We start from the raw sequence: 46,333 nt of genomic DNA on the forward strand, positions 1-46,333 counted from the left end.
ACGAGGGATGGCAAAGGCCAGAGCCTTACTCAAAAGCGCCTGAAGCCTCTAAGCACTAGACACAACACTCAGCATAAGCTGGAGAGTTAAAACTCGCCTGAAATTTTAGTTTTCACACCCAATAACAAAGTAAACTCTTCAATATCGAAAAACCAACCTTTAAAACATCAAAACACCCACCAAAAACCCGAAAACAATCAGGAAAAAGACTTAATGAAAAACGCTGTCTTTTACTTTTTTAATAATGACTGTCTTTGTTATCTTTTGTTATCTTGGTTATACAGTTCCTAAACAACATTTTTTGTATTTTTTACCTGATCCACAGATACAAGGTGAATTTCTCCCTACATCCGGAGACATATTGATGTAAGGACGAGTACTCTCTGCACTAAGGTACTTGCTATTGAATCTTTTTGTGTAATTAAGAACATTGTTTTCTTTCATAATTCGTTTAGCTTCCTTTCTTTCTTCGGTAGACAATGATTTATCATAATGAACAGAGTAAATGTCTTCCGACCTAGTTTCAGACTTTTGAGTTTCTGTAGCTAGTACTATTACATGAATCGCTTCTGGGTTTTGATACTTAGCAACTAAAGAATATGCTTTAATAGCATCTTGCCTAGATAGTCTATAATCACTATTTGTCTGCTTATCATTTCGAGGAAAGAATAGAAACACATACAAGCGATCTTTGTACTGAGGTGAAAAGGTGAGCCTTGCACTTCTAGTATTTTGAGGAACAGTTTGAAGTTTGTCTTCAAATGCTTCACACAAGCATCCTCTCGATTTTCTATTTTCAGCAGCTAAATAATTAACTGCTTTTTCATGAATATTAAACGGTACTTCACTACCCCAACCAACTTGTGCGCTCAAAATATGTTTAGAAAAAAGGGTAATTAGCTCATCCCAATAGAAGCTCTTATCTCTAAAAGATTTTAAGCCTTTAGCCAAGTCTGATGATGTATATTCTTCCCATGCACCTTCGGCAATCATTATAGAATGATCTCGCTGATTACCTATAAGCCTTGGTATTGTTCCTAGTTTTGTTTTTTCAGGATTTAGTAAATAATGAGCTAGTAAATCCTCCTCTCCAGCAGTTTGCTGAAGAAAACCATCCCGTATTGCTAGCTCTTTTTCTTTCAGGTAAGTCGTAAAGTCACTTATCGTATCTAGCTCGTTGAGAAGCAAGTCTAATGAAACTTCATCCAGTACGTGAACAAAACTTTTCGAAGGATTAAGATCACCAATAATAAATGGGTTATCCAAACTTTCGTTTTTTGAAAATGGATATACTTGCATTAGTGTACCAGTGCTACCCTTGCCAAGTGTCGAGAAATAGCCCTCAGCAGGCGCATTGCTATTTTTTGTAACAGCGATTAAGTACACTTCAAGTTCTTTCATTAGGATAGTAATAGGAAATGCCACTTGATTTTTTTTATCTAAAAACAGTCTATCTGAATACCTTTGTATCCACGACTCTGCCCCATATAGCTGTGCCGCAGATTTAATTACTGACTTTTTAAACCATCGTTTCCAAGCGACATTTACATCTATTTCGACATTAAAATTAATATCTTTATCCGAGAAAATAATAACCTTATTATCAAAGACTACTAGAAGATCACAAAGCTCTTTACCCTCATTGTTTTTGCTGTAACCTTCATCTGTATAAACATTTGGGTAACTCCATAAGCTCAGAAATGTGTGCTCAGCTAACTTAGCAAGATATCTTTCACTCGCTGTAATTCCACCTTCTTTTATTATTGGCTTTAACATTTCAATAATCCCCCGAGTTTATAGACATTTGAACTGTATAACGCCGGATACTTATCGAGACACCCATTGTAACAAAACAATAAAATATACTTTAAATCAATATGTTACAGAAAATAGCATCGTGAAAAATAGTGATAAGAGCTTACGTAGACCCCCAAAAAAAGAGCTTACTTAAATACTTTCCCAGCTACAACCTTGAAGCTGGTCTGTGGTTTAGCTAATTTTAAAAATGGGTGTCTCTGTAAGAACTTCTACAGAAAATAGCATCGTGAAAAATAGTGATAAGAGCTTACGTAGACCCCCAAAAAAAGAGCTTACTTAAATACTTTCCCAGCTACAACCTTGAAGCTGGTCTGTGGTTTAGCTAATTTTAAAAATGGGTGTCTCTGTAAGAACTTCTACAGAAAATAGCATCGTGAAAAATAGTGATAAGAGCTTACGTAGACCCCCAAAAAAAGAGCTTACTTAAATACTTTCCCAGCTACAACCTTGAAGCTGGTCTGTGGTTTAGCTAATTTTAAAAATGGGTGTCTCTGTAAGAACTTCTACAGAAAATAGCATCGTGAAAAATAGTGATAAGAGCTTACGTAGACCCCCAAAAAAAGAGCTTACTTAAATACTTTCCCAGCTACAACCTTGAAGCTGGTCTGTGGTTTAGCTAATTTTAAAAATGGGTGTCTCTGTAAGAACTTCTACAGAAAATAGCATCGTGAAAAATAGTGATAAGAGCTTACGTAGACCCCCAAAAAAAGAGCTTACTTAAATACTTTCCCAGCTACAACCTTGAAGCTGGTCTGTGGTTTAGCTAATTTTAAAAATGGGTGTCTCTGTAAGAACTTCTACAGAAAATAGCATCGTGAAAAATAGTGATAAGAGCTTACGTAGACCCCCAAAAAAAGAGCTTACTTAAATACTTTCCCAGCTACAACCTTGAAGCTGGTCTGTGGTTTAGCTAATTTTAAAAATGGGTGTCTCTGTAAGAACTTCTGTAAGAACTTATGTGGGATATACATCATTGCTTAACTCGCCTTCGATTTCTTGCACTGCCTCTAATTTACCGCCGCTACCATGATATGTTTCAGCGTGTAGATTGAATATTTGGTTGCAGGTCGAACATGAGAAATAGTTATTTACGAAATCACTCCAACTTTTGCCTGAAGCAATACGCTTAAAAGGATCACCGTAAGAACCCGCTCCAAGATATTTCAGAGTTCCATCTTCGATTTTAAGCCTAGCCAGTAAGATCGCTTCAGTAAGATCTCGAGGAACTTTGATAATCTTTTTTATACTCTGGCACTTATCGCAACTCATATTCTTCCATGACCACATAACGAGGGTGTAGAAAAAACCTCACCTTAAAATTTGTTATAAAAATTGACCTAATTTGACCACAAAAACGCGTCGCTACGTGAAATCTGTATAGGTTTAACCATTAAACATCAGAAATATTTGACGTAGCGCATTGCCATTTTCTATCTCTGACCTTTTTCTACAGCCTCAACGCTTTGCTAAGCGGCAAAAAATTGTTGGCTAAAATTAGCGAGGAACGAGCAAAAGCCAACAGTTTTTTGTCCGTTTGAGCAACTTGTTATAACTAAACTACACCTAACCTATCAGGTTTTATAGTAAATGAACCCTGAGATTCGAATAGCTTATTTGCTAATTCCTCTGAGCTATTCTCTTTTGCGTAATCCAATTCTTGAGCTGTAATACCTGTAATTTGCAGTATATCGACTTTTCCAGATATTAAGTCGAATGATTCAGGGAATTGATTTGGCTTTACAACCATTAAGCTTGAAATATTCGGCTCAATTTTCATTGGAATGCGGTCTCCATAGTCAACTAGAGGTTTATCACCATAATGACCAACGGACACAAGAAGATTGAAAGCTACTAAACTACGTAACGCATTCATAGCCCAATCACTTTCCTCATTTGTTTCGAGGATAAACTCTGTTCCGAAACCTGAATATTCTTGCGGGTCATCTGACTCCCATGTATTAGACATGCCAGAGGTGACATAAACCCAAGTTTTTCTGTCACTCGTTGGAGCACATTTGAAAACACCAAAATGTAACCATCTAGGATCAATGCTGTCGATGCCAAATTGATTTTTGAATAGAGAGGCATCTAACGGGTAAATACCTTCACCAGTACCGCCAAATAATTCTGGATATACTTGTTCTTCTCTTTGTTCCCACGAATCTTCCAGCAGACTCATAATTTTCCTTTAGTTATAACGCTTATTATCGAGCATGTTGTATATGTAACTTCTCGATTTGATTTTTATTTTCGTCAATTTAAACACTTACCTTTTGATTTTATTAATTATTTTTAACCTTCATGCTATCAAAACCACAAAGAGTTGCAAAAGCAAAAGGAGACTCGACTTTAACGTGACTTTTCCGCTTCCTATTAAAAACCATGAGCAAAATATTTTCCATAGTTAAATTAATAACTTAGTGATTTTTTGAAAAACAAAGTGAGACTTAGAAAATTTACATAATAGGAAGCAATAAGGACAATATTTTACTATTTCCATTATACCTGTATATATTGACAGCCCTTCAATTAGCTAAAATACATCGATGGTAAAATTATTTAATAAACAGCTGGATGTCTGCTTACTTAAAATCATCAGTCATTTCAGCCACTTTGTTAATGGTCGGCTTTTCGCTCAAAACAGTCTGTCATACCCTTAAGGTGTGAAGCTTTACGTTTGGGGTTATCTAATCTTTCGATGAGCTTTAATGTGAACTGCTTTCATCCAATTTAGAAGACACTTAGCTTACATTTGAATACAGCTTTCTATATTCATCTTGGTATAAATGACTAAAAGATTAGCCACATAAATTAATGTCATTGAAAACTATAGGCTCAGCATTTTACAACTGTATAAACTACTGTATATAATGTTTTTGTTATTGGTTAGTTGAGCCCCCAATGTTTAGAAAAAATAAGGCGTTACCTGAGAAATATTACCTCGATCATTTCAATGAAATTATTCACTTTCTCACCCAAGAGTGTTTACATCTGTTAGATGAAGGTAATCAAAATTTTTTAAAGTCTTATCAAGCGTTACCCCATGGGGCTCAGTGTATGTTTGTCAGAGTCATCAACCGGCAAAGTCGCTTTATAAAACTAGATAAAATGATTTATCAAGAAATTGAAGATTGTCCACTTCAATTGCAAACGTTAGCTGACAAAGGTTTTTTAGGTAAGTTAAACCCAGGTGACATTAAAGATTGGTTACAGGAATTAACCAAAGAACAACTGATTGAGCTGCTATGTTGTCATCATTCTGAAGTCGTGAAAAAAAGTGTCAGTAAACAAAATGTACTAGAGCAAGTAAACGAGCTTTGCTCGATTAACCAGTGCCTCAAATCAAAACTTGCTAGTCAATTTTTAGTAAAAAATTTCGATGACTGTTTGGCCTATCTACTTTTTTTATTCTTTGGCGATAGCACTAGTGGTTTAAATAAGTTTTCTATGCGTGACTTGGGCGTTTTAAGAACGCGAACTAAAGATACAAAAGCTTGTGCGAGATTTCATAGCATAGAGCAGGCCAAGAGTGTTTTTTACTACAGCGCCAAATTAGAAAAATTAAAACGAAATGAATTAGATATAGAAGAATATGCGCTACACAGCCAAGGAGTGGCCGCACACCCAGTTGTAGCAGATAATTGCCCGCAGTCTGCAAAGCTTAGGGATGACTATTTCTATATATTAGGCAAACAGTTGTTGAACATAGACCACTCTTTAGCATTGGAATATCTGAGCGCTTCCTGTTACCACAAGGCCCAAGAGAAATGGTTAAGAGAGCTTTATAAAACTGGCGAGAAAGAAAAGGTAAAGGAACACCTAGAACGTCTTATTGATCACTCCTTAGATGATGCATTATTGCTGTTTGCAGAAGATTTTTATTTACGCAAATATCATCAATCAAAGATAAGCAAGCTCACCCAAAAGTTACGAGAAGACAGTATTAATCTGGTTATCGATGAGTTGTACAAAGACAAAGTAGAAATGGGCGTGAAGCAATATTATCAGCGCCAAGGAGCCATTGTTTTTAGAACCGAAAATCGTTTATTCAATGCATTATTTGGCCTGACATTTTGGCAGGAATTATTTAACTTTCAAGCCGGTTCAATTGCAACAGAGTTTGATCGGAGACCAAAAGTGGTAAAAGAAAACTCAATTTATCAGGAGTTAAGCGAAGCCATTGAACAGCGTCTATTGATATTTTCGACACCGCAAAATGCCATAGTTTATCTGACGAAAATGGCGACTAAATATTATGGTCAACCCAATGGAATGTTCCGTTGGAACTCAAAAATAATGGAGATCATTTCTATATTTTTGAATGCTGCTCCTTTAGAAGGGGTTGTAGAGCATTTACGGGCCATGGCAAAAAATTATCAGGGGTTAAAGGATGGTTATCCAGACTTGATGATTATAGAACAGGGAAAATTACGGTTTGAAGAGGTCAAAGCCCCCGGAGACGCGATACGGCCTAACCAGTTTGTGAGTCTGAATGCCCTGCAAGCCGCAGGATTTGACGTTGGGATCTGCCGTGTCACTTGGAGTGTCGACCCGATGCAACCCTATGTTGTGGTGGATATAGAAACAACAGGCGGCAAACATCCCCAGCACCGCATTACTGAAATTGGTGCCGTAAAAGTAGTGAACGGCGAAGTGGTCGATACATGGACAAGCTTGGTTAATCCTGAACGCCATATTTCAAAATTTATTACCAAGTTAACAGGGATCAATAACACTATGGTTAAGGGCGCTCCTCTTTTTTGCGAGGTCGCTGATACGTTTATTGATTTTGTTCAAGGATGCATTTTTGTGGCCCATAACGTCAATTTTGATTATGGGTTTATCAAACAAGAATATCAGCGAATAGATCGAAAGTTCAGCATGCCAAAATTATGTACAGTGAGGGAGTCTAGAAAATACCTTCCTGGACTAAAATCTTATTCTCTTGCAAACCTTTGTCAGCATTTTGAAATACCTCTTGTCAATCATCATAGAGCCTTGTGCGATGCACAAGCTACAGCACAAATATTGAATTTGGTGAATGAGTGTAAATATGGTCATCTAAAATCGTGAATTAAAACTTATTTGAACTTCTCAACCACCATAAATATTAAACCTGTCGGGAAAATTAAGTTTTATTTATCCTATTGACGTTTTTATAACGTTAATAAAACCTATTTGTGGTTTTTATTAAGCCGAGTCTTAGGTAATTAAATAGTAATGGGGTCGATATCAGTAGGAGAGGTTGAGCGTTTGATGGACCTGTTGTTTGAGTGAGCGGCAACCAAAGTCACCAAGACAGATCAATAATCTATCTTGGTGGGTGTATCGCTTATTTGCGTTTTACTCGATACTATTTGCTGCTATGTATTTATCGACTTGTTTAGTCAATATGGGCAAGGGCAGGGCACCGGTGCCTATTACTACGTCATGAAAATCTTTGATATCGAACTTGTCGCCTAAAGCCGCTTTGGCTTTTTCTCTTAGAGCTAATATTGTAATCATGCCTAATTTGTAGCCTAGTGCTTGCCCTGGGAGCACAAAATAACGCTCAACCTCTGTGACAATATCTCCTTCACTGATTGGTGTATTCTCCATAAAGTATTGAATGGCCTGTTCTCGGGTCCATTTTTTTGAATGAATACCTGTATCAGTCACTAAACGTACAGAACGCCAAATCTCATCTTGTAAGCGACCAAAGTTATACATTGGGTCTTTGTAAAATCCCATCTCTCTGGCTAGCTGCTCTGCATATAAAGCCCAGCCTTCGGTATAGGCTCCGTAACCGCTAAACTTACGGAACTTAGGTAAATCTTCAAGCTCTTGCGCTAAGGCTATTTGAAAGTGATGTCCAGGCACACCTTCGTGATAGGTAATGGCAGAAAATACGTATTTTTGCAGGTTTTTCATATCTTTGAGGTTGGCGTAGTATCTGCCAGGGCGAGATCCATCTAAAGACGGCCGGTTATAAAAGGCGATACTGGTACTGTTTTCTCGCCAAGGCTCTACTCTTCTCACTTCTAAATCAGCTTTCGGTAATTTATTGAAGTATTGATCGGCTATGGCAAAAATATCTGCGGTACTTTGGCGAGCTTCAGCTAAAAAGGCTTCTCGGCCCGCATCACTGTCTTCATAAAAGTTATTAGGGTCGTTACGTACAAAGGCAAAAAACTCTTGCAGACTCCCTTCAAAATGAACTTCTTTCATGATTTCACGCATTTCTTTATGAATACGCGCCACATCATCTAAACCAATTTGGTGGATTTCGTCAGCAGTCAAATCTAGGGTGGTGTGGTACTTGATGCGGTTACCATAAAACTCTTCTCCGTTAGGTAACGCCCACACGCCATTATTACCTTTTGCCATAGCTTGGATTTGTACTATTTGATCCAATAATGTCTCAACACCCGTTTGAAATGGCCCTGCTATTGCCTGTTCGGCTTCTAGTTTAAGGGTAGCTTTTTCTACTTGGCTAATTTCAAGAGCATTTAGTTTGTCACTAAAATCTAAATACAGAATATGGCTTTTAGGATCTGAGGTTTTTAAGTTTCCGATGTCTTTTATCATATCGGGGAATGAAAACTCAGGGGTAATCACAGCAAACTCTGCACGATCATTTAATTGTTTCGCAAACTCTACAAACACCTTATCGATGCCATTAAGTCGCTGAATGTATGCCTCTGCATCACTAACATTATCAATTTTGTGATTGTTTTGAATAAAAGCTATTTTATTGGTTACTTGGCCATTAAATTGGTCAACGACATAGTGATGTCGATACCAAGCAGCGTTTTCAATGGAACGCTCAGCGTTAAATACAAACAGGTCATAACTTAATTTGTTGGTATCGTTAAGACTTTGATAATCGAAGTTATCTTTCAATCGTGCTAATTGATTTTTGCGCTCCTGAATAAAGGTATTTAGGTAATACTCATCTGAGCTGTCATCCCACTTACCATAGTCTTCAGTTTTTATACCAAGGCTAGTTTGATACTCAGGGCTACTTGCTACGTTTTCATTAAAGATATCTTCAAAAAATAGTGCAATTTTTTCATCTTCAGAAAGCTGCACGGCTTTTTCAGTTACTTCACTTTTCACGGTGTTTTTTTGTTCTTTTTCTACTGGGGTACAAGCAGATATGATTAAACAAAAGGCGAGTGTTCTTATATTTTTGTGTGGTTTTAGTAGCATGATTATCCTTCCCTTTTTTATTTAAAATAAAGGCCTAATCATCTAATAGCAAGGGTTTGCTTTGGTAACCTGATGAGTCGTCTTAATGTTGAGGTGACTTGCTTTGTTAGTGCTATTTTTCACCATCAATGGATAAGGGATAGAGTGTAGATTCTGGTTTCGCGTAACTTAATCGAGAAAGCCTTTGGGTGCTGTGATAGCAGTCTAAACCAGATAGTGACACTGTATTTAAAGATTCGATATCTATGTAGCCATCGTCTTTTATAGCGTGTTCTTGGCACAATATATCTGTGATTTCACCAATAACGAACAAGGTGTTATTGGCCTTTATTGGCATTATATCTTGTAGTGTTAACAAATACTTGAGCTGGCTTTCTTTTACAAAGGGGACTTTCACCCCTTCAATAAACTCTCGTGTTAATCCTGTTTTTTGAAATTCACATTCTTCTTTAAGGTAACGAGCTGAGGTCTGGTGGGCTGCTTGCCAAATGTCTTGGTTTACTTGATTGATGGTATATTGTTCGGTTATTTGAATGTTCTCTAGTGTGTGCCTTTCAACACTGTCGGGGCGCATGATAAACCCAACCAAAGCGGGCGATGCACCAAGGTGAACCACAGAGCTAAATATCGCTAAATTAGTTTGTTGCTGTTTATCAATTGTGCCGATTAAATTCGCGCTTTTAAAGCCTGATAAACTGTTAATCAGCTGGACTCTGTATCTAGCCGGGTAGGCGTTTAAAGTGTGGTTATTGATATGTTGCATATTGCCTACTTAAGGTTGAAACGTTACAAATAGATTATTACGTTTTTGAGTGAAAACAAGATCAAAAATTCGCTATAAAGTCTGTGATAACGCTCTTTATATAGCTAATACGCTTGGTTTCAAAAGAGTAGCGATTGTGGCATAGGTAAAGGGGCTCACTTACCGAGTGCTCAAGCTTATGTACTTTAATATTAGCTTGGTTAGTAAAGGCATGGGTGGCGTGAATGGGTAAAACCGTAAAGCCTAAACCTCGGCTAACGGGTTCTAAAATCAAACTCACTTGGTTTGAAAATCCACTATGGCGAAATTGTTCTATATGTTCGAACTCCGCAAAGTTTTTACTCAATAATAGTTGTGCATGGTGCGCCCCATCTGGGTGGTTAATAAATCCCAGTTTACTTAGTTCTTGCCAATTAACGGCTTTAATTTCGCTAGAAGTGATTAATACCAGTGGCTCTAAGGCAATTTTTTCGGAAATGATATCTTGATGTTTACTGCGCTCAGTAATTAAACCAATATCGATTTTTCTGGCGGTTATTCGTGCTTCAATATCTGAATTTGGTGCAAAGCTATAATCAATAAAAAGCTCAGGGTGTTGTTGCTGAATACTCAATAGGTGAGGGTAAAGCTTAAGGCCAACACTACCCGGAGAAGATATTTTTACAGGCCCTGAATAGGGTTCATCTTTTTTAATAGATGACTCTAACTCTGTCATAGAGTTAAGTAGTATTTTACCTTCGTGATGTAGTTTAATCCCCGCCTCAGTTAGCGTAAAAGACTTTCCAGAGCGGATCAAAAGCGCCGTATCTAATTGCTGTTCAAGCTTTTTTATATGCTGACTTACTCCAGACTGAGTCATATACAAAGACTCACTCGTTTGGGTGAAGTGCCTAACGTCTACTAACTTACAGAATGTCTTTAACCAGGATGTGTTAATCATTACAAAATATTCTCATAATTATAAAAATTAATAATTTTTCATAATTTAACATGGTGCTTATACTTTGCACATTAAAATAAACGAGGAAACAAAAGATGAGCAAAGCATATCCCAGAACCTTTTCACATATTGGTATTTCGGTACCTGACGTAGAAAAAGCAGTGAAGTTTTACACCGAAGTCTTAGGTTGGTATGAAATCATGAAGCCAACCGAAATTATCGAAGACGATAGCCCAATTGGCGAAATGTGTACTGACGTATTTGGTGCAAAATGGGAAAAATTCAAAATAGCCCATTTATCTACTGGGGATCGTATTGGTGTTGAAATTTTCGAATTTAAAAACCAAGAAGATCCTAAAGATAACTTTGAATATTGGAAGACTGGCGTATTTCACTTTTGTGTTCAAGATCCAAACCTTGAAGAATTGGCTGACGCCATTGTTGCAGCCAGTGGCAAAAAGCGTATGGAAAAACCACGTTACTATTACCCAGGTGAAAAACCATACCGTATGATTTATATGGAAGACCCGTTCGGAAACATTCTAGAAATATACAGCCATAGTTACGAGTTAACCTATGGTGCTGGTGCATACTAGTCATTAGCTTAGTTATTGTGTAGGGCGATAATAAGGTAATTGTGTTTTCAGAAGCAAAGACCCAACTTTTTACCTTGGGTCTTTTTTTAACGATAGCTATTAATCAAATAAGGCTTTAGTCACTGCCAAAAAGAAGCTCCCATATACTTGGGCTACGTTTTTTATGGTACTGCTTTTTTAAAGCATCCACCTTTTCTAACTGCTGTTTTGCGGTTGTCATATCACCTTCAGTTAGGCTGGCATTAACTAAATCTAACTGCGCTTGTACTTCAGTTAAGCCCTGTTGCAATATCGATTGTCTTTTGGGTTCAAACCGCACTAATTGCACCGAAGCCACAAGTTGCTTTAATTTGGTAACTTTGCTCTGCATAGCACTTGGCTCAGTAGCAACCATAGCTTGTTTATAGGCCAAGGCCATTGATTTCATAGTCGCTTCAACATCTGTACTAGCGGTTACTTTTGCCACAGAGTCTTGGGCAAATACCTGACTGCCAAGCAACAGGCTTCCATAAAGAGCAACTAAAATTAGACTTAGACTTTTTACTGACAACATTTTGGGACTCATTCATAAAAGAAGGCGAGGAGTTTAGCATAGATGTATTTCTGCGCTACGCATAAGCTTACGCAGACTTCTAAGCTAATGCACTTAAAGGCGCTTAAATACAAGAGATAACCAGATTCAGTACAAACTGAATGCTACCCCAAGGGTGAAATTTGAGTATTCAGCTTAATTTACTAAAAACCTAATCAACATGACTTAACACCACCTTTCACAAGTCAAAGTCACACCAAAACTCTGAAAATAATCAGGTAACCAACTCAATAAACTGCGCTAAATTTGACTTTTTTAAAAATGGCTGTCTTTTAAAGTTGCCGGAAAAAAGCTAAATCACTACAACGAAGGCGCAAATATTTCTATATATCTGTTTACCTTAAAAGGAAAGAAGTGCTGGATATGGGATGCCAATTAAAACTCATAGTTTTAAAACCGGTGCCTCCTTAAGCTTTTCATTTGCTGTTTTCTTTTTTAGACAAGAAAATTTGTTTCGATTGGTACATTTCAAATAGCTGTTTTTTCAATTCTGGATTTTGCTCAACCAGTTTTTCTATATAAGCAAGCGAAGCTGCTTTTTCTTGTTTTACCATTAATTCTACATCTGCGTCTGAAGGCAATACTCCACTTGTTTGCATTGCTATTTTCGTTAACTCCGCTTTTTTCGCTAGAAAATATTGAGGATAACAAGCTCTTTGAGTTATACGGCTCCCTTGGCGAACGGCTTCTTTTTTACACTTTACTTTATATTGAGGGTTTTCTAGCAAATTGTTGAGGCTGTCATAAAATTTAAGTTCAGTTTTGACCATTTGCTGTCGGTAATAATACAAAGGTTTGCTGCCAATTACTTCTATTTGTTCTGTATCCTCTTGTTGAACCTGACTAGGACTCTGTTCTTTTGAGAAACTACTGTTATTGATTAACATTAAGCTAAGTACTATGGATACTTTTACCCTTGCAACTTTCAAATTCATCAGTGAATTCCTTTAAATGGCCTACCTAGTTAATCTGTACTTAGTATTTCTGCTATCAGACATATTCTGGATATCTAGAATACAATATTTACGTTTGGTCTGTTACTTGAATATTTAATAAATTATACATCTTCAAAACATAAATCAGCTGTTTTTAGAAATGCTTTAAATGGGTATCTCGCTAGGATTCTCGAACAGAAATTTCAACAAGACATCACAATAAAATAACCAGTTATTCTTTAGGGTGGTGACTGGTTGTTTATTTTATCTGAATAATAGACCCAACTTTCTATAGTTGGGCCTTTTGCATGTGCGTATTGTGGGCTTAGTCAAACAAACTTTGTTATTGAGATAGGGAGTTTAAATGATTAACCCTATGCCAATCGCCATCTCGGTAGGTTAGCTCGTAAAAAGGCCAGTAATTATTGTCCATTCTTAAAGTAGTTATTTTAGGAACGTTGTTAAAGTCTAAGGTTTTAATGATTACGGTTTCTTGATGTTGCTTATTTTTTACTGCCTCTAAAAAGTCATCTGCTGTGGTGATGGGAGTGCCATCAATTTCAACGATTCTTCTCATGGCATAAACCCCATAACGGGTTGCAGGAGAGCCATAGTTATAGCTAGCCACATAGACCCCTTGATCATTAACGTTAGCTTGCAACTGAGCTGCTCGGTGCGGTGCATGCAAATAAGCCCCTGACCAATAAAATACTCTATTTATATCCTGACCGTAGAGTGGGGTTGTTGCTACTTGAGTGGTTTTTACTAACCCTTCACTAAAATAGGTGACGGTTACTTTTGGCACTTGGGATAGTTTTTCTACTTGCCTAAACTCTGTGACTGGTTTTTCATTAATGGCTAACAAAATATCACCGCGTTTAAATATGTTTGCACTAGCTGATACCGGAGCCACATTGTATATAGCCAATAATTTTTTGGCGTCTGGGTTGTTAGACATTAGGGTGTTTAACCACTCGTTACTTAAACCCATTTGCAAAGCATCAACGGGAGAGATCTGAGTTAGGTTTAAATCTAAGGAGTAAACTGGCCGGTTGCTTGCTGCTAAGTCCATGGTTTCTAACACGTAGTCGATGGAAATGCCGGTTACAAATGAACTAGATTTTTTGCCATTTTCGTCTGGCTCATTAAAGGTTGTCCAGAGGCCTGTTACTTGATTTTTGGCATTAACTAGTACCCCTTCAATAAAGGAGTTTGCATTCACTAAATAGGTACTTTGTATGTTGGTATCAATAAACCTTGGTACATTGTATTGGCTTATCCATAACTCTTCGGTTGAGTCTACTGTGGTGGTTCTATATTCTACTATGCCATCGTAATTCAAACCAATTTGCAGTACTTCATCTCCGGCCTGCAGGTTTTCTGGATTCATAGTTATTTGTGCCAAATTAATATTGTGTATTTTGTTAGGCTCAAAAGATACTAAGGCTAAGTTATGGATAGGATGTATGTATTCAACTTTACCCTCTATTTCTAATTGGTTTTTGAATACCAGTTTTACATCACCAAGGGTACTTAACACCACGCTTCGGGGAACAATAACCCACCCTTTTTTAACATCAACAATGACGCCAGCACCCGAGGTACTAGAAATCCCTGAGCGCCCTTGAATTGAGTAAGGGCTATTGAATTTAACCATGACTAATGCGTCTTCGATATTATTGGTGATAACGGCTGTGGTTTCGGATTTTACGTCTTGGACTGAAGAAACCTTAGGTGCATCAAATGTTTCACAAGGCCAATAACCTAGCTCTGTATTTTTAGTACATAAACTATGTTCAAACCATCTCCTATTAATTTCCACTAGGCCATAGTTAGTGGTGTTAGGTGTAGAGAAGTCAAAGTATCTTAGGTTGACTTTTGTGCCATCTTCAATAACTTTTAATTGCGCATTTAAGTCATTAATGTTTTTAATTTTTACACCATTAAATTCTGTGATAACACTCCTTGAAGGCACGCCCCCTTGTTTAAATAAATAACGAGAATTAGCAACATATACCCCAGAAATAGGCTTGTTAAAGTGCCTAGCTTGTTGGTAGGACAAATTATGAAAAATACCGTCATCAAAACTAATATAGGCGGCAGGCGAGATGTCTTTAAGATCTGTTACTTGCAACTCTAATGACAAAACTTCTCCTCTTCGTAGAACTGCAAGTTTTATGGTTTGGTTTGTATAAGTATCAAGATAGGTTTCAAGTTCAGAAAACGTAGCAAGGGCTTGTTCTTCTATACTCAGTAACACATCACCTACAGCCAGTAAGTTATATGCGGGGCTGTCGGGAACAATAGAGCGTACTACCAGCAAGCCTTTAAGTTCAGGGTTTAGTTTTCTATATTGAGTAGACATCTCATCACTCAGGCCTAGTCGTTGTAATTCAGCATAGGGGGTCGATACGAATGTGGTTTGTAAGCTGCCCCTAGTGATGGTTTGTTTATTTTGTAACTTCTTAAGTGCTAATTTAATTTTTTCTAGGGGCACAAAAAATGAGTTGGCAGACTTAGATTGGCTACCGGCATTTAATGCAATTACTTCGCCTTTTACATTAATAACAGGAGAGCCTGATGAGCCTCCAGTGGAGGAGGTGGCGGCTTGAATATAAAAGGTGTTGAAGTCGTTATAGTTACCTTTGCCGTATTTGGGGGCGTCTCGGTCGAGCCTTGAAATGGTACCGTCTAATATAGATATTTTTTGCCCTGCGTCATTACCTATTATGCGTATTTCTTGGCCTATATGGGGAGCAGTATCGCTTAAGGTAAATTGGTGAGGGGTAATATGTTTTATATCTGCAGGTGTGTATTGAAAAAATCCAAAGTCGTGGACTGGGTCAATATACAAAGGGGTAAGGTCTACTTCTTCGTTATTAATTAAAATAGCCTTAGCGGTTACCGGGCCTGGCGATACGACATGGCGGTTGGTTAAAATGATGCCCTGTTCTGCATCTACTATAAAACCGGTTGCATAACTGCTGCTATTCCATTTGCCATCAAAGCTAACGGGCACATCCATTTGGATGCTGACTACTCCAGTAGAGGTTCGTTTAACTGTTTCATTCCAATTATTGGGCTTTGGGGAATCGCTACAAGCTAAGGCGAATATTAAAAAAGTAAGGGAGCTAAAAACTTTGAAGAACTTGGGGATTATATTTGTTTGCATCCATAAAACCTAAAGTTGAGATGATGAAATGAATTTTTATGCTGTGATAATAGTGAGTTCAGTCGCTGATTGATATATGCCACAAAGAATAAATATAGGGAGTCAGTTTATTTAAAATTACATTTTGATACTATTCCTACATGTTCAATAAAATTTGTTACTTATGTCCTTGTTATCCCTAAAAAATTGCCATTTGATATTAGATGAACATTACCACCTTAGTATTGACAATTTAGACATCAACCCCCTCCAGCATTCAGTGATTTTAGGCCCCAACGGTAGTGGTAAGTCTGCTTTAGCTGCATGTATTGCTGGCGAAGGGCTGTGGGAGTCTGGTGAGCGAGAACTTGCCGCTGATATTGCTTGGGTTTCTGTAGAGCAACAGCAAGCCTTGATAGAGGCTGAAAAGAAAAAAGACTGTGCTGATATTTTGGATATCATTGCTGTACCTACCACAGTAGAAGAAGTGTTATTTGATGGTTTAGACAGGGTTGCGGTAAACCAAAATTTGTTAAATAGAGTGAAAGACATTTTTTCTATAGAGGCTATGTTAGTCAAGCCATTTAGAGCCTTATCTACAGGTGAAACCCGTAAGTTACTCTTGGCTAAAGCCCTAATTTTAGAGCCTAAATTACTGATATTAGATGATCCTTGGGATGGTTTAGATATAAAAACCAGTGAACAACTCAATCAATTGCTCGAAGAGTTATCTAGCAGTACTACTCTTTTATTGGTATTAAACCGAGCCTCTGAAGTACCAGAGTTTTGTAAACAAGTCATACTTATGGATGCGGGTTCGATTGGTTGGCAGGCTGAGGTTAACGATAATCTAGAAGAGCAGTTGCAACACATCAAACAATTACAGCATATTCAACAAGCAGCTTTGTCTTTGCCTGGCAAAGATGATGATTGTTTTGCGCCACACCCGTTAGACGAAAATGCTCCTTTAGTTAGGCTTACTGATACTAAAGTTAATTATGGTGACAATATTGTATTTAGTGGCCTTAGCTGGACAGTTAATCCGCAACAACATTGGCAAGTAACAGGGCCGAATGGCTCGGGTAAAACTTGTCTGTTGAATCTAATAACAGGTGATCATCCCCAGTGTTATGTGAATGACATTTTTGTGTTTGGGTTTCAGCGGGGCAGTGGTGAAAGCATTTGGGAAATCAAACAGTACATAGGTTATTTGTCTAACGCCTTTCATTTAGATTATAAAGTTAATTGTTCATTGTTGCATGTGGTGTTGTCTGGGTATTACAACAGTGTGGGCTTGTATCAAAAGCCTTCTACCAATCAACTTAAGTTGGCACATGAATGGTTGCAGGTTGTTGGACTAGAAGCTCATAAAGATAGGCCGTTTTTTGAATTGTCTTTTGGTGATCAACGTATGGTCTTAATAGCCAGAGCCATGGTTAAACATCCGAGTTTATTAATTTTAGATGAGCCTTGTAACGGATTAGATGATATTAACCGCTTAAAAGTACTGGCCTTAATTGAGTTATTAGCCCGCGAAGGTAACACTACCTTATTGTATGTAAACCATCATCAAGAGGATGTGATCCCAAGTATTCAAAACCATCTGGATATGACAGACTTTAATAATATCGAATAGTTTTGGCTGCTCGTTATACTTCTTTTACCCTTGGTGCTAATAAAAATGTACAAAAATAGGAATGAGAAAATGAGATTAAAAGTTTTAGCAGTTGTGGGGATATTATTAAGCACGACAGCAGTTTATGCTGAAAACACTAGGCCCCGAGCTAGAGATATTGGTATTGATGTAGGGACAATCCCTACAGGAACATACAATGCAATAACCGATGTTGCGGGAGTAAAAGTTGGTCATTTCACAGTGAATATTGGTGACGATATAAGAACGGGTATTACAGCGATTATACCATCCGACCATAATATGTATCGATATCCTATCCCTGCTTGGATTTATTCAGGTAATGGCTACGGCAAGTTAGTGGGGGCAACACAGGTACAAGAGCTTGGTGAGATTGAAACGCCAATCGCCTTAGGTTGTACCCAGTGTGTTTGGACAGCAGCTAATGCTATTAGTGATTGGTTTTTTGCTACAACAGATACAGGACAACATTCTTTAAATCCTATAGTTGGTGAGACTAATGACGGTAAGGTAAATAACATGTGGTCCCCTGACAGTGCCAAAAAAGAATACACACTTGCCGCATTAAAAGCTGCAAAAGGTGGTCCTGTAGAAGAGGGCAGTGTAGGTGCTGGTAGAGGCACCCAAGCTTTTGGTTGGAAAGGCGGTATTGGCACTAGTTCTCGTGTGTTACCAAAATCCCTAGGTGGCTATACAGTTGGTGTGCTTGTTCAAACTAACTTTGGTGGAGATCTAAATATAAACGGCGCGCCAGTGGGCAGAGAGCTTGGACAATATTCTTATAAAACTCAACTTGAAGAAGCTCGCCGTGGCGAAGTTACCATTGATGGTGGCTCAATAATGATGGTGATTGCTACTGATGCGCCTGTTTTGTCTCGCAATTTAAGCCGCTTGGCTAAGCGCGCTATGATGGGGTTAGCCCGCACTGGCTCTGTTGCCCATAACGGTTCGGGTGATTATGTGGTTGCATTTTCAACTAACCTAGATGTAAGGCATGTAAGAGGTAGTACTGAGCCTGTTAATACAAAGATCTTAAGTAACTCTGCCATGTCTCCTTTATTTCAAGCTGTGGTAGAAGCCATACAAGAATCAATCTACAACGCTTTATTGAAAGCAGAAACGGTGACAACCACTAGAGGCTCCCTAGAAGCAATTGATATAGAGAAAGTAAAACAGATTGTTGAAAAGTATAAGGTGACTAATTTTGATGAAACCTTATCGCCTAAGAAGGTTAATTAAGGTTATCTGCCTATATTCTTGATATGGGCAGCTAATGTTTCGTTAGTGACACCCAGTTCAAAAATGTTTAAGTAACCCTCATGCCCTTAAACACAGTTTTTTTAAACTCAAAGAGTTTGAATAAATTCTTCAATACCTTGATTTACTATTTGCGGCTGTTCTGCAAAAACAAAATGTGTACCTCTTGTTATGACTAACTCTTGGGCGCTCTGTATGTTGTTAACTAAAAACCGAGTATATTTGGGGGGCGTGAGTAGGTCTTTATCACCAACAATGGCTAAAACTGGGATAGAGATTTCGCTAAGTCTTGTTAATACATCAAAGCCATCACAGGCTCTAAAGTCATTTAAAAGTGCCGCTGGCGTGTTTTCTAGATCCCGAGCTTGAATCATTTGGCGTAACTCTGGATCGATAAATGTATAGGCTGCGTTAATATATTGACTTACTATTTCTGGATTGCTGAGTGCTTTTTCAAGTAAGGCAAAAACCTCTACTGGGACTTTTAATTTGGCCCCACTGCCTATTGTAACTAAGCCTTTTAGTTTTTGGGGATGGTCTAACGCATATTGTAGGGCTATGGCGCCTCCCATAGAGTGGCCAACTAAGACTACATCTTTAAAACCTTGTTCTTGTATAAACTCATCTAGCCAAACTGAGTATTCTTGGATGCTGATGCACAAGTTGCCATGTGGGTGGCCTGGCAAATTAACAGTAATAGCGTTATCAAAATATTCAGCTTGGTATTTCCATATCTCTTTGCATCCACCTGAACCATGAATAAAAATTAGTTGCATATTAGTATTATCCCGTAGCGTTAATTTAAGCCTATAACCTTTTAAACATGGTATTTTTTAAACGGTTAAGGCTCAAATCACTTCTACTAATACTGCGAAATCAAGCTTTGCTATTTATCATCCAAATATAACTTGTCGTAAAACGTATACACCCACTCTGGTTTATAAATAATCATCAAGGTAATGGTCATCCCATTGAACATAGCCTCTGGAAAGAGCATTAAGGTGGTGAGAATTAAGTAGTTGTCTTGTATTACGTACCAAGGGTAGATGCCGTCTAAAAAATAATAGCCGCTTAGACTGAACATTTTTAAGGTTATGGATAATGCCCCAGGTATAAAGGCACACAAAAATATGTAAACAAAGGTATGCCTAGGTAATTTATGAAACGTCAGGCTGTATATGCCATAGGCCAGCGCTATGGGAGCCAATACACCTACTAAAAAGTTTACGCCTAACATATTAAAATGTTCTTGGCCTGCTATGGTTACACCTATTAGAGCTAGGGAGGCGCTAAAAATAGCCCACCTAAAACCTAATACTAAGGGTAGGGCAGATAACCATAAAAAATGCACACTTAAGCCATCATAAATCCCTGCTCTGAACATCCACAAAACAAATAAACTGGCGGCACTGCCAAATACTAAATGTTGAATTTTCTTATCAGAGATTAAGCGCGAGAAGGTTAACCTTTTAGCAATCACAAAACAAACCACAACAGTAAGAACGGCTGCAATGGCTTGTATATCTGTAAACTGTATTTGATCCATAGTTCTAAATTACACTTATTTAAACACTGACCAGATTGGCGCATGATCAGAAGGTTTTTCTAACCCTCTTAGTTCATAGTCCACATCAGCTTCTGTGATTGTGCTATGTAATTTAGCTGTGGCTAAAATTAAATCTATTCGCAGCCCGCGGTTATCTGGGAAGCCTTTAGAACGATAATCAAACCAGCTGTATTTTTCAGCTTCTTCTGGATGTAAATCACGGAATCCATCGGTAAAGCCCCAGTCAATTAACGTGTTTAACCATTCACGCTCTTCTGGCAAAAAGCTACATTTCTTGGTTTGTAACCAGCGTTTACGGTTAGGCTCACCAATACCTATATCTAAATCTGTGTGGGAAATATTCACGTCACCCATGACAATCACGTTGTCATCTGGAGTGTGATACTCGTTAAGGTAGCTCATCAAGTCTTGGTAATACTTACGTTTAGCAGGGTATTTAGTTTCGTGATTTTGGTTTTCACCCTGGGGGAAATAACCATTTAATACTCGCACGGTTTCGCCATTTTCCATAGGGTAATCCACCATGATCATTCGTTTCTGCGCTTCTTCATCATCGGTAGGAAACCCATATTGCACCGCAATAGCAGGTTTTTTACATAGCATAGCCACACCGTAATGGGCTTTTTGACCATGAAAATAAACGTGATAACCCATGGCTTCCACATCAGCAATTGGGAATTGCTCGTTGTGCACTTTAATTTCTTGCAAGCCAATAATGTCTGGCTGGTGTTTGTTTATAAGTGCTTGTAATTGGTGCAAACGTGCACGAATGCCGTTGATATTAAAAGAAATAACTTTCATTGAATTGGAGTCCACAGAATAAAGAAAAAGGTTATAACAGAAAGCGAGTCGCAGTTGTTAGTTCAAGTGCCAATGGTAGCAAGAACAGTCGCTGTACTAAAATAAATTCGTCTATCTAGTTCTAGATTTTTGTATCATTGAAAGATATGGTTTCAACATAGGCACTTTAGCAATTAGTATTCGATTATCTATGTGCCTTTTAAATTACTACTTTAACAAACTCTTGTTGGTTTTATTGTCGTTTATTTGTTTTCCAAGCTTTGAAGGATTGAGTTGCATTTATGGAAGTAATCACAATCGGAGATTGTCAATTAGACAGTGAACGTTTAACAATCAGTCGATTTAACATAAGTGTTAATTTAGCAGACAAAAGCGCATTATTACTTAAGATTTTATCTGAGCATGAAGGCCATGAAGTATCAAGGCAAGCCTTAATTGATGAAATATGGAAAGGCTCTGTAGTATCTGATGATTCTCTTACAAATTTAGTTAGTCTCACTCGACAAAAACTAAAGGAAATAGAAGCTGACAAGTTAATAAAAACTGTACCAAAACGAGGTTACAGGCTTAACTTTGCTGCAATCACTAAGGATGAACAAACAAAAGGTATTTTGCAGCCTCAACTTTTACCTCCGTCTAAATTCAGCCACAGTACTTTGATTATATTAGTTATTGCCTTTGTTTGTATCGTGATTTTGGGTCGATACGTGATAGCAATTGATCAAGGAACTCCAGAGCAAACATCAATAGGAATATTACCTGGCGAACTAACTAATATTGGGCCAACAAGTGAAGGTATCCATTTTAATGGGGCCGGTTTAAGTAGTGCCTTGTTAGATAGCATGGCTACCCATACTCGTATAAATGTTGTATCAAATAGTAGTTTGCTTAGGGCATGGAGTAACAATCAGAGTTTTAAAATGCTATTTGATGACTTCGACTTAGAGTATGTAGTTGAGTCTCACACTATCGAGCAAGATAGCCATTATATTATTCGTTTACAGCTAGTGAATACTGAGACCAGCCAACTGGTAAAAAATAGCACTTACAATGCATCAAAAACACTAATTAATGATAACGGTAGCCGTATCTGGGAGCGTATTAGTGACTTGTTTGTCTATTCGGCTATGTATGAATTAGGTTTATTTAAAGACTCAGCTAGCGAAGATGTTTTGTATTTATGTGATTTGTATGTTGACCAAATTCAATTATACAAAGGCGGTTTTCTTGATGATATAGATGCGCTTGCTGACGCTGGGTCTAACCTTTGTGCACTAAATATCGCTCTAAACTCAGCTGATACTAATGCACTAAGAACAAGTGCGTTGTTTTACATTAATCTTGCTATAAGTGAGAACAGCAGTATTTCACAAAAGAGGGCTTACATAGATGAGGTGATTAAAATTGTCGAATTAATGAGAGATATTGATGACACTAAGCTCGTCTATGCAGAAACGCATATTCAGTTATTGTATTTGATCATTACTGACAGTACACGAGACAAAAATTTACATGCTACCTACTCAGCTGGTGAAGCCACACTGTCCAAGCAATTATTGCTGGGGAATATGAGTATTGAGTTGGCAAAGAATGCAAGTTTACTAAAAATGTTTGAAGCATTATATGTTCACCGCAAAGGTGAGGATGCAGAACCTTACATTTTGAGTGCACTTGATATTGCCGATAAAGGTTTGAAATTGGATGTGGAAAATAAGTTTTTACGTCATACAAAAGCTAGATTATACAAAACTTGGGCTAGTATAGCCGTTAGTAAAGGTAAAGACCCTACTATTATGTTAGAGCATGCCGCTAGTTTATATAAAGCCGTGCTTACTTTAGATGAAAATCAACCTCCGGCATTTGATAATTTAGGTAGTGCTTATTCGTCTTTGGCCCAGTGGAAAGCATCTCAGGGTAAGCCTTACATTAAAGAGGTTGAGTTGGCGATAGATGCATATAAACAAGCTACACTTCTAGCCCCATCGTTTCATTATACATACAATAATGTGGCGGATTTATATGCTAATTTACTCACATCTGCCAACTATAATGAACAGGAGTATAACGAGTTTTTACGGGATGGATTAGAAGCCGCAAATACCGCCATTTCTTTAAAAAAGGAATATGTATGGGCAATATTTAACTCTGGATTAATAAGTTTAATTCAGGCCCAAAATGATTACGCTTTAGGAAACAACACTTTTGTACCGATAATTAATTGTGTTGAACATTACACCAATGGTTTGATTTTAAAGCCTTCTATAATGCAAGCAATCGCAGAATTAAGTCAATGTGAGCTTTTATTTGCCAAACAGTACTTAATGACTGGAAACATTAAGCTAGCCTCAGAGCATTTGTCAAACGCTAGGCTGCATTTAGATAAAGCTATGGCAAAAAACTCAAGTCATTATGCGTTAACCAGAGTGGCCAGTGAACAACGGTTACTCTCAGCTATATTGCTGTATGGTAGCGGTAAAACAAATGAAGGTAACTTTGCCATGACAGAGAGTTTAAGCTTGTCATCATTAGCCATGTCGCTCAAAAATGATGACCCCGGTGCTTACCTTCTCAATTTTCGAGCCCTCTGGTTGCAAAATCAGTTAACCCCCAAGACAGAATATGTCGACCAACTTGAACAAGGCTATCAGCAATTTATTAGTCTATTTGAACATGATCCTAGGAGCGCTGTTTTAGAGCAATTTAAGCGAAATCAATTCGCTGTTGACGTCATTGAGTATGAGTATAATTATAGGGATGTGTTGTTTGCAAAGAGATTTGAGAAAGATCTGTTGCTTGCAAAGTTCGCTACCTTCTCTAAATAGTCAAAACTGATTTTGTGTACCTGCAATATTAAAGTTTGTTATTTTTATAAGTTCATAAGTTGATGAAATAAAATATGTTTTTTGATATTTCTGATTTTCATTTCAGTTTTGCTTTACAAGGTATTACATAACTTTTCGTAAAATTTCTTTTGTGTTAATTCAATATTTTAGGTTTTTTTAGCTTTTTATCAGGTTTTCTTACTTTCCAAATATTAATGTTTTCCCGTTTAACCATGCCTTTAAGGCTAGGTCACTTACATACAAGTCACACACCATATAACTAATAGAATTAAGAAGGGAATACTTATGCCATATGTAACCGGGCGATTTTGGACGTGGATGTTTTTACTATGTTTAATGTTGCAAATGTCTAGCTGTTCAGACAACAGTAAAAACTCTGAAAAAGATGTATCTGCATCAAAAGCAATGATAAGCAGTTTGACTTTATCTAGTGGAACTCTTTCTCCTTCATTCTCTGAGGATGTTTATGCGTATTCTGTTTATGTTGAGGAAGGTGTTGAGCAGATACAAGTCAATCCAAGTATGTCGAATGAAAACTTAGTTGTGACAATAAATGGTAAAGAACTAAGTGCAACTGACTCAATTTTTACTGCGAGTGTAGGTTACGGGATCAATAAGGTTGAGTTAGTGGTTTCGGCTCACAATGGTAGTACTAACACCTATAGTTTACTTATTTCAAGAGAAGAAGTCGTTCTCAACGATGATACGGAAATGGCTATTTTAGATATCTCGACGGGTATATTAAGTCCGGTGTTTAGCTCATCTACAACCGGTTACTCTGTCGATGTAGATTTTACGGTTACAGAGGTTAACTTTACGGCTATCACGTCAGACCCTTCGGCTAGTTCAATGTTAAATGGCTCAAGCTATGTTAATGGCGATACACTACCTTTAGTTGAAGGTGTTAATGAGTTTGAGTTTGTCATTACTGCAGAAAACGCCACTGATACGGCAACTTATACGATAGTGGTCACCCGTGCTACTCAAGTTATTGCGCCACCTGTTCTTAATGACGATGCACTACTCACTAGTTTAGATATATCAACAGGTATGTTAAATCCGTTATTTAACTCAACGACAACCGATTATTCTGTTGATGTAGACTATGCGGTTACAGAGATTAACTTTACAGCTATCACATCAGACCCTTCGGCAAACTTAGAGCTAAACGGGGCAAGCTATGTTAATGGCGATACACTGCCTTTAGTTGAAGGCGTTAATCAATTTGAGTTTGTCATTACGGCAGAAAACGCCACTGATACGGCAACTTATACGATAGTGGTCACCCGTGCTACTCAAGTTATTGCGCCACCTGTTCTTAATGACGATGCACTACTCACTAGTTTAGATATATCAACAGGTATGTTAAATCCGTTATTTAACTCAACGACAACCGATTATTCTGTTGATGTAGACTATGCGGTTACAGAGATTAACTTTACAGCTATCACATCAGACCCTTCGGCAAACTTAGAGCTAAACGGGGCAAGCTATGTTAATGGCGATACACTGCCTTTAGTTGAAGGCGTTAATCAATTTGAGTTTGTCATTACGGCAGAAAACGCCACTGATACGGCAACTTATACGATAGTGGTCACCCGTGCTACTCAAGTTATTGCGCCACCTGTTCTTAATGACGATGCACTACTCACTAGTTTAGATATATCAACAGGTATGTTAAATCCGTTATTTAACTCAACGACAACCGATTATTCTGTTGATGTAGACTATGCGGTTACAGAGATTAACTTTACAGCTATCACATCAGACCCTTCGGCTAGCTCAATGTTAAATGGCTCAAGCTATGTTAATGGCGATACACTGCCTTTAGTTGAAGGCGTTAATGAGTTTGAATTTGTTATCACAGCAGAGAATGACACTGATACGGCAACTTATACGGTAGTGGTCACCCGTGCTAGCCAAGTTATTGCGCCACCTGTTCTTAATGACGACGCACTACTCTCTAGTTTAGATATATCAACAGGTATGTTAAATCCGTTATTTAACTCAACGACAATCAATTACTCTGTCGATGTAGACTATGCGGTTACAGAGATTAACTTTACGGCTATCACATCAGACCCTTCGGCTAGTTCAATGTTAAATGGCTCAAGCTATGTTAATGGCGATACACTACCTTTAGTTGAAGGCGTTAATGAGTTTGAATTTGTTATCACAGCAGAAAATGACACTGATACGGCAAATTATACGGTAGTGGTAACCCGTGCTAGTGAGGTAATAATTCTTAATGATGATGCATCGCTTGCAAACCTTGCTATTTCGAGCGGCATATTAAGCCCAGAATTCAACTCTTTAACTACAGAATATACGGCTAGTGTGGAGTCCTCGGTTCAGGATGTTACTTTTCAATTAATCACATCAGACCCTGCCGCGACGATTGAATTAAATGGTGTGGCGTTTGTAAATGGCCAGAGCCAGCCTTTACTAGAAGGTGATAATCTATTTGAGTTTGTCGTTACTGCAGAAAACGACTCAGACATGATCAGTTACAACCTATTGGTTACTCGAGCCAGTTTGCCAATTGAAGCGTCCTTACTAGAAGAAGCATTTTTACAGGCTTCAAATGCTGAAAGAAGTGATCTATTTCGTTCGGTTGCAGTCTATGGAGATATCTTGGTTGTCGGTGCATCTGGTGAAGACAGTGAAGCAACAGGAATTAATGGAGATCAAGATAGCAGTTTTCATTCAGGGTCAGGTGCTGCTTACGTATTTGAACGCAGTTTGGTTGGAAACCAAGCTATTTGGCAACAAACGGCCTATTTAAAGGCAAGTAATACGCAATCAAATGACGCTTTTGGTTTTAGTGTTGCAATTTGGGAAAACACTATAGTTGTAGGGGCTTATGGAGAGAAAAACATTAATGCTGGGGTTGAAGCAGAACAAGACAACTTTACAAACAGAAATATAGGTTCGGCATATGTGTTTATAAAAGAAAATGGTGAATGGATACAACAAGCCTACTTAAAACCTTCTCATGTTGAAATCAAAGATTACTTCTTTGGTTACTCCGTAGATATCTATAACGATACTATAGCTATTGGTGCACCGAGAGAAAGTAGCGACGCAACTGGTATTAATGGCGATCAAACCAATACGTTGTCAGAATATTCTGGTGCTGTCTATGTTTTTAAACGTAGTAATCATGCTTGGTCTCAAGACGCCTATATAAAACCACTGGTTAATAATGCTCAAGACTTGTTTGGCTCTGACTTATCTTTGTTTGAGAATACCTTAGCCGTGGGTAGTGATTTCGAAGATAGTGATGGACAAGGTATAAATAGTCTTGCAAATAATGATGATGCCCTAAACTCTGGCGCTGTTTGGGTGTTTGTTGATGAAAATAGCACATGGTCGCAACAAGCATTTATTAAAAGTTCAAACTCTCATGCAGGGCAAAGATTTGGTGTGGCTGTTGATGTTTTTAACGATAATTTATTAGTAGGAGCATTCGCAGATAACAGTGACTCAACTGGAATTAATGGAGACTCTGCAAATTCTAATGCTTCGACATCGGGGGCTGCTTATATGTTTGAAAGAACCCAAGGATCGTGGCAGCAAAGTCACTACATCAAAGCCAGTAATACCGATAGTAATGATCAATTTGGGACCTGTGTTGCAATGACAGAAAATCAATTTGTTATTGGAGCTTCTGGGGAATATAGCGCTGCAACTGTTATAGATGGAGACCAAAGTGATAATACTCAAAGTAGACGGGGAGCTGCGTACTATTTTCAAAATATAGAAGGTACTTGGTTACAATCGAATTATGTAAAATCCTCAACGGCCATTGGTCGGATGTTATTTGGAGGTATTAACAGCTGTGCAATTTCGGCTGACCATATCGCGATTGGGGCGTCAGGCTATAATGACTCTGAAGGCGCAGTGTTTGTTTTCAGCCACGTTAATCAATAATACAAATTAGGTCTGTTTAGTCATTGACTTCCTCGCTTTAAAGCACTCAGTTAACCAAAATATGCTTTGGGTTAACTGAGTGCTTTGAACTTAATAACAATATTTGGTCATTTTGTGCCCCATATTTTAGCAACAGCACGATTTGTCCCTAATGAACCAATGACTAGCGCGACTAGGCCAACCAAGAAAAACACGATTACGGGTATCACAGCACCTACAGTCACTTCAGAATAAAAGGCAGAAACCGCTGACACGCCAGATAAAAATATAAAAAGTGCACCAAGTACATTTAAAGCTAATCGATGGGATGACTTGTAATTAGGAGGCTCTTGTCCGACTTCGAAAAATTTCAAAATTGGCCAAAATAATGTTGTGAGCATTTTTTTCATAAATGTTTAATGTACTTATTTTATTAGTAAAGGTGGTGGGTTATCTAATGATAACAAATTTGCTTGGCTGATATTAGCTCGTCAATTCAGTAATATGCCAGAGCTCTCCAGAAGGTCCCCATAAGTAAAACACTTTGCCCCACGCTTGTTGGGTAATAGGAGCAAATTTAATATCAAAACCTTGAAGATTAGAAACAAGATCAAAGGCTACATTTATGTCTAACACTATGAGTTGAAACATGAGGTTTGTTGCTAATTCTTCATTGTAATAGTTTTGTATAAAAAAGCTGCATTCGCCGTTACTGAAAAGAGATAGGTCGTCAGATACATAATCCATTTTAAACCCAATCGCTTGGTAAAATTTCTTGGAATTTTCATAATCTTTGCTTGGTAAAAATGCTCTAATATCATCGACTTTCATTATGGTTTTCTCTTTTGGTCTGTTGATTTAAATTAGAGGCTTAACGCTATACAATATCAGTTTACTCTAGGGGAGTATATTCGGTAGAAAGGGCTAAGCGCCAGTATTTTTTAACGCTAAATGTATGGCATAAAAAAAGCCAAGTAAAAGATTACATTGGCCTTAGTTTGGGATTATGTTTAGAGTGGTTTAGTTAGTGCATTTCGGTGCCGATACCACTTAATACTTGTACTTGGGTGATGTCTGTATCTCCTTTAAGTACTTTTTGCAGAGCATCTTGCACTAAGGTTCGCATTCCATCTTTCATGGCTTGATCTTTCAGATCAGCAACAGATGAGCCTTTATACACTAAGCTACGAAGTTCATTACTCATTGACAATAACTCATGAACACCGGTACGGCCTTTATAACCAGTATTGTCACACTCTGGGCAGCCTTTCGCATGATAAATGTGAGTGTCAGAGTTAAGCCTTAATTCTTCAATATATTGTTTGCCATAGTGACGTTTAATGAAGGCTAGTTCAGTGTCGTTTGGTTTGTGTTTTTCTTTACAGTGCGGGCAAAGTACTCGCACTAAACGTTGCGCTAATATACCCAAACAAGCATCTGAAAAGTTAACAGGGTCCATGCCTAAATCTAATAAACGGGTGATGGTTTCTGGAGCAGAGTTAGTATGTAAAGTAGATAACACTAAGTGACCCGTTAAAGAGGCTTCTATACCGGCACTTGCCGTTTCTTTATCACGCATTTCACCAATTAGGATGACATCTGGATCGGCTCGTAAAAATGAGCGTAAGGCGTTAGCAAAGGTAAAGCCTATTTTCGGATTTACTTGCACTTGCTGTAAACGGTACTGTTTAATTTCTACTGGATCTTCAGCTGTCCATATTTTTCTATCCGGGGTATTTAAATGGTTTAGTATGGCGTGCAATGTGGTGGTTTTACCTGAGCCAGTAGGACCGACTACTAGTAAAATTCCATGGGGAATAGATACCAAACTTTTTAGTTTTTGGACATTACGTCCTGCTAAATTTATTTGATCTAATGGCAGTACCTCTCCACTGGGTAACAAACGCATCACCACGCCTTCACCCACTACTGTGGGGATTGTGGCTACACGCACATCGACTTTTTGCCCAGAGACATTGAAGGTTAGTTTGCCATCTTGTGGAACACGTTTTTCAGCGATATTTAAGCCAGACATAATCTTAATTCTAGATACCAAGGCGTTATGGTGTGACTCAGGTACTTGGTTTAAGTCTCTGACAATACCGTCTACTCGCATTCTCACTAGGGTAGGGCTACCATCTTCTGGATCTATATGTATATCTGAAGCATTCAAACGTTTTGCTTCGTATAGTACGCTTGAAACTAACCTGACTATGGCTGGTTCGTCGTCATCAACAAACTCTTCGCTTTTTTCAACACTACCTTCTGAAGTATGTATTTCACCTAAAATATCATCAAATTCGCTGCGGGTTTCGGTCTCGTTATTTTCCCCTAAGTATTGAAAAATTTTAGAGGGCAAACTAAATGCTAATTGATAGTTGTCTGTACCCAACGCATTTTCTATTTCCATCAGTAAAGCTGTGTTATTTGGCTCAAACATTAAGATGATAATTTGCCCTCTATCATCTTTCACTATGGCTACCATATTGTGTTTTAGGTATTCATTATTAAGTTTAATATCAGTGTGAGATGCGTGATATTGGGTCGGCAAATAATCAATGTATTGTGCTTGATAGTATATGGAAAGGGCTTCACATATTTGTTCTTCGTTAATGTCATGCTCGGTGTTTAAAAGATACGTGGCATATTTAATATTTGAGCTGTTTGATAAGTTGTTAAGTATTTTAGGGTCGAGTAATCCCTTATGTCCTAAATATTCAAATGGCTGGGATGTGCCACCTAGTTCATATTGGTAGGCTTCTCCGATAACTTTGCTAACTTCTATTGCTAGGTCTAAATCTTCATTATCAAAGTCGCCAGTTTCTTTATTTAGTATTTCCATCACGCCCAATAAGATCCCATCGTGCTTAACGGGTACACATAGAATATTGGTTGTTTTAAACCGGTTTAATCGATCATATTTTTTATCAAATTTTAATTTTGAATGAACACTTTGTATGGCTTCTTGGTCATAGGGGTCGTTTACCACTATGGATTGCTGAGCCATTGCCACATACCCTGCAATAGATTGGGTATTTAGGGTTACTTTAATTTCGCGAGGTTGTGAACCGGTTTTATGTCTGGCAACTAGATCTCTATTGCGCGTTCGTCTTTGAAAAAGCGATAAGCGCTGTGCATTGAATGCCGCTAAAATTAAAGGTTCAATATCAGCGAAGGCCGTCTCTAAACTTGGGTGTTGGTGCACAGTTGCACTGATACTTTCAATTAAGTTAGATCGCAATGACTCGTTTAACATAGGAACTTCGCTTTCTTTTATTTATAGTTAATTTCATTAATGGCGCTAACATTAAGCACCATTCACGTATGATTTTTCTAAGTATAAGGCCTACTTTAATCCTTAGTATAAGGACAGTGTCAGCGGAGGCTTGTGCGGTTAGGCAGAGCGTGGTCGTTCTGATACTAAATAGGGCTTAGTAGAGCTGTTAAATGCAGTATTTTTAGCACTCGAAGTTTTGATATTTTTGTAATCGTATACTTGAATATTGTTGTGGCCTAAAGTGTGCGCAGTTTCCACAGCGAATAATGCTTGTAAAATTATTTCGTCAACATCGATGATGTTACCTGGTTGAAACTCAGAAATACCCACACTAACAGTGATTTTTTCAACATTATCTACCCCAGATATACGGTGTTCAATGTCTGCTTCATCAATAAGTTGTCTCATTTTTCCCGTGAAAGCAACGGCCTCTTTAGTGGGGACGTTAGATGCAATGAGAGCAAACTTATTATCGTCAAAACAAGTCATATATTCTCCGCCTCTGTGAGTAGCATTACTTAAAATATTGGCGATACGTTGCATGCATTTAGACGCTTTTTCTTGACCATAATGAGCTCTATATTCATCAAAGAAATCAAGCTCGATAATAGCTAAACTTAAGTTATTACCTACACGTTTAGCCCGTCTAATTTTTTCATCTATCATTAAATCAAAGAAGCGACGATTATAAATGTTTGTTGCTAGGTCAATAAATGAATTGCTTTCTAATTTTATCCTTAGTTGTTCGTTTTGCTTAACTTCTTTAGTCAGTTTTTGATTAGATTCTACAGCAATGTTGAAGACCCGATTAATGTTGAAAGTTAGCGCTAAAAATATCAAAGTGAATAGGCCTAAACTCACTGCCAATTCATTTCCAAAAGAAGGCGTAAAGTAAACAAGTGACCCACAAAATGGCAGTGCTATGGGTAAACTTATACCAAGAATTGTTTTTCTAGAATTAAGGCTTAGGACAATTAAACAAGATACTTGCATCACTAAGATGAGAGTCACTGTTATTAAAAGTGTCGTGCTTTGGATATATGCAACATAAGAGTACGCGACGGTAAATACTAAACTAAATAGTATATTAACTATGGTATATATGTTTTCCCATTTAGAGAAGTTACGTTTAGTGTCTGAAACTTTACTATTAAACATAGACTTTAAGATAAGACTAAGCACTAACACTGCAGTAAATGCTGCGCCCCAATTATAAATTAGGTTGGTTGTAATAATTGGACGTATTGTAAAGATGAGTGCTGCCGCTGCTAAAAAATGCACTGCCATTGCACTTGCATAGGTTCCAAATAGTGTTACCACCCTTGACTGGGTCGTTTCTTCGTTTGCAAGTTTAGTCATAATTTTACTCTTATCCGTATTCTGCAGATTAATACAATGTAAGGCGCTGGCTTTTCCTTAATTAAGGAACATCAAAGTTAACGTCAAAGTAGTGTGTAGATTAAATATAAAACAAATTTGATCTTGTTACGGTCTAGAGTTTCATACCCTTTTATCCCTTTCGATAAGCTAGCTATTTTTGATTGATTTGCTGTTTTAAAAACTAATTCCATATACTTTCGTCTATTTATTAGCGCTTGTTAGCCCCATATTTACGGGGTTTTAGTTCCTATAAGAGCTAATTCTTTAAAGTCACTTAATCATACTGATTTAGATATTTTGTTAAGTCTTAATAAAACAGCTTGGGTATATTTTTTATTACGCAGAAAATTTTGTGTATGAAGAGCCTGCTATTTTGAAATTTTATTTGGAGGTTATTAATAGCGACCCGAAATAGATTCATTATTCAGAGAAAAACGATTTTCTAACATAAACATTCATAACACTTATAGTAAACATATTGCTATTTACCTGACTCGGATCATTTTTTTGTGTATAAAAACTGTACATGTTAAGCGTTGCAGCATTTAATTGCCCTGAGGAGAGCATTTTAAATTTATCTCAGTGGTGAAGACATATACAAGTTAATTATTATTGGAATAAGGATAAAGATATGACGGTTTCAGAACTACAACCCACCATGATAAATAGCGACAGAAACGAAAAAGTACGTTCTCACCTTGAATCAGTGGGACTTACAGGCATAACTAATATTCTTTATAACCCAAGCTTTGATGAGTTATTTATAGCCGAAACTGACGAGGCGCTTACGGGATATGAAAAAGGAACATTAACTGAGTCAGGGGCAATAAATGTTGATACTGGTATGTATACCGGTCGCTCTCCAAAAGATAAGTTTATTGTTAAAGATGACACCACTAAAGATACAGTTTGGTGGACTACCAAAGAAAATGGTAATGACAATAAACCCATCAATATGGAAACTTGGGAGCATTTAAAAGGCATTAGCCAAAAACAGCTATCTAACAGTGACTTGTATGTAGTGGATGCAATTTGCGGAGCTAACGAAAATACTGCTTTAAAGGTTAGATTTGTGATGCAAGTTGCATGGCAAGCCCACTTTGTGAAAAACATGTTCATTCGCCCAACAGAACAGCAGTTAGATGACTTTGAACCTGACTTTGTAGTGATGAACGCATCTAAAACCTCTGACCCAGATTTTAAAGAATTTGGAATAAACTCTGAAACCTTTGTTGCCTTCAACATGACAGAAAAAATGCAACTTATCGGTGGTACTTGGTATGGCGGTGAAATGAAAAAGGGTATGTTTTCAATGATGAACTACTTTTTACCGCTGCAAGGTATCGCATCAATGCATTGCTCGGCAAACGTATCTAAAGATGATGATACCGCTATTTTCTTTGGTTTATCTGGTACTGGTAAAACCACGCTTTCGGCGGATCCTAATCGCGCTTTGATAGGTGATGATGAACACGGCTGGGATGATGATGGAGTCTTTAATTTTGAAGGGGGCTGTTACGCCAAAACCATAGATTTGGATCCTAATAAAGAGCCTGAAATTTATAACGCTATTCGCCGTAATGCTTTACTCGAAAATGTGGTGGTAAATAATGGAGTGCCAGATTATTTTGATAATTCAAGAACCGAAAACACCCGTGTTTCTTATCCTATAGAGCATATTGAAAATCGCGTTAAGGGAGTAAGTAAGGCAGGGCACGCGAAAAAAGTTATCTTTTTAACCGCTGATGCATTTGGTGTGTTTCCACCTGTATCTAGGCTAAGCAGTCAACAAGCTAAGTACCACTATTTATCCGGGTTTACTGCTAAGTTGGCAGGAACAGAGTTAGGGGTTAATCATCCAACACCAACATTTTCTTCATGTTTTGGGCAGGCTTTTTTAAGTGTACACCCTACACAATATGCTGAAGTGTTAGAAAAGCGGATGCGAAATTCTGGCGCGACTGCCTATTTAGTCAATACAGGCTGGAATGGTACTGGTAAGCGCATTAGTTTAGCTGACACTCGTGCCATTATAGATGCAATATTAAATGGAGAAGTAGAAAAGGCGGAATGTAAAACCATGCCATATTTTGATATAGAATTTCCGACATCTCTTACTGGTGTAGATAGCAAGATACTGGACCCAACTAGCACTTACGAAGACCCAAGTGAGTGGGATACAAAAGCCCAAGAGTTGGCTAAATTGTTTATCGAAAACTTTAAAAAATTTACAGATAACGAAGAAGGCAAAGCATTAAATTTATCAGGTCCACATTTATAATTTATTTAGGCTATACTTTCAAAGTTGATACCCAACCATCAACTGTTAAGCCAACAGAATTTATTTGAATTCCGTTGGCTTTTTTTTATTCGTATTTCTTGGGTATGTGATTATTTTGATTGTTTGGGGGGCGTTGATAAGATGTTTTGTTTACCTCTGGTAGTGTCACGCTAGGGTAGTGCACCGTCTGATATTCAATTTTAGATAACATATGGTCAATACAATTTAACCTCGCAGCTTTTTTATCATCGGCATCAACAACATACCAAGGGCTGTGCTTAGTATCTGTATATTCAAACATCAAGTCTTTCGCCTTAGAGTATTCAGCCCATTTACTTCGAGACACTAAGTCCATATCAGAGAATTTCCAGCGTTTTAATGGATTCGTTAACCTTTCTTGAAATCATTTTTCTTGCTCTTCATCTGAAACCGAAAACCAGTATTTAATAAGGGTGATCCCCGAATCCATTAGCATGTTTTCAAAGGCAGGGCAGGTGTGAAGAAAGTTTTGATATTGCTGCTCAGTGCAAAACCCCATTACTTTTTCTACTCCGGCACGGTTGTACCAACTTCTGTCGAAAAGCACTATTTCACCAGCAGCAGGTAAGTGGGCTACATAACGTTGAAAGTACCACTGAGTGGTTTCTCGCTCGGTGGGTTTGCTAAGCGCCGCTATGCGAACAACCCTAGGATTCAATTTAGCGGTTATCGCTTTTATTGCTCCACCTTTACCAGCGGCATCTCTGCCTTCGAAGATAACCACTACCTTTTGGCCAGTCTGTTGTACCCATTCTTGCAGGTGTGCAAGTTCAATTTGTAGTTTAGCAAGATGTTTTTGGTAATTAGATTTCTTCATGATGAACTTTTTATCTCAATAATCGATTTAAAAATCATAGACTTTGATAGACTAAAGCTCTTAAAGGAAGGCTTCAAGAAAAGTTAGTTTATTTATGTTGTATTTGATTCAGTCAAACAAAATGGAATGTTTAGCAGATAGTTTAATTAACTGTTTGCAAGACTCGGCAGGCCAAGGAGAATCGGTTTTTGAAGCTGATCAAGTCCTAGTGCAAAGTCCAGGTATGTCTCAGTGGCTAAAGATTCAAATAGCTGAAAAACTAGGAATAGCCGCAAACATAGATTTTCCTTTACCTTCGAGTTTTATATGGCAGCTTTATCAAGCCCATGTAGAAGACTTACCCGAACAATCTGCATTTACTAAACCCAATATGGCATGGAAATTAATGGCAATTTTGCCGAGCCAGTTTGAAGATGCCAAATTTGCGTCAATCAAGCAGTATTTGAAGGATGCGCCGCCTTTAAAACTGTATCAGCTAGCCTCAAAAATTGCTGATGTGTATGACCAATATTTAGTTTACAGACCCGATTGGATCAACCACTGGGAAGCAGGTTTTAATACGCTACCGGATACTGATGACCAAAGGATCTGTGAGGCTCATCCATGGCAACCTGTTCTATGGCGGGCTTTGGTGTCTTATAGTAAACATTTAGGTGAGTCACAGTTTCATCGTGCCAATCTTCACGATACCTTATTAGAGAAGCTGTATTCCCAAGAGCAAACGTCGACCAAGCCCCTTATGGTATTTGGTATTTCTGCAATGCCACTACAACAATTAGAAGTGCTAAAAGCGCTATCTAGCACCAGAGATGTTTTAATATTTTGGTTTAACCCCAGCCAGCATTATTGGGGGGATATTGTAGATAAGAAAACCCAAGAAAAAGCAAAATTAACAGAGTTAGCTCATGCTTCTAAATCAGATGTACAACAAATAGGAGCCGAGTTTCTGGATATTGGTAATCCTTTGTTGGCGTCATGGGGGAAACTGGGTAGAGATTACCAAGATATGTTACTTGGTTTTGAATTACAGCAAGAAGACTGTTTTATTGAGACCCAACCAAAAACCTTACTTGAGCATATTCAAACAGATATAAACAATCTGGCTTTTAGGGCAAGTACGCAAGAATTGGATGCACAAGAGTTATTATCAAATGGTATCCAGTGTCCAAAAGTAGAAATTGCGCTTAACGACAATTCGTTACAAGTCCATGGCTGTCACTCTAAGGTACGAGAGCTTGAGGTGCTGCACGACCAACTTTTAAAGCGATTCAAAGATAACCCAAGTTGGCACCCTGGCGATGTTATAGTGATGATGCCAGATGTAGCCAGCTACGCACCTTTTATAGAAGGGGTGTTTGGTTCGGTTGAAAGTGAGCTGGCTATTCCTTTTGCGATATCAGATCGAAATGTAGGACAGGTATCGCCATTAATCGCAAGTTTTTTACAGCTTATGAAGTTGCATCAAAGTCGCATAACTCTGTCTGATGTATTGTCGTTATTAGAAGTGCCTGCCATCCAGCGTAAGTTCACTATCGAATTACAAGAGTTTGAATTATTGCAGCACTGGTTAACGGATGCTGGGGTTCGCTGGGGCTGGGATAAACAAGATAAAGCCCGTTGGGATTTGCCCGCTGAACAGCAAAATACCTGGGTGTTTGGATTGCAAAGGTTATTAGCTGGATATGCCATTTCAAGTGGCGAGTTATATCAAGGGACGCAAGAGGATATATCTGCTTACGCTGATATAGAAGGCCAGCAGGCTGTTGCATTGGGTAAGTGTTATCAATTCACAGGTTTATTGCTCAAAGTTTTGGCGTTTTGCCAAGAGCAACAGTCTCTCCAATCTAAGGTAGAGCAGGGCTTAACTTTGCTAGAGGATATGTATCAGGCCGATGAAAGTGAGCAGACCGATTTACAAATTTTAAGGGAAACCTTAGAAAACTTAACTGCCCATACTGCACAATTTCCTGAGGATATTGACCAAGATATTTTTGTTAGTGAACTACAGCAAAACATTCAAGAAAAGGGCGTAGGGCAAAGGTTTTTAGCAGGCTATGTTAACTTTTGTACCCTTATGCCAATGCGAAGTATTCCTTTTAAGATGGTTTGCTTGTTGGGGATAAATGATACCGATTACCCCAGACAGAGTGTTCCAATGGGATTTGACTTAATGCGTTTAGCCCCGGTAAAACGAGGGGACCGCTCTAGACGATTAGATGACCGCTACCTATTTTTAGAAGCCTTACTTTCTGCTAGAGAACAACTGTACTTTAGCTACCAAGGTTTTAGCCAAAAAGACAACAGCCCTCTGGCACCCTCTATTTTACTCAGTGAGTTATTAGAATATTGTCAACATGGTTTTAGCTTATCAGGGCAGTTGTCATTAGAGGCAGAAGAAACCGAAAAAAATCTTCTGGCTCATTTAAGCTACCATCATAAATTGCAACCTTTTGATAAGGCCTACTTTGATACACAAGCTAACGAGTACGGCCATCCTAAGACGTTTAGTTTTAATATAAACCAGCAACGCATAGCACAGCAAACAAACCAGCCGTTGACTCCTTATGCCTTTAATACGCTAACTGCAAATAGCACTGATGAAGCTATAGTCGCCAACCAAAGTGATTGGGATGCCAATCAAGTAACCTTAGATGAATTGATTCAGTTTTATGAAAACCCAGCAAAGGCTTTTATCATGCATCGCTGGCAGTCTCGCTTTTATTCTCTAGGGCAGGTTAGTAGTGATGAAGAGCCGTTTGGCTTTGATGGCTTAGATAAATATATTCTGATTGATAGATTAGTGCAGCACCAGCTAAGCCAGTTTGTAAACCAATCCAATCAAAACTCAAAAGCGCCAATAATAGCGCAGTTTAGGGCAGAAGGTAGATTACCAACTGCCTACACTGGCGATCTTGCCTTAAGGCCGCTAATGACACAAAGCTCTGATTTGGCAAAACAAATAGTTGAACTGAGTCAATCAAATGCTGATTTACTTGAAGATTCGAGTATGTATCAAGAGCAAAATATTGACATAGCACTAACACTAAACGATACCCTGCTAACAGGGAGAATACATCACCTCTATGGGCCAAATTTGTTACTTTGGCGCAGTGGTAAATTAAGATCTAAAGACCGAATTGCTCTTTATTTACAATGGCTGGCTTTATGTGCCCAAGGGGGCAAAGTGATCTTAGATAAAGGGTATTTTCTAAATGTAGGCAAGGCATACAGTTTGCCTGCAATTGAGCCCCAGCAAGCAGCTGAGCAATTAAGTGTATGGATTAAATATTGGCAGTTAGGGCATACCCAAATATTACATTTTTATCCTGAAGCTGCATGGCAATGGGTTAAAACCCAAGACGTAGGAAAAACCATCAAGGCCTTTGAAGGAGACAATTTTTCAAAAGGAGATGCAGATGATGCTCACATACAAAGAGTTTGCCCTGATTTAAACATTCATTTTGACGCCTTTACTGAGCTATCTGAAGAATTACTCATGCCTTTACTCGAACAAGGAGGTGATAAGTGAGCACACAGGTCAATCAGTCTCAAGAGTTACACATGCAGCCATTAGATCCAATCTCGTTTCCTTTGTATGGCCCTTCTTTGATAGAAGCCAGTGCAGGTACAGGTAAAACTTACACCATAGTTAATTTGTATTTAAGATTATTACTTGGGCGAGGCTGCCAAGCCTTAGGCGTAGAGCAAATCTTGGTGGTGACTTTCACCAATGCAGCAACCGGAGAGCTAAAAGAGCGTATTCGTCAGCGCCTTCGAGATGCTCACCTTGCGTTTTTCGCAAAAAAGAGTGACGACCCTTTTATTCAGCAGCTTATTGAACAAAGCGACAATATAGAACTAGATTGCCAGCGTTTGTCTTTGGCAAGTAAGCAAATGGATGAAGCGGCTGTCTATACTATTCATGGTTTTTGTCACAAGGCGCTTACCGAACATGCCTTTGAAAGTGGAGCAATGTACGAGCAGAGCTTTATTTTGGATGAGTCCGAATGGCTCAAAATGGCGGCAGAAGACTATTGGCGTAAGCATGTAACTAGGTTAGACCCTTACACGCTAGAGATACTGCTAAAGCAATGGACCACACCACAAAGTATGTTGGCGAATATTTCTGGCTTATTAGCCCAACATGCCAAGCCAAATCAAACTATGAGCATAGAAACTGCCATTAGCTGTGCTCAAGAATATGCTGAACAGGTAGCTAAAGTTAAACATTGGTGGCTGACAGAAAACATAACCGAACAGCTGTCGAAAGCCAATCTTAGTGGGCGCAGTAAACTGGCCAAACTACCTTTTTTACAAGCTATGCAGGCATTTTGTAATAGCGATATCTTGCTTATTGATTTTGACAAAGATGGCTGGAACTTGTTTTTCCCAGAAAAAGTCGAAAAAGCGAAGAAAAAGGGCAGTGCGGACTTATCTCATCTCGATTTTAGCCGTTTTGAGGCATTACAAAGTGCGCTGACCCGATGTCAAAACACTATCAAAATAGCCTTTAGTGAACATGCTATGTCTGTGGTGTCTGCAAACTTAGCGTCTCACAAACAAAGGTTACACCTGCTATCACCTGAAGACTTATTAGCGGGGCTGCAGCGGGCATTACGCCTTCAGTCAGAAACCCCAGTGCAAGACGGAACTAGCCGCAGTACACAAGGTTTAGCCAGTACTATAGTGAGTAACTTTCCTGCAGCCTTGATAGATGAATTTCAAGACACAGACCCAATTCAGTTTGAAGTTTTCCAGAGGATTTACGGAACACCTAGCGATGATAGTCAAATTTCAGCAGAGCAAGCACCATGCTGGATTATGATTGGCGACCCTAAGCAAGCCATTTATGGCTTTAGGGGGGCCGATATCTTTACCTACATAAAAGCTAAACAATGGGTACCTAGTGACAAGCATTTTACTTTAGCCACCAATTGGCGCTCCGCCCCTGACTTAATTAACGCAATTAATCAGGTGTTTAGTCGCAGCGCTAAAGGATTCTTGTTTGAGGAAAATATACCGTTTCAACCCGTTGGGGCAGGGCGCAACTTAGCGGGATTACGAGTGCAAGGTGACGCTGTTCCATGCCTAGACTTTTTACATTTACGAAGTGAGAAAAGCCCTGTCACTCTTGCCAGTGAAGCCTATGATAAACTTGCTTTGGCCACGGCTAAGCAGATTTCACATTGGTTGCTGTTAGCTGAAACAGGCCAAGCGCAACTAAATGGTAAAACTGTGACAGCAGCTGATTGTTGCGTCCTTGTCCGTAACCGCAACGAAGCCCAGATCATTAAAAGCGCATTAGCATCGGTGAATGTTGCCAGTGTGTTTTTGTCTCGAACCAGTGTGTTTTCGACTCAGGTGGCTTTAGATTTACTGAGGTTATTAAAAGCCCTTAGTCAGCCAACAGACGAACGACTATTAAAAACAGCATTGCTAAGTGAGCTATTTACCCTAAATGATAAAGCCTTAGATGCACTATTTAATGATGAAGCCCGTTGGCAAGAAGTATTAGAGCTGAGCGCGTATTGGCATCAAACTTGGAAAAAACACGGCATAATAAAGGCAATTAACCAAGTATTAGACTACTTCAATGTTGAGCAAGGATTAATACAATACTTTAGCGATGGCTTACGTAGAGTGACAGATCTGCGTCACCTTAGTGAACTTTTGCAACAACAGAGTATTCAGTTAATTGGCGAAGCACAGCTAATTCACTGGTACGAGAATTGTTTGCTAGAGCCAGATCACCAAAGTGATAGCCAACAAATGCGTTTAGAAAGCGACGCAAACCTAGTGCAAATCATTACCTTACATTCATCAAAAGGGCTGGAGTATCCTTTGGTATTCATACCCTTTGCCAGCAGTTATAAAAATACAAAAGAAGCCTTGTATCACAACGAAGACCAAGATCTAGAAGTAGACTTTTTAACCCAAGATAAAAACCTCCAGAAGGCAGACTTTGAAAGACTAGCAGAAGATATACGCTTATTTTATGTGGCCGTAACCCGGGCCATATATTACTGCAGTGTTGGCGTTTGGAATGTAAGCCTAGGTAAGTCTAAAAAAGAGTCGGGCTTTGCGCTGTCAGCCCTAGGCAGTCTACTCATGTTTATAAAAGATGATGCAGAAGCAGCAGAATTGCCGGCAATAACCGACGACGCTATAGCCGATAAAATAGATGCACTCACTCAAATATGCGATGTGTCTTATCGTAGCTTCACACAAGTTGAAATTGAACCTTCAAACACAGTCGCTACCAGTAAAAATCAAACTAGGACGTCTCAAACGCTACAGGTTTTGCACTTGCCTAAGCCTGTGCAACGTACTTGGCGTTTAACCAGTTATTCGGCAATAAGTAGCCAACAAGTGCATTTAGATATGCCATCACCAGGACAAGATGAAGGGCTTGACCCCACACAAGAGCATATCTTAATTGAGGATGGCATTGACGACTCAAGTTTAGCTGAAATCATACAAACCCCTTTTAACTTTGAAAGAGGGGCCAATGCCGGTTCGTTTCTCCATGGCGTATTAGAAAATATAGACTTACAACAACCAGAGCAGCTAGCTGATGTGATTAAACAACAGGCAACATGGTTTGGTATTGATGAGTCGTGGCAAGGCTGTTTAGAGACTTGGTTAGAAGATGTGTTAAAGAGCCCTTTTAGTACAGATACTGACCCCCTTGAAACGTCTAATTTGAGCCTAGCCCAGTTAGCTCCTAGGCAAGTTAAAGTAGAAATGGAGTTTCACATGCCATTACATCAAGTAAAGGTGCAAGACTTTAACCGCATAATTAACCAGTATTCAAAGCAACATGTTAGAGATTACCAGTTCGAAGAACTTAACGGCATGATTAAAGGTTTTATTGATTTAATGTTTGAATTTAACGGCAAATTTTATGTAGCCGATTATAAATCAAATCACTTGGGCGACAGCTACGATGATTATCATTTAGGTGCTATGGAAAAAGCCATGACAGAGCACGACTACCATTTACAAGCCATTCTTTACACTTTAGCCCTGCATCGCTGGTTAGATTATAAGTTACCCAATTATGAGTACAGCACACATATTGGTGGCGCATACTACTTGTTTTTGCGGGGCATGAGCCAAAGCGTACCGGGTAATGGCGTGTATTTTGTGTTACCTGAACAATCATTGATTGAGCAGTTAGATGATTTATTTTCTGACAAATTAACTGCAATAACGCCCCAGCAAGCCACAAGGTTACAAAAAGAGGAAACGCTAGAAAGCCCTAACCAACAAGGACAATTAGATCTATGGTGAGCCGCTAATGTTAATGCAAATTCACACAAACCAAGGGTTAAAATCAGCGTTAGAGCAATTGCTCGCGAATGGGAGAATTCGTGCCATAGACTTAGCCTTTGCTGACTTTATTTACAGCGAAGAACAGCACTTGCCTCAACCCATCAGAGATTGTATTTGCTTACTTGCAGCTCACTTAAGTGCACAAGCTGGTGCACAACATACATGTATTGAATTAAACACCTTAGGCCAACCATTTTTGGGCGTGTATGTATTTCCAGAAACCTCAGTGCTACTAGGTTACCTAGAACAGGCTCACACCATAAAGAACTTTGATTTAGATAAAGACCAAGCTGAAAAAAAGGTAAGCAAGCCCATAGTTATTGACAATGGCCAAGTATATTTACAGCGATATTGGCAATATGAAGCACAACTTGCAGCGATCATTCGTAAAAAAGCAGCAGTAACCAATAACATTGATATTCCTAAAGCCAAGACTTTGTTAAAGCGTTTATTTGTAACTGAGCCTAGCCAGGTTAGCCCTATAGACAATACAGTTGACTGGCAAAAAGTGGCAGTGTGTGTGGCGGTAAGCCAATCTTTAAGCTTTATTACCGGTGGCCCAGGTACAGGGAAAACCACCACAGTGACTCGCTTACTTGCTTTACTACAAGGCTTGGCTGCCACAAACAGCAAACGCAAAGGTAAACCTCTAAACATTCAATTGGTTGCGCCAACTGGTAAGGCGGCGGCTAGGTTAACCGAGTCTATCAGTGCCGCTAAACTAAAACTCCCCGCGGACTTACAAAACGATTTACCTGAAAAATGTCAAACTATTCATAGGTTATTGGGCGCTAAACCACAAAGTCCGTACTTCAAAGCCAATGCCAGCAATCCGCTACATTTAGATGTTTTAGTGTTAGACGAAGCATCTATGGTTGATTTGCCACTAATGACTAAATTATTTGCTGCATTACCCACTCACGCCCACGTTATTTTGCTTGGTGATAAAGACCAACTAGCCTCTGTAGAAACCGGAAGTGTGTTATCAGATATTTGCGCTGCATGCGAGTCACCTACAGAATCAATGGAGTCACTGAACTTGTATGGGGCACCTCTACAGCAAACCTTGTCAGAGCTGATGGATTTAGCGAATTATACGGTGGCTGAGCCAAAGTCTATTAAAACCAGTCTTATACAAAATAACCTAGTGACCTTGCTAAAAAGTCACAGGTTTAAAGATGACAGCGGCATTGGTCAGTTAGCCAAGCATATAAATAAAGGGCAGGGGGCAAAGTGTGTTTCTCTGTTAAGTGGCACAGAGTTTAACGATATAGATTGGTATCAACCCTGCCAAACCAATACACAAGCTGTGGCCAACGAAATACTTAATACCTTAATTGTTAAGCTATTACCTGTTTACAAAGCATATCTTAAAGCCCTGTCTCAAGGGGACATTCACCTAGGCTTTAAACTGTTACAAACCCAGCAAGTATTATGTGCTCAAAAAAATGGTTTTTGGGGCGTTAATCAACTAAATGCACTAATAGAAAATGAGTTATCTAAGCAAGGCTTGATAGATACCAGCAAAGACTTTTACATAGGTCGCCCAGTTATGCTCGCAAAGAACGATCATCAATTAAAGCTGTTTAATGGCGACATAGGCCTAGTTATGGCTGATCCAACTAATCCTAGTCTTACTAAGGTATGGTTTATCACCCCAGATGGTGAAATAAGGGGGTTACTACCAAGCCGGTTACCAAGTGTAGAAACCCTTTACGCCATGACTATACATAAAAGCCAAGGCTCAGAGTTTGAGTCAGTATATTTATGTTTACCGCCACTTACCCCTAATAACCAAGGGCGAGGGTTAAACCGTGAGCTAATTTACACAGGCCTTACCCGAGCTAGAAAGCAGTTTATGTTATTTGCAGAACAAAAAGCACTAATGCTAAGCCTTAAACAGCAGTGCGTTCGTGGTAGCGGTTTGGCGGTAAGGTTGGTGTGATGCTGCGGTTTTATAGCCTAGATAAAGGGCTGACTACTGAGTTGCCGCCACGTTGTAATATATGGGTATATATTTGAGTGGTACGCAAGTCTGCATGGCCTAGCTGGTCTTGAACGGTGCGAATATCGGCACCCGACTGTAATAGGTGAGTGGCAAAACTGTGGCGTAACGTATGAGGTGTCACTGTTTTAGGTATGTTAGCTTTTTTGGCGGCATTTCGTACTGCTTTTTGTATGGTTGTTTCATCGCAATGATGTCGCCTCAATAGGTTACTTTCAGGATCTATAGAGAGTTTTACACTTGGAAATAAATATTGCCATTGAAGGCTTCGAGTTGCTCCTTGATACTTCATTCGTAATCTATTTGGTAGGTAAACCCCAGCATATTCTGGATGTGTGAGATCTGAGATAAGATATTGCTCTACCGAAACAATTTGACTACGAAGAGCTTTGTGAAGCTCTGGAGCTAGAGTCACAACCCTATGTTTACCACCCTTTCCGTACCAAATTTTTATACATGAAAAATCAAAGTCTACATCTTTAACCCGTAGACGAACCGCCTCCATTAATCGCAACCCACTACCATAAAGTAAGGATACTAATAGTTTATTATTTGCATTGACGTAAGAGAAAAGTGCTTTAACTTCTTCAACTGTCAACACTACAGGTAATTTCCTCTGCCGAGTACTTTTTACAAAGTTGAGCTTTATCTTCAACGGTTTATCAATAATGTCCTTATAAAGATAAACCAATGCATTAAGGGCACTTGCCTGCGTACTAGGGGCTGCATCTAATTTTATGACTAAGTGATTTAAAAATTCCTCAACTTCATTATCTCCCATTTGTGCTGGGTGACGTTTTTTATGAAAGCAAATAAAACGGTAAATCCAATGGATGTAGCTTTCTATGGTCTTTTTGGCATAGTTGCGCTGATACATGACTTCCTTAATATGAATTAAAAACGGTGATTTATTCATTAGATTTTTCCAATCAATTAACTGTATATAATTACAGTTTTAGTACTAAACCCGTATATATGCAAGATCTTGTGTAATCGCCGTATTTCTACATCACCCGATCACAGATTTAAAAAAAGCGTTTTCGTTGCAATAACTTACCCTATATGCCTAAAATAACCTCATGTATATATACGGCAAACACCCGTGTTTAAACACGGGTGTTTGCTACTTATTAATATTGTTATGTTTCAAATGAGAGTTTATGGATAACCTTGAGAAAA

Annotated in this window: 27 protein-coding genes and 1 pseudogene; 10 read left to right on the top strand and 18 right to left on the bottom strand. The window is 38.6% G+C overall.

The genetic code is table 11. The features are described 5' to 3' along the window. Positions 1 to 276: 276 nt before the first annotated feature. From EOK74_RS21140 to EOK74_RS19415, 3 genes are all read right to left on the bottom strand, one after another. Complete coding sequence (locus EOK74_RS21140) at positions 277 to 1,776, bottom strand: SEC-C metal-binding domain-containing protein (protein ID WP_133471776.1); 1,500 nt, start codon at positions 1,774 to 1,776, stop codon at positions 277 to 279. Positions 1,777 to 2,772: 996 nt separating this feature from the next. Next, complete coding sequence (locus EOK74_RS19410; RefSeq protein WP_133471777.1) at positions 2,773 to 3,087, bottom strand: hypothetical protein; 315 nt, start codon at positions 3,085 to 3,087, stop codon at positions 2,773 to 2,775. 283 nt (positions 3,088 to 3,370) lie between these two features. Then, positions 3,371 to 3,997, bottom strand: a complete 627-nt coding sequence (locus EOK74_RS19415) for a suppressor of fused domain protein (protein WP_133471778.1) — start codon at positions 3,995 to 3,997, stop codon at positions 3,371 to 3,373. 722 nt (positions 3,998 to 4,719) lie between these two features. Here EOK74_RS19415 and EOK74_RS19420 point away from each other — a divergent pair. Then, positions 4,720 to 6,891 (top strand): exonuclease domain-containing protein, encoded by a 2,172-nt coding sequence (locus EOK74_RS19420; RefSeq protein WP_133471779.1) that lies wholly within the window; start codon positions 4,720 to 4,722, stop codon positions 6,889 to 6,891. Positions 6,892 to 7,161: 270 nt separating this feature from the next. On the opposite strand, the gene EOK74_RS19425 is transcribed toward EOK74_RS19420, so the two are convergent. The 3 genes from EOK74_RS19425 to EOK74_RS19435 form a co-directional block, all read right to left on the bottom strand. Beyond that, positions 7,162 to 9,009: a DUF885 domain-containing protein gene (locus EOK74_RS19425; RefSeq protein ID WP_133471780.1), complete on the bottom strand. Its 1,848-nt coding sequence runs from the start codon at positions 9,007 to 9,009 to the stop codon at positions 7,162 to 7,164. A gap of 112 nt (positions 9,010 to 9,121) precedes the next feature. Then, on the bottom strand, positions 9,122 to 9,772 hold the full coding sequence (locus EOK74_RS19430; RefSeq protein ID WP_133471781.1) for a flavin reductase family protein: 651 nt from the start codon (positions 9,770 to 9,772) through the stop codon (positions 9,122 to 9,124). A gap of 61 nt (positions 9,773 to 9,833) precedes the next feature. Continuing rightward, positions 9,834 to 10,712: a LysR family transcriptional regulator gene (locus EOK74_RS19435; protein ID WP_133471782.1), complete on the bottom strand. Its 879-nt coding sequence runs from the start codon at positions 10,710 to 10,712 to the stop codon at positions 9,834 to 9,836. Between the two features lie 95 nt (positions 10,713 to 10,807). Between EOK74_RS19435 and EOK74_RS19440 the strand changes: the two genes are divergently transcribed. Then, on the top strand, positions 10,808 to 11,308 hold the full coding sequence (locus tag EOK74_RS19440; protein WP_133471783.1) for a lactoylglutathione lyase family protein: 501 nt from the start codon (positions 10,808 to 10,810) through the stop codon (positions 11,306 to 11,308). A gap of 115 nt (positions 11,309 to 11,423) precedes the next feature. On the opposite strand, the gene EOK74_RS19445 is transcribed toward EOK74_RS19440, so the two are convergent. The 3 genes from EOK74_RS19445 to EOK74_RS19455 all read right to left on the bottom strand — a co-directional run bounded on the left by EOK74_RS19445 (position 11,424) and on the right by EOK74_RS19455 (position 16,007). Further along, positions 11,424 to 11,861 (bottom strand): cytochrome b562, encoded by a 438-nt coding sequence (locus tag EOK74_RS19445; RefSeq protein ID WP_133471784.1) that lies wholly within the window; start codon positions 11,859 to 11,861, stop codon positions 11,424 to 11,426. A 455-nt stretch (positions 11,862 to 12,316) separates the two neighbouring features. Further along, positions 12,317 to 12,835: a hypothetical protein gene (locus EOK74_RS19450; RefSeq protein ID WP_133471785.1), complete on the bottom strand. Its 519-nt coding sequence runs from the start codon at positions 12,833 to 12,835 to the stop codon at positions 12,317 to 12,319. Between the two features lie 343 nt (positions 12,836 to 13,178). Beyond that, positions 13,179 to 16,007, bottom strand: a complete 2,829-nt coding sequence (locus EOK74_RS19455; RefSeq protein WP_133471786.1) for a trypsin-like peptidase domain-containing protein — start codon at positions 16,005 to 16,007, stop codon at positions 13,179 to 13,181. Positions 16,008 to 16,170: 163 nt separating this feature from the next. Here EOK74_RS19455 and modF point away from each other — a divergent pair, with 163 nt between their 5' ends. Both modF and EOK74_RS19465 read left to right on the top strand, forming a co-directional pair. Then, positions 16,171 to 17,622: a molybdate ABC transporter ATP-binding protein ModF gene (gene modF / locus EOK74_RS19460; RefSeq protein ID WP_133471787.1), complete on the top strand. Its 1,452-nt coding sequence runs from the start codon at positions 16,171 to 16,173 to the stop codon at positions 17,620 to 17,622. A 69-nt stretch (positions 17,623 to 17,691) separates the two neighbouring features. Then, entirely contained in the window at positions 17,692 to 18,879 is a 1,188-nt protein-coding gene (locus EOK74_RS19465; protein ID WP_133471788.1) for a P1 family peptidase, read from the top strand. A 107-nt stretch (positions 18,880 to 18,986) separates the two neighbouring features. Here the strand turns inward: EOK74_RS19465 and EOK74_RS19470 are convergent, their stop codons facing one another. The 3 genes from EOK74_RS19470 to xthA all read right to left on the bottom strand — a co-directional run bounded on the left by EOK74_RS19470 (position 18,987) and on the right by xthA (position 21,265). Then, positions 18,987 to 19,673: an alpha/beta fold hydrolase gene (locus EOK74_RS19470; RefSeq protein ID WP_133471789.1), complete on the bottom strand. Its 687-nt coding sequence runs from the start codon at positions 19,671 to 19,673 to the stop codon at positions 18,987 to 18,989. Positions 19,674 to 19,783: 110 nt separating this feature from the next. Continuing rightward, positions 19,784 to 20,443, bottom strand: coding sequence for an energy-coupling factor ABC transporter permease (locus EOK74_RS19475; RefSeq protein ID WP_133471790.1), 660 nt, complete (start codon positions 20,441 to 20,443; stop codon positions 19,784 to 19,786). A 15-nt stretch (positions 20,444 to 20,458) separates the two neighbouring features. Beyond that, positions 20,459 to 21,265, bottom strand: coding sequence for an exodeoxyribonuclease III (xthA, locus tag EOK74_RS19480; protein ID WP_133471791.1), 807 nt, complete (start codon positions 21,263 to 21,265; stop codon positions 20,459 to 20,461). Between the two features lie 281 nt (positions 21,266 to 21,546). Between xthA and EOK74_RS19485 the strand changes: the two genes are divergently transcribed. Next, positions 21,547 to 24,087: a winged helix-turn-helix domain-containing protein gene (locus EOK74_RS19485; RefSeq protein ID WP_133471792.1), complete on the top strand. Its 2,541-nt coding sequence runs from the start codon at positions 21,547 to 21,549 to the stop codon at positions 24,085 to 24,087. A 306-nt stretch (positions 24,088 to 24,393) separates the two neighbouring features. Then, entirely contained in the window at positions 24,394 to 28,041 is a 3,648-nt protein-coding gene (locus EOK74_RS19490) for a cadherin-like beta sandwich domain-containing protein (protein ID WP_133471793.1), read from the top strand. 107 nt (positions 28,042 to 28,148) lie between these two features. Here EOK74_RS19490 and EOK74_RS19495 read toward each other — a convergent pair whose 3' ends face one another. From EOK74_RS19495 to EOK74_RS19510, 4 genes are all read right to left on the bottom strand, one after another. Further along, on the bottom strand, positions 28,149 to 28,394 hold the full coding sequence (locus EOK74_RS19495) for a hypothetical protein (protein WP_239024184.1): 246 nt from the start codon (positions 28,392 to 28,394) through the stop codon (positions 28,149 to 28,151). Positions 28,395 to 28,503: 109 nt separating this feature from the next. Continuing rightward, positions 28,504 to 28,851, bottom strand: coding sequence for a VOC family protein (locus EOK74_RS19500; RefSeq protein WP_133471795.1), 348 nt, complete (start codon positions 28,849 to 28,851; stop codon positions 28,504 to 28,506). Positions 28,852 to 29,044: 193 nt separating this feature from the next. After that, positions 29,045 to 31,276, bottom strand: coding sequence for an ATPase, T2SS/T4P/T4SS family (locus EOK74_RS19505; RefSeq protein WP_133471796.1), 2,232 nt, complete (start codon positions 31,274 to 31,276; stop codon positions 29,045 to 29,047). Between the two features lie 138 nt (positions 31,277 to 31,414). Further along, positions 31,415 to 32,656, bottom strand: a complete 1,242-nt coding sequence (locus EOK74_RS19510) for a GGDEF domain-containing protein (RefSeq protein WP_133471797.1) — start codon at positions 32,654 to 32,656, stop codon at positions 31,415 to 31,417. Between the two features lie 679 nt (positions 32,657 to 33,335). On the opposite strand from EOK74_RS19510, the gene pckA reads away from it, so the two are divergent. Beyond that, positions 33,336 to 34,958: a phosphoenolpyruvate carboxykinase (ATP) gene (gene pckA, locus EOK74_RS19515; RefSeq protein WP_239024186.1), complete on the top strand. Its 1,623-nt coding sequence runs from the start codon at positions 33,336 to 33,338 to the stop codon at positions 34,956 to 34,958. An 85-nt stretch (positions 34,959 to 35,043) separates the two neighbouring features. On the opposite strand, the pseudogene ppk2 reads toward pckA, so the two are convergent. Beyond that, positions 35,044 to 35,814, bottom strand: a pseudogene (gene ppk2, locus EOK74_RS19520) (polyphosphate kinase 2). A 94-nt stretch (positions 35,815 to 35,908) separates the two neighbouring features. Here ppk2 and recC point away from each other — a divergent pair. From recC to recD, 3 genes are read left to right on the top strand one after another with little or no spacing between them, the layout of a single operon-like run. Then, positions 35,909 to 39,343 (top strand): exodeoxyribonuclease V subunit gamma, encoded by a 3,435-nt coding sequence (gene recC, locus EOK74_RS19525; RefSeq protein WP_133471799.1) that lies wholly within the window; start codon positions 35,909 to 35,911, stop codon positions 39,341 to 39,343. A 32-nt stretch (positions 39,344 to 39,375) separates the two neighbouring features. Continuing rightward, on the top strand, positions 39,376 to 43,107 hold the full coding sequence (recB, locus tag EOK74_RS19530; protein ID WP_133471802.1) for an exodeoxyribonuclease V subunit beta: 3,732 nt from the start codon (positions 39,376 to 39,378) through the stop codon (positions 43,105 to 43,107). A 7-nt stretch (positions 43,108 to 43,114) separates the two neighbouring features. Then, on the top strand, positions 43,115 to 45,094 hold the full coding sequence (recD, locus tag EOK74_RS19535) for an exodeoxyribonuclease V subunit alpha (RefSeq protein WP_133471800.1): 1,980 nt from the start codon (positions 43,115 to 43,117) through the stop codon (positions 45,092 to 45,094). A gap of 10 nt (positions 45,095 to 45,104) precedes the next feature. Here recD and EOK74_RS19540 read toward each other — a convergent pair whose 3' ends face one another. Next, positions 45,105 to 46,070, bottom strand: coding sequence for an integron integrase (locus tag EOK74_RS19540; RefSeq protein WP_133471801.1), 966 nt, complete (start codon positions 46,068 to 46,070; stop codon positions 45,105 to 45,107). Positions 46,071 to 46,333 lie beyond the last annotated feature (263 nt).

It is taken from the genome of Paraglaciecola marina, assembly GCF_004360155.1.
In the GTDB taxonomy this organism is placed as follows: Bacteria; Pseudomonadota; Gammaproteobacteria; order Enterobacterales; family Alteromonadaceae; genus Paraglaciecola; species Paraglaciecola marina.

Coding starts and splice junctions, on each gene's coding strand:
- recD (WP_133471800.1), top strand. CDS start 43,115: ATGTTAATGCAAATTCACACAAACCAAGGGTTAAAATCAGCGTTAGAG.
- EOK74_RS19470 (WP_133471789.1), bottom strand. CDS start 19,673: ATGCAACTAATTTTTATTCATGGTTCAGGTGGATGCAAAGAGATATGG.
- xthA (WP_133471791.1), bottom strand. CDS start 21,265: ATGAAAGTTATTTCTTTTAATATCAACGGCATTCGTGCACGTTTGCAC.
- EOK74_RS21140 (WP_133471776.1), bottom strand. CDS start 1,776: ATGTTAAAGCCAATAATAAAAGAAGGTGGAATTACAGCGAGTGAAAGA.
- EOK74_RS19465 (WP_133471788.1), top strand. CDS start 17,692: ATGAGATTAAAAGTTTTAGCAGTTGTGGGGATATTATTAAGCACGACA.
- EOK74_RS19440 (WP_133471783.1), top strand. CDS start 10,808: ATGAGCAAAGCATATCCCAGAACCTTTTCACATATTGGTATTTCGGTA.
- EOK74_RS19490 (WP_133471793.1), top strand. CDS start 24,394: ATGCCATATGTAACCGGGCGATTTTGGACGTGGATGTTTTTACTATGT.
- EOK74_RS19510 (WP_133471797.1), bottom strand. CDS start 32,656: ATGACTAAACTTGCAAACGAAGAAACGACCCAGTCAAGGGTGGTAACA.
- EOK74_RS19540 (WP_133471801.1), bottom strand. CDS start 46,070: ATGAATAAATCACCGTTTTTAATTCATATTAAGGAAGTCATGTATCAG.
- EOK74_RS19455 (WP_133471786.1), bottom strand. CDS start 16,007: ATGCAAACAAATATAATCCCCAAGTTCTTCAAAGTTTTTAGCTCCCTT.
- EOK74_RS19430 (WP_133471781.1), bottom strand. CDS start 9,772: ATGCAACATATCAATAACCACACTTTAAACGCCTACCCGGCTAGATAC.
- recB (WP_133471802.1), top strand. CDS start 39,376: ATGCAGCCATTAGATCCAATCTCGTTTCCTTTGTATGGCCCTTCTTTG.
- EOK74_RS19420 (WP_133471779.1), top strand. CDS start 4,720: ATGTTTAGAAAAAATAAGGCGTTACCTGAGAAATATTACCTCGATCAT.
- modF (WP_133471787.1), top strand. CDS start 16,171: ATGTCCTTGTTATCCCTAAAAAATTGCCATTTGATATTAGATGAACAT.
- EOK74_RS19435 (WP_133471782.1), bottom strand. CDS start 10,712: ATGATTAACACATCCTGGTTAAAGACATTCTGTAAGTTAGTAGACGTT.
- EOK74_RS19445 (WP_133471784.1), bottom strand. CDS start 11,861: ATGTTGTCAGTAAAAAGTCTAAGTCTAATTTTAGTTGCTCTTTATGGA.
- EOK74_RS19425 (WP_133471780.1), bottom strand. CDS start 9,009: ATGCTACTAAAACCACACAAAAATATAAGAACACTCGCCTTTTGTTTA.
- EOK74_RS19505 (WP_133471796.1), bottom strand. CDS start 31,276: ATGTTAAACGAGTCATTGCGATCTAACTTAATTGAAAGTATCAGTGCA.
- EOK74_RS19450 (WP_133471785.1), bottom strand. CDS start 12,835: ATGAATTTGAAAGTTGCAAGGGTAAAAGTATCCATAGTACTTAGCTTA.
- pckA (WP_239024186.1), top strand. CDS start 33,336: ATGATAAATAGCGACAGAAACGAAAAAGTACGTTCTCACCTTGAATCA.
- EOK74_RS19485 (WP_133471792.1), top strand. CDS start 21,547: ATGGAAGTAATCACAATCGGAGATTGTCAATTAGACAGTGAACGTTTA.
- EOK74_RS19415 (WP_133471778.1), bottom strand. CDS start 3,997: ATGAGTCTGCTGGAAGATTCGTGGGAACAAAGAGAAGAACAAGTATAT.
- EOK74_RS19475 (WP_133471790.1), bottom strand. CDS start 20,443: ATGGATCAAATACAGTTTACAGATATACAAGCCATTGCAGCCGTTCTT.
- EOK74_RS19410 (WP_133471777.1), bottom strand. CDS start 3,087: ATGAGTTGCGATAAGTGCCAGAGTATAAAAAAGATTATCAAAGTTCCT.
- EOK74_RS19500 (WP_133471795.1), bottom strand. CDS start 28,851: ATGAAAGTCGATGATATTAGAGCATTTTTACCAAGCAAAGATTATGAA.
- recC (WP_133471799.1), top strand. CDS start 35,909: ATGTTGTATTTGATTCAGTCAAACAAAATGGAATGTTTAGCAGATAGT.